Source organism: Paracoccus aminophilus JCM 7686, from assembly GCF_000444995.1.
Classification (GTDB): domain Bacteria; phylum Pseudomonadota; class Alphaproteobacteria; order Rhodobacterales; family Rhodobacteraceae; genus Paracoccus; species Paracoccus aminophilus.
Genome location: NC_022041.1, coordinates 3081647 through 3137465 on the forward strand (window position 1 = coordinate 3081647; position 55819 = coordinate 3137465).

General features: G+C 63.1%; 56 protein-coding genes and 1 tRNA gene (2 of these 57 cut by a window edge). 26 read left to right on the top strand and 31 right to left on the bottom strand.

Annotated elements, in window-relative coordinates; all coding sequences use genetic code 11:
* The 3 genes in view from JCM7686_RS15075 to JCM7686_RS15085 are tightly spaced (at most 50 nt apart) and all read left to right on the top strand, a layout consistent with a single transcriptional unit that may run on beyond the window.
* Positions 1-139, top strand: the end of a protein-coding gene (locus JCM7686_RS15075; protein WP_041527400.1) for an ABC transporter ATP-binding protein. Its footprint begins 1715 nt before the window's first position; the window shows 139 of its 1854 coding nt (coding positions 1716-1854); its start codon lies off the left edge, out of view; it ends in the stop codon at positions 137-139.
* Positions 136-1377, top strand: a complete 1242-nt coding sequence (locus JCM7686_RS15080) for a class I SAM-dependent RNA methyltransferase (protein WP_020951654.1) — start codon at positions 136-138, stop codon at positions 1375-1377. Before JCM7686_RS15075 ends, JCM7686_RS15080 begins: the two co-directional genes overlap by 4 nt.
* Before the next feature lie 50 nt (positions 1378-1427).
* Positions 1428-1982, top strand: a complete 555-nt coding sequence (locus JCM7686_RS15085) for a L,D-transpeptidase family protein (protein WP_041527401.1) — start codon at positions 1428-1430, stop codon at positions 1980-1982.
* 86 nt (positions 1983-2068) lie between these two features.
* On the opposite strand, the gene JCM7686_RS15090 is transcribed toward JCM7686_RS15085, so the two are convergent.
* Together JCM7686_RS15090 and dalA are read right to left on the bottom strand one after the other, a co-directional pair.
* Positions 2069-2545, bottom strand: coding sequence for an NUDIX hydrolase (locus tag JCM7686_RS15090; protein WP_201769410.1), 477 nt, complete (start codon positions 2543-2545; stop codon positions 2069-2071).
* An 82-nt stretch (positions 2546-2627) separates the two neighbouring features.
* Positions 2628-3140, bottom strand: a complete 513-nt coding sequence (gene dalA, locus JCM7686_RS15095; RefSeq protein WP_020951657.1) for a divisome-associated lipoprotein DalA — start codon at positions 3138-3140, stop codon at positions 2628-2630.
* A 217-nt stretch (positions 3141-3357) separates the two neighbouring features.
* On the opposite strand from dalA, the gene JCM7686_RS15100 reads away from it, so the two are divergent.
* Complete coding sequence (locus JCM7686_RS15100) at positions 3358-4023, top strand: L,D-transpeptidase family protein (RefSeq protein ID WP_020951658.1); 666 nt, start codon at positions 3358-3360, stop codon at positions 4021-4023.
* 156 nt (positions 4024-4179) lie between these two features.
* Here JCM7686_RS15100 and hemH read toward each other — a convergent pair whose 3' ends face one another.
* Positions 4180-5214, bottom strand: a complete 1035-nt coding sequence (hemH, locus tag JCM7686_RS15105; RefSeq protein WP_020951659.1) for a ferrochelatase — start codon at positions 5212-5214, stop codon at positions 4180-4182.
* A complete protein-coding gene (locus JCM7686_RS15110; protein ID WP_051201584.1) occupies positions 5211-6077 on the bottom strand; it encodes a methyltransferase domain-containing protein in 867 nt (288 codons plus the stop codon). The genes hemH and JCM7686_RS15110 overlap by 4 nt, the downstream gene beginning before the upstream one ends.
* On the opposite strand from JCM7686_RS15110, the gene JCM7686_RS15115 reads away from it, so the two are divergent.
* The 4 genes from JCM7686_RS15115 (at position 6076) to JCM7686_RS15130 (ending at position 8574) form a co-directional block, all read left to right on the top strand.
* A complete protein-coding gene (locus tag JCM7686_RS15115) occupies positions 6076-6834 on the top strand; it encodes an amidophosphoribosyltransferase (protein ID WP_041527402.1) in 759 nt (252 codons plus the stop codon). The two genes, JCM7686_RS15110 and JCM7686_RS15115, sit on opposite strands and share 2 nt — an antisense overlap.
* Before the next feature lie 31 nt (positions 6835-6865).
* Positions 6866-7123, top strand: a complete 258-nt coding sequence (grxC, locus tag JCM7686_RS15120) for a glutaredoxin 3 (RefSeq protein WP_020951662.1) — start codon at positions 6866-6868, stop codon at positions 7121-7123.
* A gap of 123 nt (positions 7124-7246) precedes the next feature.
* Positions 7247-8086: a carbon-nitrogen hydrolase family protein gene (locus JCM7686_RS15125; protein WP_041527987.1), complete on the top strand. Its 840-nt coding sequence runs from the start codon at positions 7247-7249 to the stop codon at positions 8084-8086.
* Complete coding sequence (locus JCM7686_RS15130; RefSeq protein WP_020951664.1) at positions 8083-8574, top strand: MarR family winged helix-turn-helix transcriptional regulator; 492 nt, start codon at positions 8083-8085, stop codon at positions 8572-8574. The genes JCM7686_RS15125 and JCM7686_RS15130 overlap by 4 nt, the downstream gene beginning before the upstream one ends.
* Positions 8575-8607: 33 nt before the next feature.
* On the opposite strand, the gene ubiG is transcribed toward JCM7686_RS15130, so the two are convergent.
* On the bottom strand, positions 8608-9360 hold the full coding sequence (ubiG, locus tag JCM7686_RS15135) for a bifunctional 2-polyprenyl-6-hydroxyphenol methylase/3-demethylubiquinol 3-O-methyltransferase UbiG (RefSeq protein WP_041527403.1): 753 nt from the start codon (positions 9358-9360) through the stop codon (positions 8608-8610).
* Between the two features lie 49 nt (positions 9361-9409).
* Here ubiG and pip point away from each other — a divergent pair, with 49 nt between their 5' ends.
* The 5 genes from pip (at position 9410) to infB (ending at position 16041) form a co-directional block, all read left to right on the top strand.
* Complete coding sequence (pip, locus tag JCM7686_RS15140) at positions 9410-10378, top strand: prolyl aminopeptidase (RefSeq protein ID WP_041527404.1); 969 nt, start codon at positions 9410-9412, stop codon at positions 10376-10378.
* Between the two features lie 167 nt (positions 10379-10545).
* A complete protein-coding gene (gene rimP / locus JCM7686_RS15145) occupies positions 10546-11139 on the top strand; it encodes a ribosome maturation factor RimP (protein WP_020951667.1) in 594 nt (197 codons plus the stop codon).
* Positions 11140-11142: 3 nt separating this feature from the next.
* Positions 11143-12831, top strand: coding sequence for a transcription termination factor NusA (gene nusA, locus JCM7686_RS15150; RefSeq protein ID WP_020951668.1), 1689 nt, complete (start codon positions 11143-11145; stop codon positions 12829-12831).
* Positions 12832-12847: 16 nt separating this feature from the next.
* Complete coding sequence (locus JCM7686_RS15155) at positions 12848-13465, top strand: RNA-binding protein (RefSeq protein WP_020951669.1); 618 nt, start codon at positions 12848-12850, stop codon at positions 13463-13465.
* Between the two features lie 8 nt (positions 13466-13473).
* A complete protein-coding gene (gene infB / locus JCM7686_RS15160; RefSeq protein ID WP_041527989.1) occupies positions 13474-16041 on the top strand; it encodes a translation initiation factor IF-2 in 2568 nt (855 codons plus the stop codon).
* Positions 16042-16194: 153 nt separating this feature from the next.
* Here the strand turns inward: infB and JCM7686_RS25050 are convergent, their stop codons facing one another.
* From JCM7686_RS25050 to JCM7686_RS15180, 4 genes are all read right to left on the bottom strand, one after another.
* Positions 16195-16320 (bottom strand): hypothetical protein, encoded by a 126-nt coding sequence (locus JCM7686_RS25050; protein ID WP_041527990.1) that lies wholly within the window; start codon positions 16318-16320, stop codon positions 16195-16197.
* 121 nt (positions 16321-16441) lie between these two features.
* A complete protein-coding gene (gene mutT, locus JCM7686_RS15170; protein WP_020951671.1) occupies positions 16442-16840 on the bottom strand; it encodes an 8-oxo-dGTP diphosphatase MutT in 399 nt (132 codons plus the stop codon).
* Positions 16837-18243, bottom strand: a complete 1407-nt coding sequence (gene argJ / locus JCM7686_RS15175) for a bifunctional glutamate N-acetyltransferase/amino-acid acetyltransferase ArgJ (protein WP_020951672.1) — start codon at positions 18241-18243, stop codon at positions 16837-16839. The genes mutT and argJ overlap by 4 nt, the downstream gene beginning before the upstream one ends.
* A 3-nt stretch (positions 18244-18246) precedes the next feature.
* Positions 18247-19089: a foldase protein PrsA gene (locus JCM7686_RS15180; RefSeq protein ID WP_041527992.1), complete on the bottom strand. Its 843-nt coding sequence runs from the start codon at positions 19087-19089 to the stop codon at positions 18247-18249.
* A 205-nt stretch (positions 19090-19294) separates the two neighbouring features.
* Here JCM7686_RS15180 and secA point away from each other — a divergent pair, with 205 nt between their 5' ends.
* Both secA and JCM7686_RS15190 read left to right on the top strand, forming a co-directional pair.
* Positions 19295-22000 carry a preprotein translocase subunit SecA gene (gene secA, locus JCM7686_RS15185; protein WP_020951674.1) on the top strand — a complete coding sequence of 902 codons (2706 nt, stop codon included), beginning with the start codon at positions 19295-19297 and terminating at the stop codon, positions 21998-22000.
* 235 nt (positions 22001-22235) lie between these two features.
* Positions 22236-22691 (top strand): PACE efflux transporter, encoded by a 456-nt coding sequence (locus JCM7686_RS15190; RefSeq protein WP_020951675.1) that lies wholly within the window; start codon positions 22236-22238, stop codon positions 22689-22691.
* Positions 22692-22700: 9 nt separating this feature from the next.
* Here the strand turns inward: JCM7686_RS15190 and JCM7686_RS15195 are convergent, their stop codons facing one another.
* Together JCM7686_RS15195 and JCM7686_RS15200 are read right to left on the bottom strand one after the other, a co-directional pair.
* Entirely contained in the window at positions 22701-23402 is a 702-nt protein-coding gene (locus JCM7686_RS15195; protein ID WP_020951676.1) for a response regulator, read from the bottom strand.
* Positions 23403-23406: 4 nt separating this feature from the next.
* Positions 23407-23922, bottom strand: a complete 516-nt coding sequence (locus JCM7686_RS15200) for a MarR family winged helix-turn-helix transcriptional regulator (protein WP_041527405.1) — start codon at positions 23920-23922, stop codon at positions 23407-23409.
* 162 nt (positions 23923-24084) lie between these two features.
* Here JCM7686_RS15200 and JCM7686_RS15205 point away from each other — a divergent pair, with 162 nt between their 5' ends.
* Complete coding sequence (locus JCM7686_RS15205; protein WP_020951678.1) at positions 24085-24954, top strand: branched-chain amino acid aminotransferase; 870 nt, start codon at positions 24085-24087, stop codon at positions 24952-24954.
* Between the two features lie 97 nt (positions 24955-25051).
* On the opposite strand, the gene JCM7686_RS15210 is transcribed toward JCM7686_RS15205, so the two are convergent.
* The 12 genes from JCM7686_RS15210 to JCM7686_RS15260 all read right to left on the bottom strand — a co-directional run bounded on the left by JCM7686_RS15210 (position 25052) and on the right by JCM7686_RS15260 (position 33361).
* Positions 25052-25243, bottom strand: a complete 192-nt coding sequence (locus JCM7686_RS15210) for a hypothetical protein (protein ID WP_020951679.1) — start codon at positions 25241-25243, stop codon at positions 25052-25054.
* Between the two features lie 63 nt (positions 25244-25306).
* Entirely contained in the window at positions 25307-25771 is a 465-nt protein-coding gene (locus tag JCM7686_RS15215; protein ID WP_020951680.1) for a PTS sugar transporter subunit IIA, read from the bottom strand.
* 70 nt (positions 25772-25841) lie between these two features.
* The gene (gene hpf / locus JCM7686_RS15220) at positions 25842-26420 is read right to left on the bottom strand and encodes a ribosome hibernation-promoting factor, HPF/YfiA family (RefSeq protein WP_020951681.1); all 579 of its coding nucleotides are present in this window, start codon (positions 26418-26420) and stop codon (positions 25842-25844) included.
* Positions 26421-26588: 168 nt separating this feature from the next.
* Positions 26589-27359, bottom strand: a complete 771-nt coding sequence (lptB, locus tag JCM7686_RS15225) for an LPS export ABC transporter ATP-binding protein (protein WP_407946426.1) — start codon at positions 27357-27359, stop codon at positions 26589-26591.
* Positions 27359-27868 (bottom strand): lipopolysaccharide transport periplasmic protein LptA, encoded by a 510-nt coding sequence (lptA, locus tag JCM7686_RS15230; protein ID WP_020951683.1) that lies wholly within the window; start codon positions 27866-27868, stop codon positions 27359-27361. Before lptA ends, lptB begins: the two co-directional genes overlap by 1 nt.
* A gap of 44 nt (positions 27869-27912) precedes the next feature.
* Positions 27913-28494, bottom strand: coding sequence for an LPS ABC transporter substrate-binding protein LptC (locus JCM7686_RS15235; protein WP_020951684.1), 582 nt, complete (start codon positions 28492-28494; stop codon positions 27913-27915).
* 3 nt (positions 28495-28497) lie between these two features.
* Positions 28498-29442, bottom strand: a complete 945-nt coding sequence (locus JCM7686_RS15240) for a KpsF/GutQ family sugar-phosphate isomerase (protein WP_020951685.1) — start codon at positions 29440-29442, stop codon at positions 28498-28500.
* A 9-nt stretch (positions 29443-29451) separates the two neighbouring features.
* Complete coding sequence (locus JCM7686_RS15245; protein ID WP_020951686.1) at positions 29452-30066, bottom strand: ribonuclease D; 615 nt, start codon at positions 30064-30066, stop codon at positions 29452-29454.
* Between the two features lie 151 nt (positions 30067-30217).
* Positions 30218-32050 (bottom strand): MFS transporter, encoded by a 1833-nt coding sequence (locus tag JCM7686_RS15250; RefSeq protein ID WP_020951687.1) that lies wholly within the window; start codon positions 32048-32050, stop codon positions 30218-30220.
* 412 nt (positions 32051-32462) lie between these two features.
* Complete coding sequence (locus JCM7686_RS24760; RefSeq protein WP_158442372.1) at positions 32463-32615, bottom strand: hypothetical protein; 153 nt, start codon at positions 32613-32615, stop codon at positions 32463-32465.
* Positions 32616-32995: 380 nt separating this feature from the next.
* Positions 32996-33080 (bottom strand) — tRNA-Leu (locus tag JCM7686_RS15255).
* A 95-nt stretch (positions 33081-33175) separates the two neighbouring features.
* Positions 33176-33361, bottom strand: a complete 186-nt coding sequence (locus JCM7686_RS15260; RefSeq protein WP_020951688.1) for a hypothetical protein — start codon at positions 33359-33361, stop codon at positions 33176-33178.
* A 541-nt stretch (positions 33362-33902) separates the two neighbouring features.
* Here JCM7686_RS15260 and JCM7686_RS15265 point away from each other — a divergent pair.
* From JCM7686_RS15265 to JCM7686_RS15310, 10 genes are all read left to right on the top strand, one after another.
* Positions 33903-34895, top strand: coding sequence for a complex I NDUFA9 subunit family protein (locus JCM7686_RS15265; RefSeq protein ID WP_020951689.1), 993 nt, complete (start codon positions 33903-33905; stop codon positions 34893-34895).
* On the top strand, positions 34895-35698 hold the full coding sequence (locus tag JCM7686_RS15270) for an undecaprenyl-diphosphate phosphatase (RefSeq protein WP_020951690.1): 804 nt from the start codon (positions 34895-34897) through the stop codon (positions 35696-35698). The genes JCM7686_RS15265 and JCM7686_RS15270 overlap by 1 nt, the downstream gene beginning before the upstream one ends.
* Positions 35699-35848: 150 nt before the next feature.
* Positions 35849-37333, top strand: coding sequence for an NAD(P)-dependent oxidoreductase (locus JCM7686_RS15275; RefSeq protein ID WP_020951691.1), 1485 nt, complete (start codon positions 35849-35851; stop codon positions 37331-37333).
* Positions 37334-37345: 12 nt separating this feature from the next.
* A complete protein-coding gene (locus tag JCM7686_RS15280; protein WP_020951692.1) occupies positions 37346-38122 on the top strand; it encodes a hypothetical protein in 777 nt (258 codons plus the stop codon).
* Positions 38123-38154: 32 nt separating this feature from the next.
* On the top strand, positions 38155-42702 hold the full coding sequence (gene gltB / locus JCM7686_RS15285) for a glutamate synthase large subunit (protein WP_020951693.1): 4548 nt from the start codon (positions 38155-38157) through the stop codon (positions 42700-42702).
* A gap of 186 nt (positions 42703-42888) precedes the next feature.
* Positions 42889-43464: a DUF1269 domain-containing protein gene (locus JCM7686_RS15290; protein ID WP_020951694.1), complete on the top strand. Its 576-nt coding sequence runs from the start codon at positions 42889-42891 to the stop codon at positions 43462-43464.
* A gap of 69 nt (positions 43465-43533) precedes the next feature.
* Entirely contained in the window at positions 43534-44274 is a 741-nt protein-coding gene (gene mtgA, locus JCM7686_RS15295) for a monofunctional biosynthetic peptidoglycan transglycosylase (RefSeq protein ID WP_020951695.1), read from the top strand.
* Positions 44275-44431: 157 nt separating this feature from the next.
* Positions 44432-45121 carry an FtsZ-binding protein FzlA gene (fzlA, locus tag JCM7686_RS15300; protein WP_041527406.1) on the top strand — a complete coding sequence of 230 codons (690 nt, stop codon included), beginning with the start codon at positions 44432-44434 and terminating at the stop codon, positions 45119-45121.
* Complete coding sequence (gene queG, locus JCM7686_RS15305) at positions 45102-46148, top strand: tRNA epoxyqueuosine(34) reductase QueG (RefSeq protein WP_041527407.1); 1047 nt, start codon at positions 45102-45104, stop codon at positions 46146-46148. Before fzlA ends, queG begins: the two co-directional genes overlap by 20 nt.
* Positions 46145-47065, top strand: coding sequence for a DMT family transporter (locus JCM7686_RS15310; protein WP_020951698.1), 921 nt, complete (start codon positions 46145-46147; stop codon positions 47063-47065). Before queG ends, JCM7686_RS15310 begins: the two co-directional genes overlap by 4 nt.
* Here the strand turns inward: JCM7686_RS15310 and JCM7686_RS15315 are convergent, their stop codons facing one another.
* The 8 genes from JCM7686_RS15315 to JCM7686_RS15350 all read right to left on the bottom strand — a co-directional run.
* A complete protein-coding gene (locus JCM7686_RS15315; RefSeq protein WP_020951699.1) occupies positions 47066-48454 on the bottom strand; it encodes a sulfotransferase family 2 domain-containing protein in 1389 nt (462 codons plus the stop codon).
* Positions 48451-50130 carry a DUF5927 domain-containing protein gene (locus JCM7686_RS15320; RefSeq protein WP_020951700.1) on the bottom strand — a complete coding sequence of 560 codons (1680 nt, stop codon included), beginning with the start codon at positions 50128-50130 and terminating at the stop codon, positions 48451-48453. Before JCM7686_RS15320 ends, JCM7686_RS15315 begins: the two co-directional genes overlap by 4 nt.
* Positions 50127-51152, bottom strand: a complete 1026-nt coding sequence (locus JCM7686_RS15325) for a glycosyltransferase family 2 protein (RefSeq protein ID WP_020951701.1) — start codon at positions 51150-51152, stop codon at positions 50127-50129. Before JCM7686_RS15325 ends, JCM7686_RS15320 begins: the two co-directional genes overlap by 4 nt.
* Positions 51153-51181: 29 nt before the next feature.
* Positions 51182-52411 (bottom strand): glycosyltransferase family 4 protein, encoded by a 1230-nt coding sequence (locus tag JCM7686_RS15330; RefSeq protein ID WP_020951702.1) that lies wholly within the window; start codon positions 52409-52411, stop codon positions 51182-51184.
* Positions 52401-53396, bottom strand: a complete 996-nt coding sequence (gene galE, locus JCM7686_RS15335) for a UDP-glucose 4-epimerase GalE (RefSeq protein WP_020951703.1) — start codon at positions 53394-53396, stop codon at positions 52401-52403. Before galE ends, JCM7686_RS15330 begins: the two co-directional genes overlap by 11 nt.
* Positions 53397-53398: 2 nt before the next feature.
* Positions 53399-54289: a UTP--glucose-1-phosphate uridylyltransferase gene (locus JCM7686_RS15340; RefSeq protein ID WP_020951704.1), complete on the bottom strand. Its 891-nt coding sequence runs from the start codon at positions 54287-54289 to the stop codon at positions 53399-53401.
* A gap of 76 nt (positions 54290-54365) precedes the next feature.
* Positions 54366-55655, bottom strand: a complete 1290-nt coding sequence (locus tag JCM7686_RS15345; protein WP_020951705.1) for a glycosyltransferase family 2 protein — start codon at positions 55653-55655, stop codon at positions 54366-54368.
* On the bottom strand, positions 55652-55819 hold the final stretch of the coding sequence (locus tag JCM7686_RS15350; protein WP_020951706.1) for a 3-deoxy-manno-octulosonate cytidylyltransferase. The gene runs 633 nt beyond the window's last position; 168 of the gene's 801 nt are visible here — the last part of the coding sequence; the start codon falls outside the window, past its right edge; it ends in the stop codon at positions 55652-55654. Before JCM7686_RS15350 ends, JCM7686_RS15345 begins: the two co-directional genes overlap by 4 nt.

Genomic DNA, 55819 nt, shown 5'->3' on the forward strand with positions numbered 1-55819 from the left:
CGAAGCGGGCCGCATCGTCGAGGAAGGCACCCATGCCGAGCTGCTCGCGCTGAACGGCACCTATGCGCGCTATTGGAGCCGCCAGTCGGGCGGCTTCCTTGGCGTCGATGACGACGAAGCAACCGAGGCGGCAGAGTGAGCGAAGACACAATCCGGGACTGGACCGTCGAGCGGTTGGGGCGGCGTGGCGATGGCGTTGCCTTCGATGCCGCAGGTCAGCGCGCTCTGGCCGCGCGCGTCCTGCCCGGCGAGGTGATCGCGGGCGCGCCCGTCGAGGGCCGCATTGCCGATCCGAAGATCGTGACCCCCTCACCCGAGCGCATCCGCTCCGCCTGCCCGCATTACCGCGCCTGCGGCGGCTGCGCGCTCATGCATGCGAGCGACGGCTTCGTTGCCGGCTGGAAGGCCGGGCTGGTGACTTCCGCGCTCGCGGCGCAGGGCATCGTGGCCGAGGTCTCGGGCATCTCGACCTCGCCCATCCGCTCGCGCCGTCGCGCGGTGCTGTCGGGCAAGCGCACCAAGAAGGGCGCGCTCGTGGGGTTTCACGCCCGCGCCTCGGATGTCATCGTCGATTTGCAGGATTGCCTTGTCTTGCGCCCCGCCATTCAGGCCGCCCTGCCCTTCCTGCGCGAGTTGGTGACGGCTGGCGGCTCGCGTCAGGCCGAGCTTTCGATCGCGGTGACCGAGACGCCGCAGGGGCTCGATCTGGCGGTGAAGGGCGGCAAGCCGATGGAGCCCGGCCTCTTCGCGGCGCTCTCGGCCCTGAGCGAGAGCGGCGATCTTGCGCGGCTCGACTGGGACGGAGAGCCGATCACCCGCCGTCCGCCCGCGCTCACCATGGGCCGCGCGCAGGTCGTGCCGCCGCCGGGTGGCTTTCTGCAAGCGACCCGCGAGGGCGAGGCCGCGCTGGTGACTGCGGTGCGCGACATCCTGAAGGATGCCGGCCGGATCGCCGATCTTTTCGCGGGCTGCGGCACCTTCACCCTGCCTCTGGCCGAGCAGGCCGAGGTCGATGCCTTCGAAGGGCTGGCCGCGCCGCTCGCCGCGCTCGATTCGGCCTGGCGCAAGACGGCAACCCTCAAGCGAGTCGCCAGCCATGTCCGCGATCTCGCCAAACGCCCGCTGCAGCCCGATGAGCTGGCTCCTTATGACGCGATTGTGATCGACCCGCCGCGCGCTGGGGCGGAACCGCAAGCCGTCGAACTGGCGCGCTCGGGCGTTCAGCGGCTGGCCTGGGTCAGTTGCGACCCCGTGACTTTTGCAAGGGATGCGCGGATTCTGGCCGAAGGGGGCTATCAGTTGCGCCGGCTCTATGTGGTCGATCAGTTCCGCTGGTCCGCCCATGTCGAAACTGTCGCGGAATTCGCTCGTCGCTAGCGAAATCTTAAAGTTTATGGTATTTCCTGCCTCAATCACAAAAACGCAAGATGCGGGTTGGGGCAGTGCTAAATCGACTTTTCCGTGCCGTTTCGGCGCTTTTTCTCGTTGGCCTTGTGGCCAGCTGCGGCGGGGCCAAACCCGAGCCGACCAAATTCAAAAGCTATGACGGTCCGCCGGTCACCCAGATCGTCGTGAAAAAAGGCCAGCGCGAGATGTATCTCGTCAGCGGCCAGAAGGTCATCAAGAACTACAAGATTGACCTTGGCAGCCAGCCCGTTGGCGCCAAACAGTTCGAGGGCGATGGCAAGACCCCGGAAGGGCTCTATTTCATCAACCGGTTCAACCCGAACAGCCTCTACCACCTCTCGGTCGGGATCTCTTATCCGAACAATGACGACCGCGCCCGCGCCCAGATGATGGGGCTGCGTCCCGGCGGCGATATCATGATCCACGGCCTCGGCCCCTATGGCCGCGCGGCGAACCGTCCGGATTGGACGGCGGGCTGCATCGCGGTGAACGATCAGGAAATCGAAGAGATCTATGCGATGCTGGCGCGCAATGGCAACGGCACCACTGGCGTCCCGGTCTTCATCCTGCCCTGAGCAGCGCAAGGATCCAGAACACGCATCAAAGCCCCGGTTGTCGCCGGGGCTTTTTCATGGCGCGGCCTTCGCAGGGCGCGCCGCGCTCAACCGATCACGACCTCGGTCGGCGGCAGCGGGTCCGGCGCGCCATGGCGGCGGTAATCCTTGACGATGGCCGCCAACGCGACGGGCGTCACCGGCTCGATGCTGCGCGCCAGTTCGGGCAGCGGCCACCAGCGGAAAGCCTCGACGGTCTGGGCCTCGCGCAGATCGCGCAGGACCGGCGTGAAGCGGGGCGTCTCGATCAGAAAATAATCCTCGCATTGGCGCCAGCGACGCCCCGCATGACCGAGCTCATGCTCGCGCCGCCAAAGCTGCGGCCCCGGGACGACCCCGCTCAGACCAAGCTCTTCGGCAAGCTCGCGGCACAGAGCCGCCTCGCGGCTTTCGCCCGGCTCGATCCCGCCGCCCGGCGTGATCCAGAAGCGGCGCTTGTCCCAGCGCACCCGCATCAGCAGCACCTCGTCCTCGGGGGTCAGCAGGATGGCACGGACGGCGTCGCGCCGGATCAGTGAGCTCATCGGGCGTTTCTCACGGGCGTTCCTCATGAAAAGACCCGCCGCAGAGACTGCGACGGGCCGAAAAGCGGATCAGATCCAGAGATCAGCGTCCGGTGAGCAGCACCCACCAGATTTTCCCGCCCGGCTCTTGATACCAGCCGATCCCAAGCTGGGTCGCGGAAGGATCCATGATGATGTCGCGGGTGTCGCGTTCCTGCATCCAGGCGTTCAGCGTGGCGATCTCGTTTTCATAGGTTTCCGAGATATTCTCGCCGACGAGATGGCCCATGAAGCCCTGACGCTGGACGCGGTCAAGCGGCGACGAGCCGTCCGAGCCGAAATGCCAGGCGCGGTTTTGCGCCGACATGTCGCGCGCATGGGCGACGGCGGCGGCGTTCAGCTGCGGGTTGATCGTCAGCGGGCCGGCGCCAACATTGGCGCGCAGGGTGGCCACTTGGCCGATCACGCGGGTCGGAATCGCTGCCGCCTCTTTGGGGGTGATCGTGTAGGCCACCGGAATCGGTTTGCCGTCCGGCCCGAGCTGGGGCCCTGCGGCAGGCATACAGGCCGAGAGCGCCAGAGCCGACATGAGCGCCAGAATTCGAAGATTCAGCATTGAAGACTGTCCCTGATGTAGTTTGCGCCAGCCATAACGAAGCGCCTTGCCGCAATCAAACCAAAGATTGCGTGAAGGACACAGAGCATCAGAAGGATGTGGCAATGACGCCAGTTTGAATTGCACGACTCTGCGCCGCGGATTAAGGGCTGAGTGAATTCAGGCAACCCTTGCGCGAGAAGGCCGCCCAGACGGCCCGCGGAACCAGGAGCGAAACATGTCCACCCCTACCCGGTCGGCGCTGTCGCGTCGCAACTTCCTGACCTCGGCTGTCGCGGTCGGTGCCGCTTCGAGCCTTGCAGCTCCGGCCTTTGCGCAGGCGGTCGATGCCTATACCGGCCAGACGTTGCAGCAGGTCGGCCCGACCGGCGCGACCCCGGATGCGGGCCTTGTGCAATATGACACGACCAAAGACTCGCGCCACAATATCTCCAGCTTCACGATGCAGGACTGGCAGCCGCATTTCCAGAACCTGACCAATGGCGCGATTCTGGTCGATCTGACCTCGCGCGCGCTGCATTTCTGGTCGGAAGACGGCCAGACCTACCGCCTGTTCCCGACCTCGGTTCCGGTCTCGCCCGAGCTGACCCGCACCGGCCGCACCGAGATCATCAAGAAGGTCGAAGGTCCGACCTGGGCGCCGACGCCCTCGATGAAGAAAGCCAACCCGGAATGGCCGGATTTCGTCCCGGCGGGCGATCCGCTGAACCCGATGGGCACCCATGCTCTGTGGCTGAGCTGGCAGTATTACCGCATCCACGGCACCCATGACACGCGCAAGATCGGCCGCAAATCCTCGAACGGCTGCATCGGCATGTATAACGAGCACATCAAGCAGCTCTTCGGCCTGACCAAGGTCGGCACTCAGGTCGTGGTTCTCTGAGCACCAGCTCTGAGCCCAGACCATTTTGCGCTGACGACAAGGCCCCGCAAGGGGCCTTTTTGCTGCGCGTTTGACTGCGCGCAGGCCAACCGGACATGAAAAAGCCCCGAAGCCAGTCAAGCTTCGGGGCTTTTTCTCAGCCGCAGGGCCGCGTCGTCAGATCCAGCCGCCGAGGTTTTCCGCAATCAGCGCGGTCAGCATATCCATATGACCGGGATCATCGTTCAGGCAGGGAATATAGGTGAAGCTCTTGCCGCCCGCGTCCTGGAAGGCATGCTGGATCTCGCCTTGGATCTCTTCGAGCGTCTCGACGCAATCGGCCGCGAAAGCCGGAGACATGATCGCGATATCGGTGATGCCCTGCCGCGCGAGCTCGGCGACATGCTCGACCGTATAGGGCTTGAGCCATTCCTCGCGCCCAAAGACCGATTGGAAGGTCGTGTCGATGACGCCATCCGCCCAGCCCAGACGCGCTTGCAGAAGACGCGAGGTCTTCTGGCACTGGCAATAATAGGGGTCGCCTTCGAGCAGATAGCGCTTGGGCATGCCGTGATAGCTCACCACCAGCCGCTTGGGGATCACCCCGCCAAGCTTGCGCTCGACCGAACGCGCCAGCGCCTCGATATAATCGGGCCGGTCGAAATAGGCCGAGACGGTGCGCGCGGCGGGCTGCCATTTCTGGGTCATCAGCGCGCGGAAGAACTGGTCATTCGCCGTCGCCGTGGTCGCCCCCGCATATTGCGGATAGAGCGGCAGGAAGAGGATCTTCTCGCAACCCGCCTTGACCATGCTCTCGACCACATCCGGGGTCGAGGGATTGCCGTAGCGCATGCAGAACTCGACCATCACCCGATTGCCCCAGCGATTGGCGCAGCGCTCGGCGATCGCCGAGACCTGCGCCTTGGTGATCGTCATCATCGGGCTTTCATTGGCCTCGTTGTTCCAGATCGAGCGGTAATTCGCGCCCGAGGTGAAGGGCCGTTTGGTCAGGATGATGCCTTGCAGGATCGGCTGCCATTTCCACGCCGGATAGTCGATCACCCGCTTGTCGGACAGGAATTCCTTGAGATAGCGGCGCATCGACCAGTAATCGGTCGCATCGGGCGTGCCAAGATTGGCGATCAGGACCCCGATCTTCGGCTTCGGCAAGACCGGGTGATCGGCGGGGGCATTCTGGGGACGGGCTGTCACGCGTCTTTCCTCTTGCTGGCCAGAGCCTCGGACAGCGACATTTTCGCCGAGCCGGGCCGCAATGGCTTTTGCTGGTTGTCCGAGGGCGCCCATCCGGTCAGAAAAATCAGATCGAAGGTCGCAAGCACTCTGTCGGGATTGGCCGGGTCGGCATGGTCTTGGGCATAGATCTCGGCGGCGCGCAGCAAAACATCGCGGCGCGTCGGCTGGCGCAGGCGGGCGGCAAGGGCATTGGTCTCGCCCATACCCCGCAGATCTTTGGCAAGATGGAAGAAATTGCGATAGCTGACCGATTGTCTCAGGTGATCAGCCACCGGCAAAGCCAGCCCGGCGCGCGGCAAAAGCGCACCCAGATCGCGGATCTCGCCCATCGGCAGCACGCGCGGAGAGAGACCAGAGGTCACCTCGACCTCGGCGCGTGTCAGGCTGTCACGCAGCTCGCTCAGGGTCTCGCCGCCAAGCGTCGCCACCAGCAAAAGGCCGTCAGGGCGCAGCGCGCGTGCCGCTTGCACCAACTGACCGACCGGGTCCTCGGCCCAGTGGAGCGCCATCGCGTGCAGCACGAGATCATGGCTGGCTGGCTGAAGATCCAGCACGGGGCAGTCCTCGACGACCTTGGCTTCGGGCATGACCGCGCGCCAAAAATCGGGAAAACCCGTGACAATCGCCATGTCCTTAAACGGCCTATTAACCTCTGCGAGCCTATCCTGCATCTCGTCAAGGGCGACGCGGTGCAGGAAATCGACGGGCTCAGCCTGCAAGGCACGGGCGCGGCGCTGCGCGAGCGCGCTGCGGTCAACCAGCTGGCTGGCCGGGGCTTGCGAGGCAGGATTGATTTGGGGGGGGATCTGGCAGGAGGTCATGGCGGCATATCTTAAGGCGCTTCGCGACCTGATGAAAGGCGCATTGCAGCTCGTCTTTCCGCCCCAATGCATGGGCTGCGGCGATAGCGTGATCAGCGACGGGGCGCTCTGCCCGGTGTGCTGGCGCGACACCCAATTCATCACAGGCACCGCCTGTGATCGCTGCGGCGTGCCCTTGCCCAGCACTGGGGCGCCCGAGGAAAATCTGGCGCTGTCCTGTGACGATTGCCTGTCCTATGCGCGTCCGTGGCAGCAAGGGCGGGCCGCACTTGGCTATCATGGCACCGGCAAACGGCTGGTCATGATGCTCAAACATGGCGACCGGCTGGATATGGCGCCCAATCTGGGCGACTGGCTGGCCGAGGCCGCCGCGCCGCTCGTGGCCGAGGGGATGCTGGTGGTGCCCGTGCCGCTGCATCTGCGCCGTCTGGCCAAACGCAAATACAATCAGGCCGCGCTTCTGGCCGAACGGGTGGCGCGCCAGCACCAGCTAAGGCATGTCCCCACGCTTCTGGCGCGCAGCCGTCACGCGCCGCCGCAAGATCGCCGCAATTTTAGCGAGCGTTTCGCCAATCAGGCGGGCACCTTCACCGTGCCCGCCCGCCATCGCGCCTTGCTGCGCGGCCGCCCGATCCTGCTCATCGACGATGTCATGGCCTCGGGCGCGACACTAAGCGCGGCGGCAGAATGTCTGCGCGCGCATGAGTCCGGTCCGGTATCCGTCGCGGTTCTGGCACGGGCGCTCAAGGATGCCTAAATAGAGTGCAAGACTGTTCAAGGAACCCGTCATGGCCAAGATCGAGATCTATCTCACCGACACCTGCCCTTTCTGCCACCGCGCCAAGGCGCTGTTGACCGCCAAGGGCGTGCCTTTCACCGAAATCAACGTGACCGGCGACCCGGATGCGCGCGCCGCGATGACCGAACGGGCAAATGGCCGCCATACCGTGCCCCAGATCTTCATCAACAGCGAATCGATTGGCGGCAATGACCGTCTGCAGGCGCTGGAGATGCGGGGGCAACTGAACGCGCTGATCGGTCTCTGACCCGCCTGCAGGCTTGCCGAAAGCCCGCCAAAAACGCACCATGCCCGCCGGGCCGCTGCGATCCCACTGCAGCGGGCGGAACATCAGGCATGACAGCGCGAGGCGAAGATGGCGTCAGAGGTTTTGAAGGTCGGGCTGGTTCAGCTCTGTGTCAGCGACGATCCCGCGCTGAACCTGCCCGTGACCGCCGGGCTGATCCGCGAGGCCGCAGCAGCCGGGGCCGAGTTCGTCCTGACGCCCGAGGCGACCAATCTCCTCAGCCCCGACAGCGCCTGGAAAGAGCAGGTACTGCGGCACGAAAGCGAAGATCCGACGCTCGCCGCTTTGCGCGCGCTTGCGGCAGAGCTCGGAATCTGGCTGCTGATCGGCTCGCTCTCGCTGCGCGCCGAGGATCCGAGCGATCACCGTGCGCTCAACCGCAGCTTCCTGATCGCGCCCGATGGCCAGATCGCGGCGCGATATGACAAGATCCACATGTTCGATGTCACGATTTCCGAGGTCGAATCCTACCGCGAATCGGCAGGCTTCCGCCCCGGCAGTCAGGCGGTTGTGGTCAATGGTCCGGCGCCGCTTGGCCTTTCGGTCTGCTATGATGTGCGTTTCGCCTATCTCTACCGCAAGCTGGCTCAGGCGGGCGCGCGCATTCTGACCGTGCCTGCCGCCTTCAACGACACGACCGGCGCCGCCCATTGGGAGGTGCTGCTGCGCGCCCGCGCGATCGAGACCGGCTGTTTCGTGCTGGCCCCCGCCCAATGCGGCACCCATCCGACGCCGCATAGCGAAAATGCCCGCCCGCGCCGGACCTGGGGCCATTCGCTGGCGGTCGCGCCCTGGGGCGAAGTTCTCGCCGATGGCGGCACCGAGCCGGGTGTGACGCTCGTTACCCTTGACCTCGGGGCAGTGGATGGGGCACGGTCGCGTGTTCCCTCCCTTACGCATGACCGCGATTTTACAGGCCCATGACCGATTCTTCCGACACGAAATCCCGTGCCGTCTCTTCCAGCGCCGCATCCACCGATGCGTTGGCCGCAAGCCTGTTCTCTGAGGTTTTCATCGCCGACCAACTCGCCCGCGAGCTGGTCTCGCGCGCTTTGCCGGGAGGGATGCGGATTTCGCATTTCTCGGTTTTGAACCTGCTCGCCCATCTCAATGTCGAGCGCACCCCAGCCGAGCTGGCCGAAGCGTTTCACGTCACCCGCGGCGCGATGACCAATACACTGTCGAAGCTGGAATGGGCCGGGCATATCCACATCCGGCCTGATTGGGACGATGCGCGGCGCAAGCTTGTGTCGATCAGCCCGGCGGGCCGCGCCGCGCGCGATGCGGCGCTGACCGCGCTGATGCCGCAGATCGCCGATGTCGTGCGCGATGTCGGAGCCGATCAGATCCGCGCCACGCTGCCCGTGTTGCGCATGTTGCGCAAACGGCTTGAGGAGGCGCAAACGCCCTGAACAAACGCCCTGAGCGGGCGTCAGGCCGAGCCCTTACGCAGCGCGCAAAGCCGTCAGCGCATAGTTCACCGAAAGATCGCGCGCCGAGAGCGACCAGCTCCAGCCGAGCGGATTGAAGACCATGCCGGTGCGATCGACCGGCACCAGACCCGCGCCTTCCGACATGCCCGACAGCTCGTCCGGGGTGATGAAGCGGCGCCAGTCATGCGTGCCCTTGGGCAGCCAGCGCATCACCCATTCCGCGCCGATAATCGCCGCGCCAAAGCTTTTCGCGGTCCGATTCAGCGTCGAGATCACCGCCATGCCGCCCGGACGCAGAAGGTCGTGGCAGGTCTGGATGAAGGCCGCCGGATCGGCGACATGCTCGACGATTTCGAGCGCCACCACCACATCGAACTGGCGGCCCTCGGCCAGCAGGGATTCGGCGGTGACATTGAGATATTCGATGTCGAGCCCCTGCTCTTCGGCGTGAAGCGAGGCCACCGCGATATTGCCCGGCGCGGCATCCGCCCCGGTTACGCTGGCACCGAGCCGCGCCAAAGGTTCCGAAATCAGCCCGCCGCCGCAACCGATATCCAATACGCGCAGCCCCTCGAAGGGGCGCGGCATCCGGCGGTCCAGCGTGAATTCGGTGGCGATCTGGGTCACGACATAGTCGAGCCGCGTCGGATTGAGCATATGCAGCGGCTTGAACTTGCCCTGCGGATCCCACCAATCCCGGGCCATCGCCTGGAATTTGGCGACCTCAGCCGGGTCGATGCTGCTGTTAATCTCGGACGGGTTCATCTTGCGGTCCTTGTTGTGGCAAGTGCGCTTGGCGTTCTATAGTCGTGCCATGGACAGATTGGCAGGGCAAATCGGAGGCTTTCCCTCGCAGGGGAAATTGCACCCGCAGGTCGAACCCTATGACCGGCGGATGATCGCAGTTGGCGAGGGGCATGAGCTTTATCTCGAGCAATGCGGCAACCCCGACGGGCCCGCAGTCATCGTGCTTCACGGCGGGCCGGGCGGCGGGTGCAGCCCGTTCATGCGGCGGTTTTTCGACCCCGCGCATTACCGCACGGTGCTGTTTGACCAGCGCGGCTGCGGACGCTCGCAGCCGCATGCGGAAATCTACGCCAATACGACGCAGCATCTCATCGCCGACATCGAAAAGATCCGGGCCGAGCTTGGCATCGAGCGCGCGATCCTTTTTGGCGGCAGCTGGGGCGCGACGCTGGCGCTGGCCTATGCCGAGACCCACCCCGAGGCAGTTGCGGCACTGGTTCTGCGTGGGGTCTTTCTGGGGACCAAGCGGGAGCTCAACTGGTTTTATGGTGGCGGCGCCGCGCAGTTCTTTCCCGACCGTTGGGCGCAGTTCATCGCGCCGATCCCCGAAAGCGAGCAAGATGATCTGATCGCGGCCTATCACCGCCGCCTCTTTTGCGACGACCGCGCCCGCGAGCTGCGCTTTGCCCAGCCCTGGGTCACTTGGGAGAACTCGCTGGCCGCGCTCGATATTCTCAGCCCCGGCAATGCGCCGCCCGAATATGCCCGCGCCTTCGCCCGGCTCGAATGCCATTACTTCGCACATGGCTGCTTTCTCGACGAGGGCCAGCTTCTGCGTGACCGCGCCCGCATCGCCGATATCCCGACGGTGATCGTGCAGGGCCGCTATGATATGGTCTGCCCGCCCGCCTCGGCCTGGGAGCTGGCGAAGGGCTGGTCGAATTGCGATCTGCGGCTGGTGCCCGCCTCGGGACATGCCCTCTCCGAGCCGCGAATCGTCAGCGAGCTGGTGCGAATCATGGACAGTTGGCGCTAATGCAAGCCGCGCCGATTTCATGCCCTTAGGCCGAATTTGCGCTTTTCCTTGCATTTCGCGAAAACCTCGCCTATATCCTCGTCAACACAGCGGCGCAGGCTTCCACCCCCTGCCCAACCGGGAAGACGCACGGGCCGCAAGGGCCCGTTTTTTATTTTGGAGGTGACATGTCCGATCTCGTCGCCAAGACAGCCATCGACCGGCGTCTGGCCGAAATCATCCAGCCGGTCATCGAGGATCTCGGCTTCGAGCTCGTTCGCGTTCGCCTGCAAGGCGGCAAGACGGCCACGCTGCAGATCATGGCCGACCGCCCCGAAGGGGGGATCAACGTTGACGACTGCGCGGATATTTCCACGGCGGTCAGCGCGACGCTGGATGTCGAGGACCCGCTCGAAGACCCCTATCATCTCGAGGTTTCGAGCCCGGGCATCGACCGGCCGCTGACCCGGCTCAAAGACTTCGAAACCTTCGAAGGCTATGAGGTTCGGATCGAAACGAATCAGCCCATCGACGGGCGCAAGCGCTTCAAGGGCATGCTTGCGGGCGTCGAGGGTGAGGAAGTGCTGATCAATGTCGAAGAAGGCACGATCGGGCTGAACTTCGACCTGCTCAGCGATGCCAAGCTTCTCCTGACGGATGAGCTGATCGCTGAGATGCTGCGCCAGAAAAAAGAAGCGGGGGTCGAGATCGACAATCTCGACGAAGCCGCTTTCGACGACATCGAAACCGATCCCGGCGAAGCCGGCGACGCGAAGGAGTGAGCAATGGCAATCACCTCTGCCAACCAGCTTGAACTGCTGCAGACGGCCGAAGCCGTCGCCCGCGAGAAGATGATCGAGCCCGATCTGGTGATCGAGGCGATGGAGGACAGCCTCGCGCGCGCCGCCAAATCGCGCTACGGCTCGGAGATGGACATCCGCGTCCGCATCGACCGCAAGAACGGCAATGCCACTTTCACCCGCGTCCGCACCGTGGTCGAGGACGATCTGCTGGAAAACTACCAAGCCCAGCTTACCGTCGTGCAAGCCAAACCCTATTTCGAGAAGCAGAAAAGCCTCGAAAGCTATTGGACCCGCGACGGCGAAAGACTGGACAGCTTTGTCGGTGGCCCGCAGGTCGGCGACGTTTTCCAAGAGCAGGTGCCCCCGGTCGAGCTGGGCCGCATCGCCGCGCAATCGGCCAAACAGGTCATTTTGCAGCGCGTGCGCGAAGCCGAACGTGACCGCCAATACGAAGAATTCCGCGACCGCGCCGGCACGATCATCAACGGCGTCGTCAAGCGCGAAGAATACGGCAATATCATTGTCGACGTGGGCCGTGGCGAAGCCATCCTGCGCCGCAACGAAAAGATCGGCCGCGAAAGCTATCGCCCGAACGACCGCATTCGCGCCTATGTGAAAGACGTGCGTCGCGAGACCCGTGGGCCGCAGATCTTCCTGTCGCGCACCGATCCGCAGTTCATGGCCGAGCTCTTCAAGATGGAAGTGCCGGAGATCTATGACGGCGTGATCGAGATCAAGGCCTGCGCCCGCGATCCGGGGTCGCGCGCCAAGATCGCCGTGATTTCCTATGACAACTCGATCGACCCGGTCGGCGCTTGCGTCGGGATGCGCGGCTCGCGCGTGCAGGCGGTTGTCGGCGAGCTGCAGGGTGAAAAGATCGACATCATTCCGTGGTCGGACGATCAGGCCACCTTCCTTGTGAACGCGCTCCAGCCTGCCGAAGTCGCGAAAGTCGTCTTTGACGAGGATGCGACCCGGATCGAGGTTGTGGTCCCCGATGAGCAGCTGTCGCTGGCCATTGGCCGTCGCGGTCAGAACGTGCGTCTGGCCAGCCAGCTCACCGGTCTCGACATCGACATTCTGACCGAGGAAGAAGAATCCAAACGCCGTCAGGCCGAGTTCAACGCCCGCACGCAGCTGTTCGTGCAAGCGCTTGACCTTGATGAGTTCTTCGCACAGCTTCTCGTCGCCGAAGGCTTCACCAACCTTGACGAGGTCGCCTATGTCGATCTTGACGAGCTGCTGGCAATCGAGGGCGTGGACGAATCCACCGCCTCCGAGCTTCAGACCCGTGCGCGCGAACATATCGAAGCGGCCAACAAAGCCGCGCTGGATGCCGCCCGTGCTTTGGGTGCGGAAGACAGCCTGATTGAATTCGAAGGCCTCACTCCCCAGATGGTGGAGGCGCTGGCCAAGGACGACGTCAAGACGCTCGAAGATTTCGCGACCCTTGCGGATTGGGAAATCGCTGGCGGCTGGACGACCGAAAACGGTCAACGCAAGAAAGATGAAGGCGTTCTCGAGCCCTTCGGTGTCAGCCTTGATGATGCGCAAACCATGGTCATGACCGCGCGCGTCATGCTGGGCTGGGTCGATCCGACCGAATCCGAAGCCGAAGTCGAGGCTGATGCCGCGACCGAAGGCGACGCAGATGAGGAGGCCGGGGTGTAACGCCCCGGGAGACTGAATGACACGCGGGGGCCGTATCAAGGACCGCGAGACGCCCGAACGGCGCTGCATCGTCACCGCAGAGGTGCAGCCCAAAACTGGGCTGATCCGCTTCGTCGCGGACCCCGATGGAGAAGTCGTTCCCGATCTTGCAGAAAAATTGCCCGGCCGGGGCTTCTGGGTCACGGCCGATCGTAGTATATTAATGAAGGCGATGGCCAAGGGGCTCTTCTCGCGAGGCGCGAAAGCTCCGGTCACCGCTCCCGACGATCTTCTGGACATGATCGAGACAGGACTCGCAAAGCGCGTCGTTGAACAGGTCTCTCTCGCCAGAAAAGCAGGCAATGCGGTCGCGGGTTTCGAAAAGGTGAAGGACTGGCTGGCCACAGGGCGGGCGAAAGTTCTTCTACAAGCTTCAGACGGGTCAGACCGCGGCAAAGGAAAGCTGTGGACGCCCGAAGGCGGGCGCTGGTTTGGCTGCCTGACTGCATCAGAATTGGGTTTGTCCTTTGGCCGCGATCATGTCATACACAGCGCGCTTGCGCCGGGGGGCCTGACCAAAAACGTGATCAGGGACGCAAGCAGACTTTCAGGTCTGCGCGGGCATGACGGCGGGACTTCTGCCGGGAAGGAATGAAGATCGGAATGAGCGATACTGACGGAAAGAAACCCCTGGGTCTTGGTGGCGGCGCTGGCCGTTCGGGTAGTGTGAAGCAGAGCTTCAGCCACGGCCGGACCCATAATGTGGTTGTCGAAACCAAGCGCAAGCGCGTTGTCGTGCCGGGCAAACCCGGTGCGGCAGGCGGCTCGTCCCGTTCTGGCTCGGGTGGTCCTATCTCGGGCGATCCTTCGAAACGCCCGGCGGGGATTTCGGATGCCGAGATGGAGCGCCGTCTGGCCGCTCTGCGCGCGGCCAAGCAGCGTGAGGTCGAAGAGGCCGCACAGCGCATCGCCGATGAAAAGGCCCGCGAAGAAGAGCGCGAGCGTCGCCGTGCCGAGCTCGAAGCCAAAGAGCGCGAAGAGCGCGAGCGCGTCGAAGCTCTGCGCCTGAAGGAAGAAGAGGACGCTCGCCGCGCCCGCGAAGCCGAGGTTCGTGCCCAAAAGCGCGAAGAAACCCGTGCCAAGCCGGTCGCCGAGCCTGTTCGCACCACGCCCGCAGACCGCGCGGCAGCCGAAGCCGCAGCTGCGCGCGCCGAGACCAAAGGGGTTTCCTCGACCGGTCCGCGCGCCAAGACCGAGCGTGACCGCGGCAGCGAAGACCGCGATGCCCGCAATGCCAACAACCGCAATCCGGGCGCAGGCCGTGACGACAGCCGCCGCACCGGCAAGCTGTCGCTGACCCAGGCTCTGGGTGACGGTGAAGGCGGTCGCCAGCGCTCGCTCGCGGCGATGAAGCGCAAGCAGGAAAAAGCCCGCCAAAAGGCGATGGGCGGCATGACCAAAGCTGAAAAGCAGGTTCGTGACGTTCAGCTGCCCGAAGCCATCGTGGTTTCGGAACTGGCGAACCGGATGGCCGAGCGTACGCCCGATGTCATCAAATCGCTCATGAAAATGGGCATGATGGTGACGGCAAACCAAACCATCGACGCCGACACCGCCGAGCTCGTGATTCAAGAATTCGGCCATAAGGCGATTCGCGTTTCGGATTCGGACGTCGAACAGGTCATCGAACAGGCCGCAGACCGCGAAGAGGATCTGCAGTCGCGTCCGCCGATCATCACGATCATGGGCCACGTCGACCACGGCAAGACCTCGCTGCTCGATGCGATCCGCAACGCCAACGTCGTTTCGGGCGAAGCGGGCGGCATCACGCAGCATATCGGCGCCTATCAGGTGACGGCGAAGAACGGCGCTCTGCTGACCTTCCTCGACACCCCCGGCCACGCCGCCTTCACCTCGATGCGCGCTCGTGGTGCTCAGGTGACGGATATCGTCGTGCTGGTCGTTGCCGCCGATGACGCGGTCATGCCCCAGACGGTCGAGGCGATTAACCACGCCAAAGCCGCCAATGTGCCGATGATCGTCGCGATCAACAAAATCGACAAACCTGCGGCCAACCCGCAGAAAGTCCGCACCGACCTGCTTCAGCACGGCATTGTCGTCGAAGAAATGTCGGGCGACGTTCAGGATGTCGAGATTTCGGCCAAAACCGGCCTTGGTCTTGACGAACTGCTTGAGGCGATCTCGCTTCAGGCCGAAATCCTCGAACTCAAAGCCAACCCGGACCGTCCGGCTCTGGGCGCGGTGATCGAAGCCCAGCTCGACGTTGGTCGCGGCCCGGTGGCAACGGTGCTCGTTCAGAACGGCTCGCTCAAGCGCGGGGATATCTTTGTGGTCGGCGAGCAGTGGGGCAAGGTCCGCGCGCTCATCAACGACAAAGGCGATCGCATTGACGAAGCCGGTCCTTCGGTTCCGGTCGAGGTTCTTGGCCTGAACGGCACCCCGGAAGCAGGCGACGTGCTCAACGTTGTCGAAACCGAGGCGCAGGCGCGCGAGATTGCGGATTATCGCATCCAGCAGACCAAAGACAAACGCGCTGCCGCCGGTGCCGCGATCACGCTCGACCAGCTGATGGCCAAGGCCAAAGCCGATCAGAACGTGGCCGAGCTTCCGGTTCTGGTCAAAGCCGATGTGCAGGGTTCTGCCGAGGCGATCGTCCAGGCGCTGGAAAAGATCGGCAACGACGAGGTGCGTGTGCGCGTCCTGCATTCGGGCGTCGGCGCAATCACCGAATCGGATATCGGTCTGGCCGAGGCTTCGGGCGCTCCGGTGATCGGCTTCAACGTCCGCGCCAATGCTCCGGCTCGCAATGCTGCGAACCAGAAGGGCGTCGAGATCCGCTATTATTCGATCATCTACGATCTCGTCGATGATGTGAAAAAAGCGGCCTCGGGTCTGCTGTCGGCCGAGGTGCGCGAGCATTTCATCGGCTATGCGCAGATCCGCGAAGTCTTCCGCGTCTCGGGCGTCGGCAATGTCGCTGGCTGTCTGGTCACCGAAGGCATTGCGCGCCGCTCGGCCGGTGTGCGTCTTCTGCGCGACAACGTGGTTATCCACGAAGGCACGCTCAAGACGCTCAAGCGCTTCAAGGACGAGGTCAAGGAAGTGCAATCCGGTCAGGAATGCGGCATGGCCTTCGAGAATTACGACGACGTTCGCAAAGGCGATGTCATCGAGATCTTCGAGCGCGAGGAAGTCCAGCGTCAGCTGTGATTCCCGTCTCAGGACCGACAAAAGGGCGCCTCCGGGCGCCCTTTTTCATGCCTATATCACGGCGTCTGGATGCCCCGCCCGAGCGCATAGAAAAGGGGCGCGGCCTTTGCGGCTGCGCCCCCGATCCATGCTCATCTCACTGTCTTGCGAGAATCAGGCGACCGGCTTGCCCTCATAGGTCTTTGTGCCAACCCGAACGACGATGTTTCCATTGGAAACCTGACGCTCGAAAAGCCCTTGGACTGAAATACAGCTGCCGATTGTGATCGTGCGAATCATGTCCATTCTCCTCCATCTCCATTGCCTCAATTTCTTCATATTTCCGCAGAGATGTTAAGGAAGAATGCGTTTCTTTCTCTGGTTGCGCAACTAAAGTACAAGAGCGGCGCGAAATGTTACGTTAAAGCCACTCTCGCAGAATGGGGATCAGCGGCACATCCGCGGGCGGCATCTCGTAATCCGTGAGATCCTGTCCACGCACCCATGCCAGTTTCTGCCCTTCGCGCGGCTGCGCAATGCCCTCCCAGCGCCGACAGGCGTAAAGCGGCATGAGCAGGTGGAAGTCCTCATAGGTGTGGCTGGCGAAGGTCAGCGGCGCGAGGCACGAGGCCCAGGTGTCGATGCCGAGCTCTTCCTGAAGCTCGCGGATCAGCGCCTGTTCGGGCGTCTCTCCGGGATCGACCTTGCCGCCGGGAAATTCCCAGAGCCCGGCGAGCGATTTGCCCTCCGGTCTCTGGGCCAGCAGCACCCGGCCGTCCGCGTCGATCAGCGCGACGGCCGCGACAAGCAGGATCCTCACGAACGATAATCCGCGTTGATGTCGATGTAGCGATGGGTGAGATCGCAGGTCCAGACCGTCTTCGCCGCCGAGCCGAGACCCAGATCGACGCCGATCTGCAACTCGGGCCGCTTCATATAGGCGCTGGCCTTGGCCTCGTCATAGTCCGGCGAGCGCCAGCCCTTCTCGGCCAGAACCATGTCGCCGAAGCGGATGGTCAGCTTATCACGATCCGCCTGCGCGCCCGATTTGCCGACCGCCATAACAACGCGGCCCCAGTTGGCATCCTCGCCCGCGATCGCGGTCTTGACGAGCGGCGAATTGGCAATCGCCATCGCCACCTTATGCGCATCGAGCTTGGTCGCCGCACCGGTGACCTTGACCTCGACGAATTTCGTCGCGCCCTCGCCGTCGCGCACCACCTGCTGTGCGAGATCGAGCATGACCGCCTTCAGCGCCTTGGTGAAATCGCGCGCGACCTTGCCGCGCATATCGGTGATCGCAGCTGCCGGTGACTTGCCGGTCGCCGCGACGATCAGCGCATCCGAGGTCGAGGTGTCGCTGTCCACGGTGATCGCGTTGAAGGTCTGGTCAAGCAGACGCGAGACGATCTTTTGCAGCGCATCCGGCGCGATTTTCGCATCGGTGAAGATATAGACCAGCATCGTCGCCATATCCGGCGCGATCATCCCCGAGCCCTTGGCAATGCCCGCGATCCGGATCGGACCGCCCTCGCCCTCGATCTCGGCCGCAGCACCTTTCGGGAAGGTGTCGGTGGTCATGATCGCCTCGGCGGCCTCGTCGATCCCCTCGGCGTCGAGCTTGCCCGCCAGCGCGCCCACGATCGCCGTGATGCGGTCATGCGGCAGCGGCTCGCCGATCACGCCGGTCGAGGACGAGAAGACGCGGCTGCGCGGCATCCCAAGCTTGTCGGCCACCGCGCCCGTCACCGCATCGACCGAGGCCTGCCCGGCGGCGCCGGTGAAGGCATTGGCATTGCCCGAGTTCACGATGATCGCGGCCCCGGTGCTGTCGTCCTGCTTGCCCGCAAGCTTGGCCTGACAGTCGAGCACGCTGGCCGCGCGGGTCGAGGATTTGGTGAAGCCACCCGCAATCGCCGTGCCCGGCGCAAGACGGACCAGCATGACATCGGTCCGGCCCTTGTATTTGACGCCCGCCGCCCCTGCGGCGAATTCGGCGCCCTCGATCACCGGCAGCGCCGGGAAGGTCACCGGCGCCAGCGGCGAAATGATCTTCGCCTTGGCGGTCGGGATCTTGGCCGCAGCAGACGAAGCGGCGCCCGAAGGCGTCGCCTGAGCCACAACCTCGTCATGGGCACTTTGCAGCTTTTTCAGCTTTTTCTTCAGCGTCTTGACCTTGTCCGCATCCGACGGCTTCTTCGACTTCTTTTCACTTTTGGCCATGGTTCACTTCCCCAGAAGATCGGTTTTCGACAGCAGATCGGCGTTGATATTCGGCGTCTTCTCGATTTTCGCGGCTTCCACCGCTTTCTGGATCGCGGCCTCGACGCGGTCGCGGCGGACCTGAACGGCGAGCTGCTCCTTGACCTCATCGAATTTCGGAGCCGAGACATCGCGCGTCTCGATCAGCTTGATGACATGCCAGCCGAACTGGGTCTGAACCGGCTGCGAGACCTCGCCCGGCTTCAGCGTTTTCACCGCATCGGCGAAAGGCTGGACCATCTGCTCGGGCTGGAACCAGCCCAGCTCGCCCAGATTGGGCCCCGAGGCGGTATCGGTCGATTTTTCCTGCGCGATCTTGCCGAAATCGCCGCCCTTGGCCAGCTCATCCTCGATTGCCTTGGCCTCATCCTCGGTTTTCACAAGGATATGAGCCGCGTGATATTCGGTCTTGGGGGCGGTCTGGCTGCCGAAGGCCTTTTCATAGACGGCCTTCAGCTCGGCATCGGTCGGATCGCTGGCCGCGACCTTTTCCAGCACCGCGCCCGCCAGATAGGCGCGCCGGTCGAGCTCCAGCACGGCCTTGTCACGCAGGGTCAGATCATTGGCCTTTTCCTGCCCGACGGCGGTCTGGCGGATCATCTGGTCAAGCATCAGGTCCCACAAAGCGGTATTGGGCAAATTGGCGGTCGCCTCCTCGCTCATCCCTTCTCTCATCGCGATCATTTGGCCAAGCGTGATCGCATCGCCATTCACGGTCGCGACGACCGTATCGGCAGAGACCTCGGCATTTTGGGCAAATACCGGCGTCGCTGCAAGAAAAGCAACGGCCAGAATGGGTTTGAGCATGCATTTCCCCTTTGCGGGACAGGCCGAATCCGCGGAGGAAACCGGCGCAAGCGTTGACAGATGGACGGTCGAGGCATACATCCGGCGCAACCGATAATGCGCGCCCCCGCCGTTATTCCGTCCTGTAAATAGGGCAGGACGAATGGTTCGGGCAAGTGGCCGTAAGGGCTAGCGCTTCCCCGATACACGAATTTTGAAGGCTCATATGCTCGGCTTCGGAACTCTGGCGAAAAAGGTCTTTGGCACGCCCAACGACCGCAAGGTGAAAGCATCCCGTCCGCTCGTCGCTCAGGTCAACGCATTGGAACCGAAATTCCAGGCGATGTCTGACGAGGACCTGATCGGCAAAACCCGCGAATTGCAGGGTCGCGCCCAGTCCGGAGAGTCGCTCGACAAGCTTCTGCCCGAGGCTTTTGCGAACTGCCGCGAGGCCGCGCGCCGCGCGCTTGGCCTGCGGGCTTTCGACACGCAGCTGATGGGCGGGATCTTCCTCCATCAAGGCAATATCGCCGAAATGAAGACCGGTGAGGGCAAAACCCTCGTCGCGACCTTCCCGGCCTATCTTAATGCGCTGGCGGGCAAGGGCGTCCATATCGTCACCGTCAACGACTATCTGGCCAAGCGGGACGCGGGCTGGATGAGCAAGGTTTTTGCCCAGCTCGGCATGACCACGGGCGTCGTCTATCCGTTCCAGCAGGACGAAGAAAAGCGCGCCGCCTATCAGGCCGACGTGACCTATGCGACGAACAACGAGCTTGGCTTCGACTATCTGCGCGACAATATGAAAAGCTCGGTCGATCAGATGACCCAGCGCGATCATTTCTTCGCCATCGTCGATGAGGTCGATTCGATCCTGATCGACGAAGCGCGGACGCCGCTGATCATCTCGGGCCCCTCGCAGGACCGCTCCGAGCTTTACATCACGCTCGACAAATTCATCCCCGAGCTGTCGGAAGAGCATTACAAGCTCGACGAAAAGACCCGCAACGCCACCTTCACCGAGGAAGGCAACGAGTTTCTCGAAAACCGCCTGCGCGATGCGGGCGTGTTGCCGGCGGATCAGACGCTCTACGATCCGGAATCGACCACGATCGTCCACCACGTCAACCAGGCGCTGCGGGCGCATAAGCTGTTCCAGCGCGATCAGCATTACATCGTCCGCGACAACGAAATCGTCCTGATCGACGAATTCACCGGCCGGATGATGGCGGGTCGCCGTCTCTCGGATGGTCTGCATCAGGCGATTGAGGCCAAGGAAGGCGTGGCGATCCAGCCCGAGAACGTGACGCTCGCCAGCGTGACCTTCCAGAACTATTTCCGCCTTTACGACAAGCTGGGCGGCATGACCGGCACCGCCGCGACCGAGGCAGAGGAATTCGCCGAGATCTATAAGCTCGGCGTCGTCGAAGTTCCGACCAACCGTCCGGTCCAGCGCCGCGATGAACATGACCGCGTCTACCGCACCGCGGGCGAGAAATACGCCGCCGTGCTGGAAACGATCCGGGAAGCCAATGCCAAGGGTCAGCCGATCCTTGTTGGCACGACCTCGATCGAGAAGTCGGAAATGCTCTCGCAAATGCTGACCAAAGCGAACATTCCGCATAACGTGCTGAACGCACGCGAGCATGAGCGCGAGGCCTATATCGTCGCCGAAGCCGGCAAGATGGGCGCCGTAACCATTGCGACCAACATGGCCGGTCGCGGCACCGACATCCAGCTTGGCGGCAACGTCGAGATGCGGGTGATGGAAGAGCTCGCCAAGACCCCCGAGGCGCATCCCGACGAGATCCGCGCTCAGGTCGAGGCCGAGGTCGCCGCCGCCAAGAAAGAAGTGCAAGAGGCCGGTGGTCTCTTCGTTCTGGCGACCGAGCGTCACGAAAGCCGCCGCATCGACAATCAGCTGCGCGGTCGTTCGGGCCGTCAGGGCGACCCGGGCCGCTCGCTGTTCTTCCTGTCGCTGGAAGACGATCTCATGCGCATCTTCGGCTCCGAACGGCTCGAGAAAGTGCTCTCGACGCTTGGCATGAAAGAGGGCGAGGCGATCGTTCACCCTTGGGTCAACAAATCGCTCGAACGCGCGCAGGCGAAGGTCGAAGGCCGCAACTTCGACATCCGCAAGCAGCTTTTGAAATACGACGACGTGATGAACGACCAGCGCAAAGCCGTCTTTGCGCAGCGCCGCGAGATCATGGAATCGGAAGAGGTCGCCGAGATCACCGCCGATATGCGCGAACAGGTCATCGCCGATCTGGTCGAGCAGCATATGCCCGCCAAGGCCTATGCCGAGCAATGGGACGTGGCCGGGCTGAAGCAAGCCGTGATCGAGCAGCTGAACATGGAGCTGCCGGTCGATGAATGGGCCGCCGAAGAGGGCTCCAATCAGGACACCATCCGCGAGCGCATTCAGGACGCGACCGACGCCTATATGGCCCAGAAGGTCGAGCAGTTCGGCGCGGAAAACATGAACCAGATCGAAAAGCAGGTTCTGCTTCAGCAGATCGACGCGAAATGGCGCGAACATCTGGTGACGCTCGAACATCTGCGCTCGGTCGTGGGCTTCCGTGGCTATGCGCAGCGCGATCCGCTGTCGGAATACAAGACCGAGGGCTTCCAGCTGTTCGAGCGCCTGCTCGACGGGCTGCGCTCGGAAGTGACGCAGCAGCTTGCCCGCATCCGCCCGCTGACCGAGGCCGAGCGCGAGCAGATGATGCGCGACTATCTTCAGCAGCAGCAGCAGACCGAGCAATCCATGCATGCCGAGCATGAGGATGCCGAGGTCGCCGAGGTTGCGGGCCGCATCCCGGGCTTTGATGCCGAAGATCCGACCACTTGGGGCAACCCGTCGCGCAACGACCCCTGCCCCTGCGGCTCGGGCGAGAAGTTCAAACATTGCCACGGCCGCCTGGCCTGAGGCACATGTCATGATGAGAAACGGCGGTCCCCCGGGGCCGCCGTTTTCATTTGCCCCTTGGGCTGCCAGCCCGCCTGCCCCGGCTCTTGAGCTTCGCGCCGTTGCGCGTTACCCCTTGGCCCATAGGCGGAAACCGCGGCCTATCCGGGCAGATTTGCCCGCTTCGCAGATTTCCGGGGCGGACCGGCGCATGAGGGACAGCCAAAGCGGCTGCCCATCGGCTTCGGAGGCCCAGATGTTTCAACTTCCCCCTGGACGGCGTCGGCTGGTCTATGTCGTCATTTTCGAGATCACCGCGATCACGCTCTCGACCTTCCTGCTGATGTGGCTCAGCGGCAGCGGCGCGAGCCAATCCCTGCCGCTGGCCATCGCAGTCTCGGCCATCGCGGTCAGCTGGAATTATCTTTACAACACGCTCTTCGAGGCATGGGAGCGCAGGCGCCGCATCGCGGCGCGCACGGTCAAGATCCGCACGCTCCATGCGCTCGGCTTCGAGGCGGGCCTGCTGGTGGCGACCGTCCCGCTTTACATGGTCTGGTATAGCGTCGGCGTTCTTGCCGCGATCCAGATGGAACTCGCGCTGATCGCCTTCTTCCTCGTCTATACCTACCTGTTCACCTGGGGCTTCGACACGGTCTTCGCTTTGCCGCGCTATGACGCAGATGGGGACGGCGCCGCGCCCGCCAAATGACGCCCGGCCTTAATCGGGCACCAGCATATAGCCCAGACCGCGCACGGTTTGCAGAAAGCGCGGCTCGCGCGGGTCGGGCTCGATCTTGCGGCGCAGGCGGGTGATCTGAACATCAATGGCGCGCTCGGAATTGTCGCCCGCCTCCTCCGAGGGGCTGCGGCCAAGCTCTTCGATGAGATCGGTCCGGCTCACCGGCGCGCCCGGCGTATCGGCAAGGCGACGCATCAGCACCTGCTCGGTCCCGGTCAGACGCACCGGAACCTCCCCCTGCCAGAGATCGCCCTTGTCGACATCATAGCGCAACCCGCCAAGCGTCAGGAACTTCGGCCCCCGCGCCTCTGTCGCGGGCATCCGGCGCAGGATCGCGGCAATGCGCAGCAACAGCTCGCGCGGCTCGAAGGGCTTGGGCAGGTAGTCATCGGCGCCGCTTTCAAGCCCGGTGATCCGGTCGCCGGTCTCGCCCTTCGCTGTCAGCAGAAGGATCGGCGTCGTCATCCGTTTGCGCAGATCGCGGGTCAGCGAGAACCCGTCCTCACCGGGCATCATCACATCCAGCACGATGAGATCGAAATCGAGCCCCGCCAGCAAGCGCCGCGCGTGTTCGGCATCGCGCGCTGTCGTGACCAGATAGCCGCTGCGCATCAGGAATCGGCGGAGCAGCGAGCGGATGCGTTCGTCGTCATCGACGACCAGAATATGGGCTTCGGTCAATTTCTTACGCTTCGTCCTCAGGCTTCAAGGCACGATACTGGCGAAGGGTGTCGCGGTCCATCATCGCTTCCATGACCTGACGAAATCCCGCCACCGCTTGCGGCCCCGCAGTGCGATAAGCATTGCGCATCCGGCTGCGCTGCGGCTCGGACAGACGCCGCTCAAGCGCGGTGCCCTTCTCGGTCAGATGCAGCAACCGCTCGCGCCGGTCGCGCCGCCCAACCCGGCTTTCGACCAGACCGTCCTCGATCAGACTGCGCAACACGCGGTTCAGCGACTGCTTGGTCACTTGCAGCACATCGAGGAGCGCCGTCACCGTAAGCCCGGGCTCGCGGTTGATGAAGTAAAGCGCGCGATGATGAGCGCGGCCATAGTCGATTTCCGACAGGATCTGATCCGGGTCCGAGGTAAAGGCGCGGTAAGAGAAATACATCGCCTCGATGCCGCGCCGGATCTGCTCATCCGTCAGGAACAGAAGGGTCTCGCTGTTGATCCCCGCCCCCGGTGCCTTGTCCTGCATGAAGATCCTCTCTTCGCCGTTCTGATCTGCTTGGCCTGATTATTACGTCAGAATTGTTGACTTTCCAATCACGAAAGATTAGCGATAGGGCAGATTACGCAACTTTCGCCATTTTTTACCGAAGAGATGGCAACTTTAGAAAATCAGTCGCCGGAGGGAAAGATGGCAGGCTCATATGACGATCGCGATGGCAAGATCTGGATGGACGGCGCGCTGGTGGATTGGCGCGATGCCCAGGTGCATATCCTGACCCATGCCCTGCATTATGCGAGCTCTGTCTTTGAAGGCGAGCGCTGCTATAATGGCAAGATCTTCAAGGGCCATGAGCACTCGCTGCGCCTGATCGAATCGGCGCGTCTGCTGGATATGCCCTCGCCCTATACCGCCGAGGAAATCGACGCGGCGAAAGAGGCGGTTCTGAAGGCGAATGGCTTTGAAAATGCCTATGTCCGCGCGGTGATGTGGCGCGGCTCGGGTCCGGAAATGGGCGTCTCGGCCAAGGGCAACCCGGTGCGCATGGCCGTCGCCGCTTGGGAATGGGGCGCTTATTACGGCGATGCGAAATGGGACGGCGCCAAGCTCGATGTCGCGACCTGGAAGCGTCCTGACCCGCAGACGATCCCGGTCGCGGCCAAGGCTGCCGGTCTTTACATGATCTGCACCATGTCGAAACATGCCGCCGAGAAAAAAGGCTGCTCGGATGCGCTCTTCATGGATTGGGAAGGCTATGTCGCCGAGGCGACCGGCGCGAATATCTTCTTCACCAAGGACGGCGAGGTTCACACGCCGCTGGCCGACCGCTTCCTGAACGGCATCACCCGCCAGACCGTCATCGGCCTCTTGAGAGATGCAGGTATCACCGTCCATGAGCGCCGCATCCGCCCCGAAGAGCTGGCCTCTTTCGAGGAATGCTGGCTGACCGGCACCGCCGCCGAAGTGACCCCGGTCGCGCAGATCGGTGACTGGGCCTTCAAGATCGGCCCGATCGCGCGCCAGATCTCGGACACTTACGAAAAGCTCGTCCGCGCCTGATCCGGCGCCGTTCAGGCAAAAGAAAACCGGCCATAGCGCACTGCCCGGCCGGTTTTTTCATCGCATGGGGTCGATGCCCCGAAGGTCAGCGCGGCGGTCAGACCTGACGGCCGCGCTCGATCCGGGCATATTCGACCGCGCGCCGGTTCGACTCCTCTGCGCGAGGCGCGGGCCGCTGATGCAGCTCCTTGACCGCCGGATGCACCCCACCCTCGCGTTCATGTTGAACGAAATGCGCGAGCCGGCTTGATCCGGCTTCCCGTTCTTGCGTTTCGTCGTGATTGCTCATCTTCCACGCCCTCCTGGTCTTTCTGACCGAAATGATACGCGAATTCCGGCCAGTTTGCAGCTTTTATGCAGCCTTGATCCCCGGTGCGGCGGCCAGCAAGGCATGCAGCGCGACCGGATCTTCATTGGCGCGCAATTTGTTGCGCAGATCCTGATCGCGCAGCGTCCGCGAGACCAGCGCCAGTGCCTTGAGGTGATCGACCCCGGTGCTTTTGGGCGCGAGCAGGGCAAAGATCAGATCGACCGGCTGGCGATCGACCGCATCGAAATCCAAGGGCTTTTCGAGACGCAGGAACAGCCCAACCACCCGGTCGAGCCCATGCAGCCGCGCATGCGGCAAGGCGACGCCATGGCCAACACCGGTCGGGCCGAGGCTTTCGCGTTCCTGCAGCGCATCCAGTGTCTGGGCGACATCCACCCCATAGACAGACCGGGCGAGCTCGGAAATCTCTTGGAACAGGCGTTTTTTCGAGGTGGTCTGAGCCAGGACCTTAACGGCTCCGAGCGAAAGGATATCGGCAATCTGCATGTCTAATTATCCCAATCCCGGCTGCCAAAAGCAACCGGGATGAATGATCGGCAATCAGCCTTGGTGAGAGTCACCCAAGACCGCGGGGGTCGATCCAGCCTACATTGCCGTCTTCACGGCTATAGACCACGTTCACGCCCCCATGTTTTTCGTTGCGGAAAACCAAAAGCGGCTTCCCGGCCAGTTCCATCTGCATGACCGCCTCACCTACCGAAAGCGTCGGTACGCGGGCTTCCATTTCGGCAATGATCATCGGCTGCGGAGGACCGTCGTTCTGCACTTCCCACTGATCATCATCAGAGGCGAGCACATACAGGTCGGCCGGACCAAAGGCAACCGGCTCCTCCCGCTCGCGATAATGGTCTTTCAGCCGCCGTTTGTAGCGTCTGAGCTGCTTGTCCATACGCTCGCGGCATTGATCGAAGGCGGCATAGACCTCCGAAGCTTTGCCCTGCGCTTGCGCGGTCAATCCGGTGGAAAGGTGAATCACGGCATCGCAAACAAATTCATGCGCATTCTTTGAAAAGACCAGTGTCGCGTCGGTGGGGCGCTGCTGATATTTCTCGAACGTCGCTTCGAATTCGGTTTCGACGTGAGTGGCGAGCGCATCGCCGACATCCATTTGCTTTCCACTGATTTGATAGCGCATGTTGGTCTGTCCTTTCGGTTGCCCCACTGCGGCGTGCCAAGCCGGACGACGCCGGTCCGTTGGGTGACGCGAGACGCCTATTCGTCCGCGCCATATACCTATTTGGTGGCAGCAAATCGCATCTGTCAACGGGTCTGACAGGGCTGTGAAAATATTGGTAAAATGGGCTCAGCCCATCTTGAAACCTTCCCCGAGATAGACTCGGCGAACCTGCGGATCCTCGACGATTTCCGCCGCGGTGCCCGAGCGCAGGACATGGCCGTCATGCAGGATATAGGCGCGGTCCACGATCCCCAGAGTCTCGCGGACATTGTGGTCGGTGATCAGGACACCGATGCCCCGGCTCTTGAGGTCATGGACCAATCCGCGAATCTCTCCGACCGCGATCGGATCGACGCCGGCAAAGGGCTCGTCGAGCAGCAAAAAGCGCGGATTGGCGGCCAGACAGCGCGCGATCTCGACCCGGCGCCGCTCGCCGCCGGACAGCGCCATGGCCGAGGCCTTGCGCAGATGGCCAATGGAGAACTCGCCCAAAAGCTCCTCGAGCCGGTCGCGGCGGTCATGGGCATCGCGGCACACGACTTCGAGCACGGCGGTGATGTTTTGCTCGACGGTCAGGCCACGGAAAATCGACATTTCCTGTGGCAGATAGCCGATTCCCAACTGGGCGCGGCGATACATCGGCAGGCCGGTCGCTTCGACGCCCTCGATCAGCACATGACCGGCATCGGGCGCGATCAGCCCGGCAACGCAATAGAAACAGGTGGTTTTGCCCGAGCCGTTCGGCCCCAAAAGCGCCGCGACTTCGCCCTGCGCCAGCGAGAGCGAAACGTCGCGGATCACCGGGCGATTGCTGTAGGACTTGCGCAGGCCCCGCACTTCGAGACCCTTGCCCAGAACCTCGGCGGGCGCGGGTTGTGCCTCTTGCGTCATCGCCATCACTTCGTGCCCGGCTGCAGAACCGAGCGCACCCGGCCCGAAACATTGGCGGTGCCGGTGGCGAGATCGACGGTGACCTTTTCGCCCGAGAGCACACTCGGCCCTTGGGTCAGAAGCACGTTGCCGGTCAGCACGACATTGCCTGACCCCACGGTGTAATCGGCAGCCTGCGCCTCGGCGGCATCGGCGCCATTGACCATGGTGACATTGCCGCGCGCCTCGAAGGCCTGGATCTTGCGTTGATCGCCTTGGGTGAAAATCGCGGTCACCTTATCGGCCGAAAGCCGCATCGGCCCCTGCACGATCACAACATTGCCGGTCCAGACGGCACGGCCGCTTTTCTGATCAACCGCGAGATTGTCCGCGTTGACCTCGACCGGAGCCTTGGTGTCGGATTTGGTGCCAAAGGCCGTATTCTGCGCCGCGACCGGCGCGAGCAGGCCCACAGAAAGGAAAAGCGCGGCCGCACAGGCGGTGGTTCGACGGGCCAGGCGAAGCGGTCGGGGCATCGGACATCCTCTGAGATCGCCGGGCGGGCGCATCCACCCTCGGCTCACGGCTGATATATCATTCGCACGTCGCCTTTCAAATCAAGAACGTGCTGACCCGAACCATCGGGCAGAGTGCGCAGTTCCATCGAATTGGCGGTCAGCGTGCCGAAAGGTGCGACGGCCTCGACCGGCACATCCGAGACGAGGCTGCCCTGCTGGGTCTCGGCCACGAATTTATCCGAGGTCAGTTCCCAGCCGGTCGAGGTCGTCAGCTTGGCGTGATCGCTCAGGCGGATGGTCTCGCCCTCCATCTCGCCCGCGCCCGCGACCAGATGCGCGATGCCGCCGGTCAGATCCTTCAAGGTCAGATCGACCTTGCTCGCCGTGGTCAGGCTCTCGGCCGTGGCGCCGGGTGTTGCGGTCGCTGCCGTCATCTCGATCCGCGTGCCATCGGTCGCCACACCGGCATAGGTCGGCGCGGTGACCGCCGGGCGCTGGTTGATGTTTTCGGGGGTCACATCGGCATAGGGCAGAAGACTGCCGACATCGCGCCGCTCGCTGAAGAGAAACAGCGTCGAGAGCACCGCCAGCGCCGCCAGCGGAAGCAAGATGCGCAAAAAAGCGACGACGCGCGAGCGGAACATGGCTCAGACCATCCCGGTTCTCAGGAAATCATGGATATGCAGAATGCCCACGGGCTTGCCCTCGGCCACGGCAAAGAGGCTGGTGATCTTGCGCGCCTGCATCTGCGCCAGCGCGGTCTCGGCCAAAGCCTCGGGACCGATGGTGCGCGGATCGCGGGTCATGACCTCGGCCGCATTGCGCGACAAAAGCCCGTCCATATGGCGGCGAAGGTCGCCGTCGGTGATGATCCCGGTCAGCGCGCCCGCCTCGTCGGTGACGCCAGTGACGCCAAAGCCCTTCTGGCTGATCGTCAAAAGCGCCTCGGACATTGGCGCATCCTCGCGCACAAGCGGGATTTCCTGATGCATGAGATCGCCGACTTTCGACAGCCGCGCGCCCAGCTTGCCGCCGGGGTGGAAGGTGCGGAAATGCTCGGGCGTGAACTGGCGATGCTCCATCAGCGCAATCGCCAAAGCATCGCCCAGAGCCAGCGTCATCGTGGTCGAGGTCGTGGGCACGATCCCCTCGCCGCAGGCCTCGGGCGCGCGCGGCAGGACCAGCGCGACATCGGACTGGCGCAGCAGCGTCGATTCGGGGCGGCTCGCCACCCCGATCAGCGGGATCGAGAAGCGGCGGGTATGGGCGACGATATCGGCGATCTCGGGCGTTTCGCCAGAGTTCGACAAGACCAGCGCCACGTCATCTTGCGTGACCATGCCAAGATCGCCGTGGCTGGCTTCTGCGGGATGGACGAATTGCGCGGGCGTGCCGGTCGAGGCCAGCGTCGCAGCGAGCTTGCGCCCGATATGGCCGGATTTCCCCATGCCAGAGACAATGACCCGGCCGCGCGCGGCCAGAATCGTCTCGACCGCGGCCGAGAAACTGTCGTCGAGACTGTCGATCAGCGCGGCAAGGCCATCGGCCTCGGTTCGGATCACACGGCGGGCGGTTTCGAGATATGCGTTCATGGCCGCTATCTAATGGTGGAAGATGTCTTTTTCATCCCCCCAGCCCAGAAGATCGAGATGGGCGCGGGTGGGCAGGAAATCAAAGCAGGATTGCGCCAAGGCGCTGCGGCCCTCACGCTCGAGCCGCTTTTCAAGTTCGGCTTTCAGGCCGTGAAGGTAAAGCACATCCGAGGCGGCATAGTCGCGCTGCGCATCGCTGAGCAGGGCCGCGCCCCAATCGCTGGTCTGCTGCTGCTTGGAAATGTCGATGCCGCAAAGCTCGGACAGCAGATATTTCAGCCCCTGCCGGTCGGTATAGGTTCGGATCAGCTTCGAGGCGATCTTGGTGCACCAGACCGGAGCGGTGCGGACGCCAAATGCATTTTCCAGCGCGGCAATATCGAAGCGCCCGAAGTGGAAGAGCTTGAGCACGGCAGGATCTTGCAACAGCCGCACCAGATTCGGAGCCTCACGCTGACCGCGCGCGATCTGGACCAAATGGGCCGAACCGTCTCCGGCCGAAAGCTGGACAAGGCACAGCCGGTCACGGCGCGGATCAAGGCCCATCGTCTCGGTATCGATCGCGACCACGGATCCAAGATCCAGATGATCCGGCAGGTCGTTTTGATGGAGAGTAATGCTCATGCCGGGGCCCTGCGTTAACGTTTTGGTCAAGCTGTAATCCCATTCCGCCCCCCATGACCACCCCCGCTTTCGCCCAGAGGTGGAATGCCGCCGAAACGCAGCGAGCCGCGCGGGGTCGCGCGGCTCGCCAATGGTTTCAGCCTCTCAAGGTTCAGCGCGAGGCGGGCGCATTGCCATAGCCGGTCTTGTGCAGGTCATGGCCCGGATCATCGGCGAAAAGGCTGCGCTTGTGCCCATCCGAGGGCACGAAGATCAGCCCGATGACCACGGTCGCAGCGGCGATGACGACCGCATACCACAGCCCCGCATAGATATTGCCCTCTTGCGCCGAGATCGCGAAAGCGGTCGCGGGCAGCAGGCCACCGAACCAGCCGTTGCCGATGTGATAGGGCAGCGACATGCCGGAATAGCGGATGCGGGTCGGGAAAAGCTCGACCAGAGCCGCCGCCATCGGGCCGTAGACCATCGTCACCAGAATGATGAGATAGGTCAGCAGAACGACCATCTTCAGCTTCTGCGCGGTGAAGATGTCAAAGAAGTTCGACGCCTTCGCGATGGTGGTGTTTTCGGTCGCGACCAACGGATAGCCCGAGGCTTTCAGCGCATCATTCACCTGGGTCTCGAAGGCGGCTTTCGCGGCTTTCGCCTCGTCGCCGGTGAGCGTGCCCTCATAGGCGGTGATGGTCTGCTCGCCCACGCGAACCGTCGCGACAGTGCCCGCAGGCGCTTTCTCGGTCGTGTAGTTGACCGAAGATTTCGCCAACAGGGCCTTGGCGATGTCGCAGCTCGAGGTGAATTTCGACGCGCCGGTCGGATTGAACTGGAACGAGCAGGTCGCCGGATCGGCGGTGACCACCACGGTGGTGTTGTCCTGCGCATTGGCCAGAGCCGGGTTGGCGGTCTTGGTCAGCTCGTGGAAGACCGGGAAGAAGGTCAGCGCCGCGAGAAGGCAACCGCCCAGAATGATCGGCTTGCGCCCGATCCGGTCCGAGAGGCTGCCGAAGAAGACAAAGCCCGCCGTGCCAAGGATCAGCGCCCAGGCGATCAGCACGTTCGAGGTGAAGCTGTCCACCTTGACGACGTTGTTGATGAAGAAGAGCGCGTAGAACTGGCCCGAATACCAGACCACCGCCTGCCCCGCGGTCAGACCGAAGAGCGCGATCAGCGCGATCTTGGCATTCTTCCACTGGCCGAACGCCTCACGCAAAGGCGCTTTCGAGGTCGCGCCTTCTTCCTTCATCTTCTTGAAGGCCGGGCTCTCTTCCATTTGCAGACGAATATAAAGCGAGACCGCGAGCAGGATCACCGAGACCAAGAACGGAATGCGCCAGCCCCAGGCCCGGAAGGGCTCGAGCATGACCTGCGCGCCATCCGGCCCAAGCAGCGGCTCGCCGTTCTGGAACTGCGGCACGGTCGGATAATTGCCGTTCACATAGGATTGCACGATCAGGATGATGACGAGCGAGAGCAGAAGCCCCAAGGTCGCCGTCGTCTGGATCCAGCTGGTATAATAGCCACGCCGGTGCGCGGGCGCGTGTTCGGCCACATAGGTCGCCGCCCCACCATATTCGCCACCAAGCGCCAGACCCTGCAACATGCGCAGCGCGATCAGGATGATCGGTGCGGCAACGCCCCAGCTTTCATAGCCGGGCAGAAGGCCGACGATGAAGGTCGAGATCCCCATGATCAGAATGGTCATCAGGAAGGTGTATTTCCGCCCGACGAGGTCTCCGAGCGAGCCAAAGACCAGCGCGCCAAGCGGGCGCACGATAAAGCCCGCGGCAAAGGCCAAAAGCGCGAAGACGTTGCGCGTCGCCTCGGGGAAGGCGGTAAAGAACTGCGCGCCGATGATCGCGGCGAGCGAGCCATAAAGATAAAAATCGTACCACTCGAAAACAGTCCCGAGCGATGAGGCGAGGATGACTTTCTTTTCCTCTCCGGTCATCGGCCGGGAACGGTCGACATCTGCTGCTGACGTAGCCATATCGTCCCTAGCTCCCTATCCATGTTCTTGTCTGTGCTTTGACCCGGACGCGTCGCCGTCCGGATCGTTTCGTGCCGGGACCGGGCCACGGGTCACCCCTCCCGACAGATCCACCAGCGTCTGGTCCGATCCACGATCGGAACCAGGCCTCCTCCTGCCTGCTGGCGAATGGAATGTGGTTCTGCCCACCGGGCCGCGCCCCGGGGCGGCAGGCTTGGACGGAACCGAAACTCTGGAAGTCTGGCATCGAAGCTGCGAACTGGCGCTGAAGGCGCGAGAACCGGCGCCGTCCTGCGGGCAGGAACATGGCCGATCGGGCACTGTCGCGGCCCGGCGTTCTCGGTGATCCCTCTTCAGCGCGGTTCTGTCTCAGCTCGAGCCCTCCGCTGCCTGATCTGTCATCCACGTGTCTTCAGTCGAGATGACGGGCGGCAGTCTTCACAATCATGTTAACCACGGCAGACAAAATCCGTAAATTGCCAAATCGTCGGGCTTCCCAGATCGCGCAAGAAAGTTGCAGGCGCAGCGCAGCACCGTGCAGCCGCAGAATCGCGTCCTTCAGCATGAAAAAATTGCGCGACTTTGATGTTTTTTTTCCGTGAAAGGTGTTTTCTCGGGACAAGGCGGCGCTGCGATCTAGAAAGCCTCGCCCAAGAGAGAAGCCGCCAGATCGAAAAGACCAAGGACCGCGCGCAAAAACCTCAGCATTGGCTAACGCCAGTCGCTGCTTTCCCCGTCGCGGGCTCACCAATCACGGCAGGCGAGCCAGCGAACGGGCCATGACCGCCCCACGTCGGTCGAACGCAGGCGTCAATTATTATTCATAAAAATCAATGTTATGATTGAAGACTGAGGGCTTTCGCGACTCCTGCAACGCGAAGCGAAACCCCAGAAAGCGCAAAACCCCGCAGTCTTACGACTACGGGGTTTTCGCCTTGCAGCAACTGGTGCCCAGAAGAGGACTCGAACCTCCACGCCTTGCGGCACACGGACCTGAACCGTGCGCGTCTACCAATTCCGCCACCTGGGCAATTGCTGTGAGCGGTGATCTAAAGGGAGCGACGGGGGGTGTCAACGGGGCTCGATACGAATTTTCGCAAAATCTTTACGAGATCGTGCCGAAGCCTAATCCCGGCGTTTTCGCACCACAAAAAGCGCCCAGAAAAGATAGACCCCGGCCGCCGCGAAAAGCACGGCCCAGACCGTCGCGGCATTCGAAAGCTCGACGCCCGCCCATGCGAGCGGCGCGGCCACGCAAAGCACCCGGACCCAAAGCCGGTCGAAAAAGGGATTATTCGGATCGACGAGCATCGCACCTCCTGCAGATTGGTGCGCTATCTTGCCGAAAGAACCGGCGGGACGGGAAGAGGGCGGATTGTCGCCAGACCCAGCGCCTTTGGAACCTCGGTCAATCCAATCATGAGAAGCACGGGAACCGGCCGCAGATGCGAGATTCGAAAGATGGTGTCGTCTGACCCTGCAATCAGCCGCAACCCCTTAACGTCTTCCACCGCCTACCACACCAGCTTTCCGACCATCTTTCTTTGGGCGTCGCCGTCCGGAAAGATCCGGCTCCTTAGCTGCTTGCAAGCCAAATCTGCTGCAGCCTTGCCATTGTGGACTCTCTTTGCCCTGCGTCAACAGACTAAATGGACAATAAAAGTTAGCGAGACGGCCCGCACCAAAAATCTGCACGGCATTCGAGCAATTTCCCGGCGCTTTTTGGCGGAAAATTTACCGCCCCAAGGCTAGGATCCTTGAGGCTTGGATTGCGCTCGGCTTGCCGTCGTGATCCCGCTTGTCTATTGAACGAACATCTATCTACCGAAGGCACCTACCGAAGGAGCGCGGGATGTCTGCAGCTAAGCTTGTCACGATCTATGGCGGGTCCGGTTTCCTTGGCCGGCAAATCGCACGGGTCCTGGCCTCTCAGGGCTGGCGCATCCGCGTCGCCGTCCGCCGCCCGAATGAGGCGATTGCCGTCCGCACCTATGGCGTGCCCGGCCAGATCGACCCGGTCCTGTGCAACGTGCGCGACGACCTTTCGGTGCGCGCCAGCATGACCGATGCCGATGCCGTGGTGAACTGCGTGGGCATCGCGCTGCGCGAAGGGAAAAACACCTTCGACGCCATCCATGAGGAAGCGGCGGCCCGGATCGCTCGGATTTCTGCCGAGCTGAAGATCAAAGAGCTCGTCCATATCTCGGCACTTGGCGCCGATTTCAAAGCGGACAGCGACTATCTCGCGTCGAAAGGCCGGGGTGAGGTCGCGGTGCTGGAGCAGCGCCCCGATGCCATCATCCTGCGTCCTGCCGCGATCTTCGGCTCGGACGACACCTTCTATAACCGGATCGGTGCGCTCTCGCGCCTGTGGCCGTTCCTGTTCGTGCCCGGCGCGAACAGCGAGATGCAGCCGGTCTATGTCATGGATGTCGCCAAGGCTGCAGCCAAGGCCGCAAATGGCGAGGTGCCTGCGGGCATCTATGAGCTCGCGGGCCCCGATGTGCTGACCATGCGCCAGATTGCGCGCCAGGTTCTGGACGTGACCGGTCGGCGTCGCGCGATCATCGGCCTGCCCGGCTGGATCGCGGGCTTGACCGGCAGCCTGCTCGACATCGGCTCGGGCGTCACCGGCGGGCTCATCAGCAACCGCATCTTGACCCGCGATCAGGCCCGGACCCTGCGCCGCCACAACCGTCAGGCCGAGGGCACCCAAGGGTTCGAGGTTTTTGGCATCGAGCCGACCGGCGCGATGGCCGTCATCCCCGAATATCTGTGGCGCTTCCGGCCCTCGGGCCAATATGCCGCAATCGCTGACACCGCCAAAAATCTGCGTCGGAACTGATGGATCACAATACGATTGTCGCGGCCATCCTGGGCCTGCTCGAGGGGTTGACCGAGTTCATCCCCGTTTCGTCAACGGGCCATATCCTGCTGGCAGGCCATTTCCTTGGCTTTGATTCTCCCGGTCGCGCCTTCGAGGTGTTGATCCAGCTTGGCGCCATCCTCGCCATCCTCGGCGTCTATGCCGGGCGGCTGTGGCAGATTTTTTCCGCAGCCCCCCATGACCCCAAAGCGCGTCATTTCATCTATGCGGTGACGCTGGCCTTCATTCCGGCGGTGATCATCGGGGTGATTGCCCATGACACGATCAAGAACGTGCTTTTTGAGACGCCGAAGCTGATTGCCTCGATGCTGATCCTCGGCGGCATCGTGCTTCTGCTCGTCGACAAATATGCAAAGAACCCGAAGTATCACCGGGCCGAGGATTTCCCCCTGCCCATGGCCTTGGCCATCGGCGTGATCCAATGCCTTGCGATGATTCCGGGCGTGTCGCGCTCGGGCTCGACCATCGTGGGCGCGCTGGCTTTTGGCGCGGACAAGCGTTCCGCGGCCGAGTTCAGCTTCTTCCTGTCGATGCCGACCATGCTCGGCGCCTTCGTCTTCGACCTGATGAAAAACCGCGACGTGCTGACCGAAGCGGCTGTGTCGAATATCGTGATCGGCTTCATCTGCGCCTTCATCGCGGCGGTGATCGTCGTCAAAGGCCTGCTGAACTATGTCTCGGCGCATGGCTACGCCCTGTTCGCCTGGTGGCGAATCATCGTCGGCGCCGTGGCTTTGCTGGCCCTTTCCATTCATGGGTAATGCATACTGACCTAATTTTTGCTCATTCCAGGCCTCATTCAACTTCTGGCTGCAAGAAAACGTAAATTAGGTCAGTCTGTCTGACTTTTTATTCAAAGCCCTTCGTTTTATCCCTTTTGCAGCAACGTCTGCCAAAAGGAATGCGAAGCCATGGCCACGCAAAGGATGCTCAAGTTCGTCACCGTCGGGCGGCAGATGCCCGAAAAGCGTGAGGCTGCGGACCGCTCTCAGGATTTCCACGAGATCTATCGCGAATTTGCGGCAGCCAAGGCGACCGAACAGGCCAGCCGGTGCAGCCAATGCGGCGTGCCCTATTGCCAGTCGCATTGCCCGCTGCACAACAATATCCCCGATTGGCTGCGCCTGACCGCCGAGGGCCGCACCGAAGAAGCCTATCTGCTCAGCCAAGAGACCAACACCTTCCCCGAGATCTGCGGCCGCATCTGCCCGCAGGACCGGCTGTGCGAGGGCAATTGCGTCATCGAGCAATCGGGCCATGGCACGGTCACCATCGGCGCGATCGAGAAATACATCACCGACACCGCTTGGGAGGAAGGCTGGGTCCGCGCGATCACGCCCCGCGAAGAGCGCCCCGAGTCGATCGGCATCATCGGTGCGGGCCCGGGCGGTCTGGCCGCCGCCGACCGGCTGCGCCGTCTGGGCTATCAGGTCACGGTCTATGATCGCCACGACCGCGCCGGCGGCCTGCTGATCTATGGCATTCCGGGCTTCAAGCTGGAAAAGGACGTCGTCGAGCGGCGCAACAAGCTTTTGGCCGATGGCGGCGTCGAATTCGTGCTGAACACCAATATCGGCGAGGATATCAGCTTTGACGCGATCCGGGGCCGCCATGATGCGGTGCTGATCGCGACCGGCGTCTACAAGACGCGCGATCTCGATATCGACAATGCCAATGCGCGCGGCATCGTGCGCGCGCTCGATTATCTGACCGCCTCGAACCGCGTCGATCTTGGCGATGAGGTCCCGGATTTCGAGGATGGCGAGCTCAATGCCAAGGGCAAGCGCGTCGTCGTCATCGGCGGCGGCGACACCGCGATGGATTGCGTGCGCACGGCGATCCGTCAGGGCGCGCAGTCGGTGAAATGCCTCTATCGCCGCGACCGCGCCAATATGCCCGGCTCGCAACGTGAGGTGCAAAATGCCGAGGAAGAGGGCGTCGAATTCATCTGGATGACCGCGCCCGGCGCCTTTGAAGGCCATGTCACCGGCGAGGCCGCCACTGCGGAAGAACGCGATGTCGACGGGCTTTACGGCGTTGCGGCGGTCCGGGTCCAAAAGATGCGCCTGGGCGCGCCCGATGTCACCGGCCGCCAATCGCCCGAGCTGATCCCCGGCGCCGATTACCACGAACCGGCCGAGCTGGTCATCAAGGCGCTTGGCTTTGAGCCCGAGGAGATTCCGCGGCTCTGGGGCGTCGACGGGTTGGAAGTGACCCGCTGGGGCACGATCAAGGCCCATTTCCAGACCCACCGCACCAGCCTGCCCGGCGTCTATGCCGTCGGCGATATCGTGCGCGGCGCAAGTCTGGTCGTCTGGGCGATCCGCGACGGTCGCGAGGCCGCCGACAGCATCGTCGAATATCTGGGCTCGACCAGCCGCGTCGCCGCCGAATAGGGAGAGATCGCCATGAAAAAGGCCTCCATTTCCTTAATCTCGCAGAACACGCCGGTCTCGGCTGGGTTGTCGCGCGCAGGCTTTGCTCTGACGGCGGCGCTGCTGGTGCTGCCCGCCCTGCCAGCGGGCGCGGGCAATTTCACCCCGCCCGAGAGCTGCAAGCTCGAGATGACGATCCAGAACCGCAGCTGCACGGTGGCGCAATATTACCGCTGCTCGAGCGACAATCCCGGCGATCAACGGGTGATGTATTTCGACCCGAATGGCGCGACCTTCGAATCGCGGATCGACAAGGAAACGCGCTGGCTCGAAAGCACCGATCTGCGCTCGGGCGTCACCGACATGCTGTCGTCAGAGGCCAAGGATCCGGCCTCCTTCGCGACACTGCTCGAAACCGGCTTTGACGATTTCGATTTCTGGACGGAATCGAGCACCGGCGAGCGGCTCCACCATGTCGGCCATGACAAGCTGACCGGCAAGAAGGTGACCATCGGCAGCGTGCCGCTTGAGGAAACCGAATTCGATCTCAAGACCTATAGCGAAACCGGCGACCTGCTGATTCACCGCTCGGGCAACCAGTTCATCAGCCGCGCGCAGGGCCGTTTCTACGGCGGCGTCGAAAGCTCGGAGGACTGGACCGGACGGTCCCAGAACACCAATGACAGCCCGGTCCACTTTGCGTTCCCCGGCCAGCCCGGTTTCGGCGAAACCCAGCCCGCCTATGACTGCGATTTGCAGATGGTGAGGGCCTATTCCACCCCGACCGCGCGCATCGGCGCGCCGTCCTGATCCTTCCCACCTCAGTCCCCGAGGGAAAAAACATGAGTGATTTCGACCAAAACTGGGAAGCCCAGGAAGAAGCCCGCCGCGCTTGGATGGCGGAAAACTCGCTGTATCGGTCCGAGGATGAGCATTCCTCTTGTGGCGTCGGCCTTGTGGTCTCGATCAACGGCCAAGCCAGCCGTCAGGTCGTCGAAAACGGCATCAATGCGCTGAAAGCGGTCTGGCACCGCGGCGCGGTCGATGCCGATGGCAAGACCGGCGACGGCGCGGGCATCCATGTCCAGATCCCGGTCCCGTTCTTCTACGATCAGGTTCGCCGCACCGGCCATCAGCCCGACAAGGAAAAGCTGATCGCGGTTGGCCAGATCTTTCTGCCGCGCACCGATTTTTCGGCTCAGGAACGCTGCCGGACCATCGTCGAGACCGAAGTCCTGCGGATGGGCCATTACATCTATGGCTGGCGCCATGTGCCGGTGAACACCTCGGTCTTGGGCGAAAAGGCCAATGCCACCCGCCCCGAGATCGAGCAAATCCTGATCCGCAATGAAAAGGGCATGGATCAGGAAGATTTCGAGCGCGATCTTTATATCATCCGCCGCCGGATCGAGCGCGCCGCCGTCGCCTCGCAGATCGCGGGTCTTTACCTGTGCTCGCTCTCGTGCCGTTCGATCATCTACAAGGGCATGATGCTGGCCGAGCAGGTCGCGGAATTCTATCCCGATCTCAAGGATGAGCGTTTTGAAAGCGCCTTCGCGATCTATCACCAGCGCTATTCGACCAATACCTTCCCGCAATGGTGGCTGGCCCAGCCCTTCCGGATGCTGGCCCATAACGGCGAGATCAACACGCTGAAGGGCAACCTCAACTGGTTGAAATCGCACGAAATCCGCATGGCCTCGAATGCCTTTGGCGCCATGGCCGAAGAGATCAAGCCGATCGTTCCGGCAGGGTCGTCGGATTCGGCGGCGCTCGATGCGGTTTTCGAAGTTCTGGTGCGCTCGGGCCGCTCGGCGCCGATGACCAAGACGATGCTGGTCCCCGAGGCCTGGTCGAAGGCCACCACCGACATGCCGAAAGCCTGGGCAGATATGTATGCCTATTGCAACTCGGTGATGGAGCCATGGGACGGCCCGGCGGCGCTTGCCATGACCGATGGGCGCTGGGTCTGCGGCGGGCTTGACCGCAACGGGCTGCGTCCGATGCGCTATGTCGTGACCGAGGATGGCCTGCTGATCGCGGGTTCGGAAATCGGCATGGTCCCGGTTGACGAGACCCGGCTGATCGAGAAAGGCGCGCTTGGGCCGGGCCAGATGATTGCCGTCGATATGGTGAACGGCGATCTTTACCACGACCGCGACATCAAGGACCGCCTCGCCGCGAGCCAGCCCTTCGGCGATTGGGTCGAGAAGGTCGTCCAGCCCTCCGAGCTGATGGCGCAATTGCCCGAGGCCCCGGAATTCACCGGCGAGGCGCTGCGCCGTCGCCAGATCGCGGCCGGTTTCACCATCGAGGTGATCGAGCAGATTCTGGCGCCGATGGCCGAGGACGGCAAGGAATCCTTGGCCTCGATGGGCGATGACACGCCGCCCGCAGTTCTGTCGCGCCAGCATCGCCCGCTCTCGCATTACTTCCGCCAGAACTTCAGCCAGGTCACGAACCCGCCGATCGACAGCCTGCGCGAAGCGCGGGTGATGAGCCTGCGCACGCGCTTTGGCAACCTCAAGAACGTGCTCGACGAAAGCTCGTCGCAGACCGAGATCACCATGCTCGAAAGCCCGTTCCTCGCGAATGGCGAATTCGCCGAGCTGACGCGGATGTTCTCGGATCAGGCGACGACGATCGACTGCACCTTCCCGCTCGACGGCGGCCCCGATGCTCTGGGCGAGGCTCTGGCCCGCATCCGCGCCGAATCCGAAGATGCGGTGCGCTCGGGTGCTGGCCATATCATCCTGACCGATGAGGGCCTCTCGGAAACCCGCGTCAGTGTCCCGATGATTCTGGCGACCTCGGCGATCCACAGCTGGCTGACCCGCAAGGGCCTGCGCACCTTCTGCTCGCTGAACGTGCGCTCGTCGGAATGCATCGATCCCCATGATGTCGCGGTGCTGATCGGCTGCGGCGCGACCACGGTGAACCCCTATCTGGCACAGGACACGCTCTCGGATCGGATCGAGCGCGGCCTGCTGGAGGGCAGCCTGATCGACATCATGACCCGCTACCGCGAGGCGGTGGATGGCGGCCTGCTGAAGATCATGGCGAAAATGGGGATCTCGGTGGTTTCCTCCTATCGCGGCGGTCTGAACTTCGAGGCGGTCGGTCTCTCGCGCGCCATGGTGGCCGAGTATTTCCCGGGGATGCAGTCGCGCATCTCGGGCATCGGGCTCCACGGGCTGCAAGCCAAGCTGATCGAGGCCCATGACCGCGGCTTCGATGTCGATCATGTCGAGCTGCTGCCGGTCGGTGGCTTCTACAAGTCGCGCCGCTCGGGCGAGAAACACGCTTGGGAAGCCAATACGATGAAGCTTCTCCAGATCGCCTGTGAGAAGGCGTCTTACGATGTCTGGAAGCAGTTTTCCGCAACCATGCGGGCCAATCCTCCGATCCATATCCGCGATCTGCTGGACATCAAGCCGCTTGGCAAAGCCGTCCCGATCGAGGAGGTCGAATCAATCACCTCGATCCGCAAACGCTTCGTGACGCCGGGCATGTCGCTGGGGGCGATTTCGCCCGAGGCGCATATGACGCTGAACATCGCGATGAACCGCATCGGCGCGAAATCCGACAGCGGCGAAGGCGGCGAGGATCCGGCGCATTCCGTGCCGCTTCCGAATGGCGACAATCCCTGCGCCAAGATCAAACAGGTCGCCTCGGGCCGCTTCGGTGTGACGGCGGAATATCTGAACGCCTGCGAAGAGCTGGAAATCAAGGTCGCGCAGGGGGCGAAACCCGGCGAGGGCGGCCAGCTGCCGGGCATGAAAGTGACCGATCTGATCGCGCGCCTGCGTCACTCGACCAAGGGCGTGACGCTGATCTCGCCGCCGCCGCATCACGATATCTATTCGATCGAGGATCTGGCGCAGCTGATCTATGACCTCAAGCAGATCAACCCGCGCGCCAAGATTACGGTGAAGCTGGTGGCCTCGTCGGGGGTCGGCACGATTGCGGCGGGCGTGGCCAAGGCCAAGGCCGATGTCATCCTGGTGTCGGGCCATAACGGCGGCACCGGCGCCTCGCCCGCGACCTCGATCAAATTCGCGGGCCTGCCCTGGGAGATGGGTCTGACCGAGGCGCATCAGGTTCTGGCGATGAACAAGCTGCGCGACCGCGTGACCCTGCGCACCGATGGCGGCCTGCGCACCGGGCGCGACATCGTCATGGCCGCGATGATGGGAGCTGAGGAATACGGCATCGGCACCGCCGCCTTGATCGCGATGGGCTGCATCATGGTGCGTCAGTGCCAGTCGAACACCTGCCCCGTGGGCGTCTGCACGCAGGATGAAAAGCTGCGCGCGATGTTCACGGGCTCGGCGGACAAGGTCGTGAACCTGATCACCTTCTATGCGACCGAAGTGCGCGAGATCCTCGCCAGCATCGGGGCGCGCAGCCTCGATGAGGTGATCGGTCGCGCCGATCTGCTCGAGCAGGTCAGCCGCGGCGACAAGGGGCTGGATGATCTCGACCTCAACCCGCTGCTGATCACCGTCGATGGCGCCGAGAAGATCGTTTACGACCGCTCGAAGCCGCGCAATGCGGTGCCCGATACGCTCGACGCCGAAATCATCCGCGACGCCGAGCGCTTTTTCTCGGAAGGCGAGAAAATGCAGCTTTCCTATGCCGTGCGCAACACCCAGCGCACGGTCGGGACGCGGACCACGTCGATGATCGTGCAGAAATTCGGGATGCGCAACAAGCTGCAGCCCGACCATCTGACGGTGCGTTTGACCGGCTCGGCAGGCCAGTCGCTTGGCGCCTTTGCGGCGCCGGGGCTGAAGATCGAAGTCTCGGGCGATGCCAATGACTATGTCGGCAAGGGCCTTTCGGGCGGCATGATCGTGGTACGCCCGCAAATGGGCAGCCCTCTGGTCGCGGCGGATAACACGATCATCGGCAATACCGTGCTTTACGGCGCAACCGACGGCTATCTTTTCGCCGCCGGCCGCGCGGGCGAGCGGTTCGCGGTCCGGAACTCGGGCGCGAAGGTGGTGATCGAGGGCTGCGGCACCAATGGTTGCGAATATATGACCGGCGGCGTTGCCGTGATCCTTGGCCGGATCGGCGCGAACTTCGGCGCAGGGATGACCGGCGGCATGGCCTATCTCTACGATCCCGAGCGCCTTGCCGATCAATATATCAACCCCGAATCTCTGGTGCTCTGCCCGGTCACCCAAGCCTTCTGGGAGACCGAGCTGAAAACCCTGATCGAGCAGCATCAGAAAGAAACCGGCTCGCGCCGCGCGGCGGAGATCTTGCAAAACTGGGCCGAGGAAAAGGCCAACTTCCTCCAGGTCTGCCCGCGCGAGATGCTGCCCCATCTCAAGCATCCGATCGCCGAGGTTGAAAGCATCCGCGCGGTTCCCGCCGAATAGGGCCTGCGACATGAGACTTCGAAGGGCGGCTCCGTGCCGCCCTTTTTGCTGCGCGATACGGGTCCAGATCAAGGACGCCGCCGCGTCGCCGGGGCAGCCTGTCCCGGTGTCAACGCGCACGGCCCGGGGAACAGCTTCGGGGTTGAGGGCGTTGAGCACGCAATCTCACCGAGAAAGGAAGATCAAATGTCTGACCTGATCGTCGTCGCCTTTGAGGATGAAGCCTCTGGTTTCGAGCTCCGCGCCGAACTTGTGAAAATGCAGCAGGAATATCTGCTCGAACTCGAAGATGTGGTCGTTGCCACCCGCAGCTCGGAAAACGACATCAAACTGCACCAAGCGGTCAACCTGACCGCTGCTGGCGCGCTTGGAGGCGGCTTCTGGGGCACGCTGGTCGGGCTTTTGTTCCTCAACCCGCTGCTCGGCGCCGCCGTCGGCGCGGCCTCGGGCGCCATCGCGGGCCGGTTCAGTGACATCGGCATCAACGACGATTTCATGCGAGATGTCAGCAAGGCGATCGTTCCCGGCGGCTCAGCGGTCTTCATCCTCCTGCGCAAGATGACTGCGGATAAGGTGCTCGCCCGGCTGGAAAGCTTCCACAAAAAGGGCCGCATTCTGCAATCCTCGCTCTCGGATGCGGACGAGGCCAAACTGCGCGAAGCCTTCGCCGGAGGCACGCTCGCCCAAACCGTCAACCCGGCAACCTCCAGCACGGCAGGGGCGGCCACGACAGCGCAAACCCCCGAGCCTTCACAGTCATAAGCGCAATTTCCAAGGCAATTCTCTGGGAAATGCTTGACGGATGCGGCATGGGCGTGACACGACCCGGCCATGTCGCACCATGCCGAGCTTTTAGATGACAACGACCCCCAGCCCCGGGACCCTCAGCCCCGGCGCCCGGCGCTGATGTTGCTGCTGCGCCGCCCCATGCGCTGGCTCAAATGGTTCGCGCTCCGCTGCTTTGCGCTGATGCTGGCGCTGGTCTTTCTCTTCGCCTTCGTAAATCCGCCGACGACCTGGACCATTCTCACCGAAACCCGCGCCCATCCCGGCACGCCGCATACCTGGACCCCGATCTCCGAGATCTCGCCCAATATGTTGCGCGCCGTGGTCGCCGCAGAGGATGCCAATTTCTGCTCCCATTGGGGCTTTGACATGCAGGAAATCCGCAAGGTCGTGGCCTCGGGCTCGTCGCGCGGCGCCTCGACCCTGACTCAGCAGACCGCGAAGAACGTCTATCTCTGGCAGGGCCGCAGCTGGCCGCGCAAATTCCTCGAAACCGCTTATACCCCGATGCTCAACTTCGTCTGGTCGAAACGCCGGATCGTCGAGGTCTATCTCAATGTCGCCGAATTCGGCCCCGGCGTCTTCGGGATAGCGGCGGCGGCGAAATATCACTTCAAGACCACGCCGGACAAGCTGACGATGCGGCAAGCGGCGGCTCTCGCCTCGATCCTGCCCGCTCCCAAAACCCGCAAACCCGATCCGAATTCGCCCCGCTCGCGCCAAATCATCAGCGGCGCAGAGACAATCGCCGCCGACGGCCGCGACGGTTGCCTGCACCTGAACTGACCGCCCCCTGCGCCCTTAACCGGCGCAGCGGCCCGTCTTTGGCACCCGCCCCGTCTTTCATGCCCAAATATCCCCGCCGGAGGCTCCATCCGGTTGAAACATGCGGCCCTCGGGCGTATCACGCAGAACGAGCCAACGAACCTTGGTCCTTTCCCGCATGAACACGCCCTCGCCTTCCTCCACCATCCGTCTTTATCACGTCGCGCTCTCGCCATATTGCCGCAAGGTCCGTTTGGTGCTGGCCGAAAAACGGGTTGAGGTCGAGCTGGTCGAAGACCGCTATTGGGAGCCCGGCTCCGAACTCAACCGCCGCAATCCCGCCGGAAAGCTGCCGGTCCTGCGCATGGATGGTCGGTTGATGGCCGAAAGCCAGGCCATCGTCGAATATCTCGACGAGGTCATTCCGGTGCCCGCGCTGATGCCGCGCTCGCCGATCGAGCGCTACGAGGTCCGTCGCCTCTGCGCTTGGTTCGACGACAAATTCAACGCCGAGGTCACCCAGCCGGTCATGCATGAGCGGGTCTGGAAGAAGGTGATGAAGCTCGGCTATCCCGATTCGCGCGCGGTCAAGGAAGGGCTCAAGGCGATCAAGGAGCATATCGACTATATGTCGGGTCTGCTCGAGACGCGCCGGTGGCTCGCGGGCAATATGATGTCGCTCGCGGATTTCACTGCGGCCGCGCATTTCTCTTGCCTCGATTATATCTCGGACGTGGATTGGGACCGCTCTGCCGCGCTGCAGGAATGGTATGCGACGATCAAATCGCGCCCGGCCTTCCGCAGCCTTCTCGCCGATCACCTGCCGGGCGTGCCGCCAGCGCCGCATTATGCCGAACTCGACTTCTGAGGCCGAGGCCCTCAAGGCGCGGCTGGGTGCGGCCGCGCTGGCCGAGGGCTTTTCGGATATGGGCATCTGCCGCCCCGACGCGGTGCCCGCTTTGCCCGAGCGTCTTGACCATTTCCTCAAAGAAGAGCGCCACGGCCAGATGGACTGGATGGCCGAGCGTAGCCATTGGCGCGCCAATCCCGCGGCACTGTGGCCAGAGGCGAAATCTGTCATCATGCTGGCCGAGCTTTACACCCCCGATCACGATCCCATGGAAGTCACGCGCCTCTCTGACAAAGGCGCGATCAGTGTTTATGCGCAGGGCAAGGACTACCATGATCTCGTCAAGAAACGCTTAAAGCGGGTCGGGCGCTGGCTGATCGATCAGGCCAAAGGCGCCGAGATCAAGGTTTTCGTCGATACCGCCCCGGTGATGGAAAAACCCTTGGCGCAGGCGGCGGGGCTCGGCTGGCAGGGCAAGCACACCAATCTTCTGTCGCGCCGCCTTGGCAGCTGGTTCTTTCTCGGCTCGATCTTCACCACGATTGATCTGCCGAAAGACGCGGCCGAGACCAGCCATTGCGGCAATTGCCGCGCCTGTCTGACCGCCTGCCCGACCGATGCTTTCCCCGCGCCCTATCAGCTCGACGCGCGGCGCTGCATTTCCTATCTCACGATCGAGCACAAAGGCCCGGTCGATCTGGAACTGCGCCCGCTTCTCGGCAATCGGATCTATGGCTGCGACGATTGCCTGGCCGCCTGCCCTTGGAACAAATTCGCGCAAGACGCCAGCGAGCTGCGCTATCACGGCCCCCACCGCGCGCCCGATCTCGCGGAACTTGCCAAACTTGACGACCCGAGCTTCCGAGAGCAATTTTCTGGTAGCCCCATCAAACGGATAGGTCGGAACCGACTTGTCAGAAACGTGCTCTATGCTATCGGTAACTCTGCGAGGCCAGAGTTGCGGGCCAGCGCCGAGTCGCTGCTTGATGACGAAGATCTCGCCGTTTCAGATGCGGCCCGTTGGGCCTTGGACAGATTACGATGAATCCATCGACCGGCATCCTGCTGAAGATCCTGAGTGTGGTGGTTTTCACGGTGATGGCGGCGATCATCAAGCTGAATGCCGATGAAATCCCGGCCGGCCAGCAGGTGTTTTTCCGCTCGTTTTTCGCCATTCCGGTCATCCTCGGCTGGCTGATCTGGCGGCACGAGCTGTCGTCAGGTCTGGGCACGAAACGCCCGATCAACCACTTTTATCGCGGCTTCATTGGCACGACCGCAATGGGGCTGAACTTCGCCGCGCTTGGCTACCTGCCCTTCCCCGAGGCGACCGCGCTTGGCTATACCGCACCGCTGCTCACCGTGATCTTTGCCGCGATGTTTCTGGGCGAGGATGTGCGCGCCTTCCGCCTGATCTCGGTCCTGAACGGGCTGGTCGGCGTCGTCATCGTGCTGCTGCCGCGCCTTGGCGTCACCTCGGAAGGGTTAACCACGGCGCAGACGCTTGGCGCGGTGCTGGTGCTCTCTGGCGCGGCCTGCAGCGCGCTCGCGCAGATCTTCATCCGCAAGCTGGTGCTCGAGGAACGCACCTCGGTCATCGTCTTCTGGTTCTCGGTGACCTCGTCGATTCTGGCGCTGACCACCCTGCCCTTCGGCTGGGTCGTGCCCGCGCCCGGCACGCTGGTTTTGCTGATCGTCACCGGGCTGCTGGGCGGGTTGGGCCAGATCCTTTTGACCTCATCTTACCGCTTCGCCCCGGCCTCGGTCGTGGCGCCCTTTGAATATGCCTCGGTCATTCTGGCGCTGGCGATCGGCTATCTCAGCTTTGGCGAGGTGCCAACGCTGACCATGCTGGTCGGCTCGGCTATTGTCATCGGCGCGGGCATCGCCATTATCCTGCGCGAGCGCCAGCTCGGGATCGAGCGGACGCGCCAGCGCAAGGCGATGACGCCGCAGGGCTGATCACTCGAAGCCGAAAGCCACATAATCGCGCAGATAGGCGGCGCGCGCTGCCTTGCGCAGATGCTTGTCGTTTAGGAAATCCGGCATCGGCTCGGCACGGTATTCGGGCAGATCCGAGAGCCCGACCGAAGCCCCAATCCAGCCAAGATCACGGGCCAGATCATCCTCGCGCGCGACGAGATCGGGGCTGCCGAAACGCGCAAAACCGGCCAGAATCTCGGATTGGCTGGCCCAACCCGGATGGACCGGCAGTGAGGTCTGGCCGTTGAGGTTACGTTTGAGGAAGTCGAGGAAATCCGCGAAAAGCGCGACCATCCGACCGTCGTCGAGGTCAAGCAGCGCCTCGTCGGGCGGCAGAGCCACGCGGTAGACATCGCGCATCGCCTGGCGCAACTCGGTGTTTTTGCTGGTCAAAAGCGCCTCGAAGGCCGACCAGCTCCGCTTGAGCGGATGGCGCAGCACGGTAAAGCTGCGATGACCGGGATGGGCGCGCTTCCACTGGCGCAGGCTGTTTTGGTTGAAATCGCCCGTAAGTTCGGCCTGCGCGGCCAGCCAATCCGAAACCGAATCCGAGGGGCAGCCGCGCATCGGCATATAGATCAGCCCGGCCCCGACTTCGGCGGCCAGAAAGGCGGGCACGGTCGCGCCCCGGCGCGGCTCGAAATTCGGGATCTTGCGCAGCATGAAGGGATCAAGCCGGGCGAGCTCGGCCTGCATCTCGTCGAAATTCGAGACCTTTTCGGCCAGCTCACGCGGATTTTGCGGCACCTGATCCGAAGCGGGCTCGACCCGGTCGAGATCGGTGCGGCCGAGCCAGTGCAAAAGCCCGGTCATCACATCCGCGTCGCGCAGATCCTCGTAACCGAGCCAAAAGGCGCTTTGCCCGCTGGTTTGCAGCCGCGTCTGAACGCGGAGCTGGAATTCCTCGATCTCACCGGCCATCTGGCGGAAATCGGCGCCGTCGAAACGAACCGCCGCCGGGATCGGGGTCTCGGTCTCATTCAGCTTCCACTGGTTGGTTTCGCGCGCGAGCACGGTCGAGACATAGCTGTCCAAGGGATTGCGGGTCAGGATGATCTTGGCGCATTCGCGATCCTCCATGATCGCATCGAAGACGCGCGGGTCATGGTCGTGGAAATAGCGAAAACCCGGCAGATGGTTCGGCTTGTCGAAAATCGCGCGCAAAAGCACCGAAGGGTCGGCGTCACGCTCGGCGCGCGAGATGCCCTTGAGCTCGTCCTTGTCGGGCCAGCCCATCATATAGGGATTGAAGGCCTCGCCAAAGCAGGTGACGCGCTTGAGCGCATTCAGCGTCGCCTCGAGCAGGTTCGAGCCGGTCCGCATCTCGGCGAAAATGACGAAGCGCTTGAAGCTCTGGGGCTGGGTCACTGGAGGAGATCCTTCTTGAGAGGCGCGTCGACGTTGAAATCACCGGTCATTTGCGGGCTAAGACCGGCATTGCGCAACCGTTGCAGGAAGCGCCCGATGCCGGTGAGATCGCGGGTTTCCAGAGGCTCGGTGATCTCCTCGGGATTGCCGTCCAGCGCCTGCACCACCGATTGCAGACCGCCCATCGGACGCGCGGTGAAATCGGCAAGATCCCACATCCGGACGCGCGCCTTCAGCCAGACCGATTGCAGAATCGCGACCTGCTCGACCTCGGTGCGCTGCAACTGGGCGGCGATCCGGCGGATGTCGTCAAAGGGCATCCCGGAGTTCAGCAAGGGCACCGCCCAAGCCCCGGTGATGACAAAGATCCGCGCATTCGGATCGGTCGCCATGAACCAGTTCAGCGTTTGCACATCGCGCGGGCTGTGCTGGAAGACCTGAAGCCGCATGGTGATGCGCACGAGATTGGCCAGAAAGCCGCGCTGATCGAGATCGCGCAGCGCGGCACTGGTCGAAAGCGCCCCCGGCCCGACCTCGCGCCGCCCCGCGAATTCGACCTTTTCGCGCGCGAAAAGATGGCCATGCACATCGGCATTCACATGCAGCGCCAGCCAGTTCTCGAAATCCGGGAAGAGGTCGCTGAAGCCGTGAAATACCGCATAGACGCGGCTGGTCTTGCCGTTTTCGCGGTCCTTGAGTGGGAAGCGGCTTTGCATGTAAAGCCCGGCGCGGCCCAAATCGCGCCGCTCGACCGCGCGGTTGATCAGCCGCCCGAGGCGCGCGGGCTGCGGTTCCGCCGCCGAGGGCCAGACCAGAATCGGGCGCGGGAAATAGCTGTAAAGCCCATGCGCGCGCGGCCAGATCTTGCGCGCCACGAAACAGCCCGATTCCTCGAGCATCTGCTTGTGGTCATCGTAGAAAATATAGGGTTTGCCCTGCCCGTCGAACTTCGCCAGCGTCAGCGAGCGGCTTTCGATCTGGGTCGAATGCCGCCGCGCCAAAGTCTGGAAATAGCTCTCATCCGGGATCCAGACCTGCGCGAAATAATTGTCGAACTCGGCCCGGCGCGGATCGGTCAGGATGGCCGAGAGCGTCTGGCGCGTCAGGCACCACCATTGCGAGCCAAGATGCGGCACGATCCCCTCGGGGATGCGGCGGCGCAGCCGGAAGCGGCGTTGGAAATTGACGTAGCTGTCAAAAAGCTTGCGATTGCGCCGGAACGAGAAGGGAAAGCGCATGGTGAAACGCTCTTCATTCAGCCCGCCGACGGTCCAGCCGACATCCTCGGCGGTGACGCTTTCGATGAAATCACGCCGCGGCCTGCGCGAGAGATAGGCGACCAGATCGGCAATCGGGCGCAAAGGCAGGCAAGAGCCCGAAACCAGCATCACATGGGTGACGTGATCAAAGCGGTCCAACAGCAGCGCGGTCGCGTCAATCGTTGCCTCGACCAGCCCGAACATGCCCCATTCGCAGGGCCTGCGCCGGCAGAAGACGACCTCCTTGAGATCCGAAAGCTCGGCCTGCATCTGATCGACCTCGGACTGGCGCGCCCGGGCGTCGATATGGATCGAGACCGCCGCACCGCCCTTTGCCCAGATCCGCACCATCCGCGCCGCGATATGCAGCCCGTCATGGCACAGCATCGCAATCCCAAGCTTGACCCTTGTGCTCATGCCCAGTTCCCCTTGGACATGAGGCCCAGATCTTCGAGCTGGTGCCAGTCATAGAACTCGCGCGATTCCTCGCACCAGAGGTCAATCTGATCCTGCAACCCGGCCTGATAGGCGCGGTATTCCTGCGAATTGGCGTAATGCTGCTGACGGTTGAGCTCTTCGCTCGATTTCTCGACGAAGGTCGACAGGAATTTCATATGCAGCAGACAGCCCGAGGCCTTTTCTCCGCCGTTTTCATCATAGACGAGATTGAGCGAGCGCGGCAGCAGCATATGGGTCGAGCTGGCATAGACAAAGCTTCTTTCCCAGCGCACCAGCGGGATCTTGTTCAGCGCCGGACCCTTTTCGGGCTCATCGGCAAAGAAGGCGCGCGCGCGCGGACCGCCCTGAATCCAGAGATTGCCGAACTCGCCATTCTTGCGGATCGCGTAATTGGCCGGGTCGAACCAGCGCGCGATTTCCAGCGGATTGCGCCCCTCGCGGTAAGGCTCGGCGGCAATCGGCCCCTTGGGATACATGTCGAGCAGCATCGCCGAGAAGCTTTTGATCGCCGAGGCATCCATCCAATCCGTGAGCGCGCGCAGCGGTCGGGTGTCGCAATGCGGATAGACCAGAAACTCGTCGGGATCGACGGTCAGGCACCAATGGCCACGCCCATAGCGGTGCAACAGCCAGTTGATCCAATCCATGCCGAAGCGCGAATTCTTGTAGCTGGCCTTGGTCACCCAGACCGAGGCATCGGGCTGGCTGGCCATGAACTCGCGGCTGCCATCGTCGGAATCATTATCGACAACGAGAAAATGCTGAATTCCCATCTCGCGGTAATATTCGACGAAATAGGGCAGACGCACCCGCTCGTTGCGCAGAGTCACGAAGAGGAGCAGCTGGCCCTTGCGGATTTTCGCGGTGTTGTCCGAGACGGATTTGAGACGGCGATGGCGACGAATAGCCCGCCCAAGCAGGTATTGCCTGAGCGTGCGGAGTTTAACTTTGCGCTTTATCTGTCTGAATATGCGCGACACGGCCTCAACCTCTCAGTGAGTTTGATAGACTAGTCACGCAGATCCAGCAATGCGCGCTGGACCTGATCAAAGTGGCTTGGCCAATCGGGAATCTCGCGCGGCGCGAGCCGCTGGATCGGCGTTTGCGCCATGGCCGCGACGGCCTCGGCCCAAGCCTCTGGCTCATCGGGCGACAGATAGCGCGCCCAATCGCCCAAAAGCTCGCGCGTCGAGGGCAAGGGCGATGCGAGAACCGGCAGGCCAAGGCGGGCGGCCTCGATCAGCGGCAGGCCAAAACCCTCGGCCCGGCTGGGCATCAAAAGCGCATGGGCCCGCTCCATCAGCGCGGCGACCTCCCCATCGCCGAGATCGCCGAATTCCTGCACCGCCGCCCCCGCAGGCAAGTGATCGAGACGCGCGAAAACCGCGTGATTTTCCCAGCCGCGCCGCCCGATGATCAGCAGCCGCGGCAGATCCGCGACAGGGAGGCGCTTGGCCAGAAGCGCCCAGGCATCCAGCAAGACGGCATGGTTCTTGCGCGGCTCGATCGTGCCAAGCGCGATGAACATCGGCCGCGTCAGATCGAGACCCGGCGGCAAGGCGGCAGAATCGGCAGGGACCGGGCGGGCGCCAATCGGCGTGACCGCAATCGGCGCCCGCCCGTGCACCGCAAGCCTGCCGCGCCACAGCGCAATTTGCGCGGCGCTGGCCTTGGACACGGTGAGGACCAGATCGGCCATGCCCGCCGCCACGGCGAAACGGTCGCGAAACTTCTCGCTCTGACCCTGACGGGTGAATTCGGGGTGGTCGAGCGGGATCGTGTCATGGATCATCACGACGCGGCGCAGGCCCTGAAGCCCGGCGAACACCTCGCGTCGCCAATTGGCGTGGCCGAGATTGAGATAGGCTGCCTCTGCCCCAAGATCGTGCAGCGCCTGCGCGGCAATCTTGCGAATAAAGCCGCGCTCGATCCGCAGCGCGTGGGCCGCCAAGACGCGGGTGGCACGATCCTTCAACGCCGTCCGGCCCGCCAAGCGATCGAGAAGCCCCGGCGCGGGCAGATCCGCGACCGCACCCTCGATCCAGTCGAGCAAAAGCGCGCCCGCCGTGGCGGGCAGCAAGGCCTGACCTCGCGGCACCCGGCAGAGCAGCAGATGCGGTTTGCCTTGGAGATGGCGCAGCCATTCCAGCTCGACCCGGTCGATGCCGGTCAGCGGTCCGCCACCAAGGCGTGAGACCAGCCTTGAGATGTCGAGCAGGATCCCCGGCTCAGCGGGCATATCCACCGGACTGATGCCAACGCCAGGCGTCGCGCACCATTTGCGCCATGGTCGAGCGCTCTGGCTGCCAGCCCAGCAAGGCCCGCGCCTTTTCGCTGCCCGAAACCAGCTTCACCGCATCGCCCGCCCGGCGCGGTCCCTCGTGATAGGGCACTTCGCGGTTGGTGATATGGTGCGACTGGTTGATCACTTCGCGCACGGAAAAACCGTTGCCGGTGCCGAGACAAAAGACCTCGACCCCCGGTGCGACCTTGTCCGCTTGCAGATGCTTGAGCCCAAGGACATGGGCCTCGACCAGATCCATGACATGGACATAGTCGCGGATGCAGGTGCCATCTTCTGTCGGATAATCCGTGCCAAAGATCGTCAGCTCGCCGCGCTTGCCCTCGATCGCATCGAGGATCAGCGGGATGAGATGAGTCTCGGGCTGATGGAACTCGCCGACCTCAGCCTCCGGATCGCCGCCCGCGACGTTGAAATAGCGAAAGATCACCGAGCGCAGCCCGTCGGAGGCGCCGAAATCCTTCAGCATATCCTCGATCGCGCGCTTGGAGGCGCCGTAGGCATTGATCGGCGCCTGCGCGGTGGTTTCATCGAGCATCACCCCGTCCTGATCGCCGTAAGTGGCGCAGGTCGAGGAGAAGACGAAATCGCGAATCCCGGCCGCCAGGGTCGCCTCGATCAGATTGAGCGAGCCGCCGACATTGGTGCGCCAGTATTTCCCCGGCTCGCGCATCGATTCGCCGACCTGGCTGAGGGCTGCGAAATGCATCACCGCGACCGGTTGGTGGAGGGCCAGAACCTCGTCGATGCGGGCTCGGTCGAGCAGGTCGCCCTGCTCGAAGGGACCGAACTTCACGGCCTCGCGCCAGCCGGTGCACAGATTGTCGAAGGTGACCGGCTCAAAGCCGGCCGCCTTCAGCGCCTTGCAGGCATGCGAGCCGATATAGCCCGCGCCCCCCGTGACCAGAACCTTCGGAGCCATGATTACTCGGCGGCTTTGCGGATCGCGGCCAGATCGGTCAGGTAATCGCCGAATTCGTCGCGCAGCTCTTCGCGCGCCAGACCGAAGGCGACCGTTGCCTGCAGGAAGCCCGCTTTCGAGCCGCAATCGAAGCGCTGACCGCGGAAGCGCAGGCCGAAGACATCGCGACCTTCCTCGATCTCGTCAGCAATCGCATCGGTCAGCTGGATTTCCCCGCCCGAGCCCTGACGCAGCTTGTTGAGGTTGTTCATCACCGTCGGCGCAAGAATATAGCGGCCGATCACGGCCAGGTTCGACGGCGGATCGGATTGCGGCTTTTCGACCATGCCCTTGGCGCGCACGATGGCACCCATGTCTTCGGCCACATCGAGCACGCCGTAGGACTTGGTCTTCTCGGGCGCGACTTCCATCGTGGCGACCATGCTGCCGCCGGTCTCGTGATAGGCTTCGACCATCTGCTGCAGGCAAGGCGGTTCGCCCATGATGACGTCATCGGTCAGGATCACGGCGAAGGGCTCGTCGCCGACCAGACGGCGCGCGCACCAGACCGCATGGCCAAGGCCAAGCGCCTTGTGCTGGCGGATATAGGCGATCGCGCCCGATTCCATATTGGTCGAGCGCAGGATGTCGAGAAGCTCGGTCTTGCCCGATTTCTTCAGCGTCGCCTCAAGCTCATGGGCGTGATCGAAGTAATCCTCTAGCGCGCCTTTGCCGCGCGAAGTCACGAAGATGAATTCGGTGATACCGGCGGCGCGCGCTTCGTCGATCGCATATTGGATCAGAGGCCGGTCAACCAAAGTCATGATCTCTTTGGGAATGCTCTTCGTTGCAGGCAGGAAACGCGTCCCAAGCCCGGCAACGGGGAAAATGGCTTTTGTGACCTTACGCGTCATTTAACTCACTCCTCATACTGTTTTCTTTCCCGAAAACAGACAGTCTCTGCGTCCATAACACCGACTTTACATCATGTCAGTGATAAGTTTGGTTGTATTCGTCAGATTTGGTTCCGCCTGCTTTTTCAGTGAGATACCCCTCATCTGACGACAACCGGCGGACAAGCGCCCGTTCTGCGGCCTTTCGGCCCGCGAAAAGTGGCTGATTTTCGCCAAAACCGGCCCAAATTCCGCCTTTCTGCTCCCACCATCCACCGGCATGAAGGCCAAGGCGCGGCGGCAAGAACCCCGGCGACCACAGAATCACCCCGGCGATCCCGCCCGCCGCCACCGCCTGCGCGGCCGATCTGCGCAAGGCGCGCGCCTGCCAGTGCCAGCCGCTGAAGACCTGCGGCGCGACGCGGCGAGGGATGCGGGGGCCAAAGGGCAGAAACGGCAATGTTTCATGTGAGTCAGTCCCAATCGCTACCGGCGGCGCAGGCGGCGGGCAGTTTTGGCCCGCCTCGATCCCGCGCGCGAGCCCCGCGAGCAGCGGCGCGACGCCAAGCGGATCGAGCCGTCCCGCCACCATCAGCCGCAACAGCCGCTTGCGCTGGCGTCCGGCAAGATCGGGCATCTCGCCGCCATGACGCGCCACGAAAATCGCGGTTGAGCGGCCGATCGCGGTCAGATCCGAGGGCACGCCGCTTTGCGCCCGCACCGGACCCGCTGCCGCGCCATGGATCACCTCGGCTCTGGACAAGACGGCGGTCAGGGCTTGCGGAAAGCGCCGGGCGAGGCGCAGGTTCACGTCGCTTTCGTCGAGATGATAGGCAAAGGCCGGGTCAAAGCCGCCGATCTCGCGCAAAGCGGCGCGGCGAAAGGCGCAATTGGTGCCAAGCGTGCTGACCGGCGCGCCATTGGCGACGCCAAGCGCCCCGCTTTCGGCAATCGCAAAGGCCAGCCCATCGGCACCGATCCTCTCGCCCCGCGCCTGCCAGCGAAACCCGTCCGGGCCGCGCGTCCAGCCGGTCGCGGCGATGACGCGGGGATCGGTGAAGGCGCGGGCCAGACGGCTCGCCCAGCTTGGCAGCGCCAAAGCGTCATCGTCGATGAAAGCGATGATCTCGGCCCCCGCCGCCGCGATCCCGGCATTGCGCGCCGCAGAGATATTCGCCTCGTCAAAGGGGATGCGTTTGAGCGCAAGATCTGGGCGTAGATCGACCGAGCCGGGATCGGCCACGAGGATCACCTCGAAGGCGGGGTGATCCTGTTGCTCCAGCGCGGCAAGGCAAAAGCTCAGCCGGTCGCGGCGATGGCGCGAGACGATGACGATGCTGAGGCGCGGAGGATCTTGCTCCGCAGCCCCGGCCTCGGGCGCGGTCAATCGGCCCCCATCCGCTGCATCATCTCTTCGATCTTGGCGACATCGGTCGGGTTGTTGAGCTCCCAGAACTCGCGCCCGCGCGCCTCGACCTCGACGCACAGCACCTTGCGCCCACGCTCAAGAAAGCGGAGCTGCTCGAGCCCTTCGAGAAGCTCGGTCCGGCC

Excerpts from the sequence above, each read along its gene's own strand:
- JCM7686_RS15085 (WP_041527401.1), top strand. The coding sequence starts at position 1,428 with ATGCGGGTTGGGGCAGTGCTAAATCGACTTTTCCGTGCCGTTTCGGCG.
- JCM7686_RS15090 (WP_201769410.1), bottom strand. The coding sequence starts at position 2,545 with ATGAGCTCACTGATCCGGCGCGACGCCGTCCGTGCCATCCTGCTGACC.
- dalA (WP_020951657.1), bottom strand. The coding sequence starts at position 3,140 with ATGCTGAATCTTCGAATTCTGGCGCTCATGTCGGCTCTGGCGCTCTCG.
- JCM7686_RS15100 (WP_020951658.1), top strand. The coding sequence starts at position 3,358 with ATGTCCACCCCTACCCGGTCGGCGCTGTCGCGTCGCAACTTCCTGACC.
- JCM7686_RS15115 (WP_041527402.1), top strand. The coding sequence starts at position 6,076 with ATGGCGGCATATCTTAAGGCGCTTCGCGACCTGATGAAAGGCGCATTG.
- JCM7686_RS15110 (WP_051201584.1), bottom strand. The coding sequence starts at position 6,077 with ATGACCTCCTGCCAGATCCCCCCCCAAATCAATCCTGCCTCGCAAGCC.
- grxC (WP_020951662.1), top strand. The coding sequence starts at position 6,866 with ATGGCCAAGATCGAGATCTATCTCACCGACACCTGCCCTTTCTGCCAC.
- JCM7686_RS15130 (WP_020951664.1), top strand. The coding sequence starts at position 8,083 with ATGACCGATTCTTCCGACACGAAATCCCGTGCCGTCTCTTCCAGCGCC.
- ubiG (WP_041527403.1), bottom strand. The coding sequence starts at position 9,360 with ATGAACCCGTCCGAGATTAACAGCAGCATCGACCCGGCTGAGGTCGCC.
- pip (WP_041527404.1), top strand. The coding sequence starts at position 9,410 with ATGGACAGATTGGCAGGGCAAATCGGAGGCTTTCCCTCGCAGGGGAAA.
- rimP (WP_020951667.1), top strand. The coding sequence starts at position 10,546 with ATGTCCGATCTCGTCGCCAAGACAGCCATCGACCGGCGTCTGGCCGAA.
- nusA (WP_020951668.1), top strand. The coding sequence starts at position 11,143 with ATGGCAATCACCTCTGCCAACCAGCTTGAACTGCTGCAGACGGCCGAA.
- JCM7686_RS15155 (WP_020951669.1), top strand. The coding sequence starts at position 12,848 with ATGACACGCGGGGGCCGTATCAAGGACCGCGAGACGCCCGAACGGCGC.
- infB (WP_041527989.1), top strand. The coding sequence starts at position 13,474 with ATGAGCGATACTGACGGAAAGAAACCCCTGGGTCTTGGTGGCGGCGCT.
- JCM7686_RS25050 (WP_041527990.1), bottom strand. The coding sequence starts at position 16,320 with ATGATTCGCACGATCACAATCGGCAGCTGTATTTCAGTCCAAGGGCTT.
- argJ (WP_020951672.1), bottom strand. The coding sequence starts at position 18,243 with ATGGCCAAAAGTGAAAAGAAGTCGAAGAAGCCGTCGGATGCGGACAAG.
- JCM7686_RS15180 (WP_041527992.1), bottom strand. The coding sequence starts at position 19,089 with ATGCTCAAACCCATTCTGGCCGTTGCTTTTCTTGCAGCGACGCCGGTA.
- secA (WP_020951674.1), top strand. The coding sequence starts at position 19,295 with ATGCTCGGCTTCGGAACTCTGGCGAAAAAGGTCTTTGGCACGCCCAAC.
- JCM7686_RS15190 (WP_020951675.1), top strand. The coding sequence starts at position 22,236 with ATGTTTCAACTTCCCCCTGGACGGCGTCGGCTGGTCTATGTCGTCATT.
- JCM7686_RS15200 (WP_041527405.1), bottom strand. The coding sequence starts at position 23,922 with ATGCAGGACAAGGCACCGGGGGCGGGGATCAACAGCGAGACCCTTCTG.
- JCM7686_RS15205 (WP_020951678.1), top strand. The coding sequence starts at position 24,085 with ATGGCAGGCTCATATGACGATCGCGATGGCAAGATCTGGATGGACGGC.
- JCM7686_RS15210 (WP_020951679.1), bottom strand. The coding sequence starts at position 25,243 with ATGAGCAATCACGACGAAACGCAAGAACGGGAAGCCGGATCAAGCCGG.
- JCM7686_RS15215 (WP_020951680.1), bottom strand. The coding sequence starts at position 25,771 with ATGCAGATTGCCGATATCCTTTCGCTCGGAGCCGTTAAGGTCCTGGCT.
- hpf (WP_020951681.1), bottom strand. The coding sequence starts at position 26,420 with ATGCGCTATCAAATCAGTGGAAAGCAAATGGATGTCGGCGATGCGCTC.
- lptB (WP_407946426.1), bottom strand. The coding sequence starts at position 27,359 with ATGGCGATGACGCAAGAGGCACAACCCGCGCCCGCCGAGGTTCTGGGC.
- lptA (WP_020951683.1), bottom strand. The coding sequence starts at position 27,868 with ATGCCCCGACCGCTTCGCCTGGCCCGTCGAACCACCGCCTGTGCGGCC.
- JCM7686_RS15235 (WP_020951684.1), bottom strand. The coding sequence starts at position 28,494 with ATGTTCCGCTCGCGCGTCGTCGCTTTTTTGCGCATCTTGCTTCCGCTG.
- JCM7686_RS15240 (WP_020951685.1), bottom strand. The coding sequence starts at position 29,442 with ATGAACGCATATCTCGAAACCGCCCGCCGTGTGATCCGAACCGAGGCC.
- JCM7686_RS15245 (WP_020951686.1), bottom strand. The coding sequence starts at position 30,066 with ATGAGCATTACTCTCCATCAAAACGACCTGCCGGATCATCTGGATCTT.
- JCM7686_RS15250 (WP_020951687.1), bottom strand. The coding sequence starts at position 32,050 with ATGGCTACGTCAGCAGCAGATGTCGACCGTTCCCGGCCGATGACCGGA.
- JCM7686_RS24760 (WP_158442372.1), bottom strand. The coding sequence starts at position 32,615 with ATGCTGAAGGACGCGATTCTGCGGCTGCACGGTGCTGCGCTGCGCCTG.
- JCM7686_RS15260 (WP_020951688.1), bottom strand. The coding sequence starts at position 33,361 with ATGCTCGTCGATCCGAATAATCCCTTTTTCGACCGGCTTTGGGTCCGG.
- JCM7686_RS15265 (WP_020951689.1), top strand. The coding sequence starts at position 33,903 with ATGTCTGCAGCTAAGCTTGTCACGATCTATGGCGGGTCCGGTTTCCTT.
- JCM7686_RS15270 (WP_020951690.1), top strand. The coding sequence starts at position 34,895 with ATGGATCACAATACGATTGTCGCGGCCATCCTGGGCCTGCTCGAGGGG.
- JCM7686_RS15275 (WP_020951691.1), top strand. The coding sequence starts at position 35,849 with ATGGCCACGCAAAGGATGCTCAAGTTCGTCACCGTCGGGCGGCAGATG.
- JCM7686_RS15280 (WP_020951692.1), top strand. The coding sequence starts at position 37,346 with ATGAAAAAGGCCTCCATTTCCTTAATCTCGCAGAACACGCCGGTCTCG.
- gltB (WP_020951693.1), top strand. The coding sequence starts at position 38,155 with ATGAGTGATTTCGACCAAAACTGGGAAGCCCAGGAAGAAGCCCGCCGC.
- JCM7686_RS15290 (WP_020951694.1), top strand. The coding sequence starts at position 42,889 with ATGTCTGACCTGATCGTCGTCGCCTTTGAGGATGAAGCCTCTGGTTTC.
- mtgA (WP_020951695.1), top strand. The coding sequence starts at position 43,534 with ATGTCGCACCATGCCGAGCTTTTAGATGACAACGACCCCCAGCCCCGG.
- fzlA (WP_041527406.1), top strand. The coding sequence starts at position 44,432 with ATGAACACGCCCTCGCCTTCCTCCACCATCCGTCTTTATCACGTCGCG.
- queG (WP_041527407.1), top strand. The coding sequence starts at position 45,102 with ATGCCGAACTCGACTTCTGAGGCCGAGGCCCTCAAGGCGCGGCTGGGT.
- JCM7686_RS15310 (WP_020951698.1), top strand. The coding sequence starts at position 46,145 with ATGAATCCATCGACCGGCATCCTGCTGAAGATCCTGAGTGTGGTGGTT.
- JCM7686_RS15320 (WP_020951700.1), bottom strand. The coding sequence starts at position 50,130 with ATGAGCACAAGGGTCAAGCTTGGGATTGCGATGCTGTGCCATGACGGG.
- JCM7686_RS15330 (WP_020951702.1), bottom strand. The coding sequence starts at position 52,411 with ATGCCCGCTGAGCCGGGGATCCTGCTCGACATCTCAAGGCTGGTCTCA.
- galE (WP_020951703.1), bottom strand. The coding sequence starts at position 53,396 with ATGGCTCCGAAGGTTCTGGTCACGGGGGGCGCGGGCTATATCGGCTCG.
- JCM7686_RS15340 (WP_020951704.1), bottom strand. The coding sequence starts at position 54,289 with ATGACGCGTAAGGTCACAAAAGCCATTTTCCCCGTTGCCGGGCTTGGG.